Here is a 57,671-nt window from a genome sequence, read left to right on the forward strand (position 1 = left end):
TCCGTATCGTCCGCTTGGGCGACCGCCGAGAAGAAGAGCGAACACCACCTCGCGGACGCCATCGTCGACATGGCCCGCGAACGCCAGACGGCTGCGACGGACGGTGGAGCGACGGTCGCCCAAGCGGACGATACGGACGTGGGGCGCAGGTCGGTCCCCGATCCCGACGACTTCGACGTGGTCGCCGGCAAGGGCGTCATCGCCCATGCCGATGGCCAGGAAGTCGTCGTCGGCAACCGCGCGCTGCTGGACGACCGCGACGTCGATGTCCCCGATCGGGTCGCCGACTACGTCCGCGAGCGTGAGGGGCGCGGCGAGACAGTCGTCCACGTCGTTCGGGACGGGGACATCATCGGCGCGATTGCGATGCGGGACGAGCTCCGGGAGGCCGCTCCTGGGGTCGTCGCGGCGCTCCAAGACGCTGGCATCGAGACGGTGATGCTCACCGGCGACAACGATCGGACGGCCGCTGCCGTTGCCGAGGAGGTCGGTATCGACGAGTACCGTGCCGAACTCCTCCCCGAGGACAAGCAGTCCGTCATCGAGGGCTACCAGGCCGACGGCCACGTCGTCGCGATGGTCGGCGACGGCATCAACGACGCGCCATCGCTGGCCACTGCCGATGTCGGCATCGCGATGGGTGCTGCGGGAACGGACACCGCTATCGAAACGGCTGACATGGCGTTGATGGCCGACGACCTCGAACGCATCCCGTACGCGGTCAAACTCAGCAAGGCGACGCGCTGGAACGTCCTCGAGAACGTCGGGATCGCGGTGCTGACCGTGACCGTCCTCCTCGCGGGCGTGCTCACCAGCTACGTCACCCTCGCGTCGGGAATGCTGGTCCACGAGGCCAGCGTCCTCCTCGTCATCCTCAACGGGATGCGACTGCTCCGCTACTGACCACGAGACACGATCACAACCACAACTCATGACATCGAATTCGACTGCGACTGACACGACCCAGACGAGAACCAATTGGCAGGTCGACTACGACGTCGAGCCGATCGAAATCCGCGACCCCGTCGCGGAGGCCCTCGACGTCCTCGAACCGGGCGAGCCGTTCGTCATCGCTTATAGAGACGCGGTGAAAGAGGCAGGACACTCCTGTCCGACTGCCTCGGGCGCCTACCGGATCGTCCAGCTCGGGCTCGACGCCCTGTATCCCGACGACTATCCAGTCCGGAGCGAAATCGAGGTCCAGACGGCCGGCCCGCAGGAGGATGCTGCGTACGGCGTGATGAGCCGTATCATCTCGTACGTGACTGGCGCGACCGGCGATGACGGATTCAGCGGGCTCGCCGGCGGCTATGGCGGCCGCCGCGACCTCCTGTGCTTCGACGGGTTCGACCCGGACACGGCGGACCCGACGTTCCGGTTCCGGCGAACCGACACGGACGAGACCGTCGAAGTGGCCTACCACGTCAGCGACGTTCCTAGCGGTGGACCCGCAATCGGGAACCTCCAGAGGATTCTCGACGGATCGGCAAGCGACCAGCAACGGGAGGCCTTCGCTGACGCTTGGCACCGCCGCGTGCAGGCTGTTCTCAGAGACGCCACCCTATTCTCCGTCGAAGGGGTATGAACGCGGCGGTGTACCCCTCACACTCGTAATGAGAGTTACCGCGATATACTGTTGGGCTCCTTGGGTACCTTGGTAGCGCCATCACCTAACTCGCCGACATCGATATGAGAGTACCCCACGCAAACCATCCCCTCAGAGTTGTCCAAGTATCGAGCTACAACCGCCAACCCAAATACTCAAACAAGAATCTCGCCCATCCCGCGTCAACTGCCATATGGAGCAAGGTAATCGTGTTTCCAATGGTCGATATCGATCTCCACAGCCTCTGAAGTCGTTGGAGAACCGACCGTGACCCATCAGTCATAATCTGCGGCAACGTCTACGGACACATCTATGCCGTTGTATGAGTCGTCGGAGCGCCCTGTCGGTGCCGTCGATATTGACGGGGTACAAGAGGTCAACTATGATTTATTTCCAGTTCATTTCGAACTGATTCGAAGGCACGCATCAAATCTATCCTCCGAGGTTGTGATTCTGCGTGAGGTCATTCGTCGCCGAGTTCCGAAAGCCGAGTCTGGATTTCTTCGGCATCCGCCTCAGAGAGCGCCTTAATACCGAACTGGACGAGTAACGGGTAGAAGTGGCGGTTCTTCTTGAACTCGTTCCGGCCCGCCTTGCGGAGCTTCAGCTGGGACTCGAGGTAGGTGTCCTCCATCTCGTCGAGGACATCGTCGGGAATGTAGATCGTTCGCCCGTTCCACTCGTCCTTGATGTTCGTCTTCGTTTTGCTCGTTTCGTTCGTTTCCTTCGTTGAAGTCGATTCGGTCGTTTCGGTCGATGAACTGGTTTCCACCGTTTCACTCACCTCACTCGTTTCGCTGGAATCAGCCTCGTCGTCCTCCTCTTCGTAGTTGCCCTCGATGCCGGATGCATCGCCCCAACCGTCGGTCATGCTTCCACCTCCTCAGGTGCGGTCTTCTCAAACGTCTCGTCGAACAGGTCGGCGATCTCGTTGAACAGGTCGCGTGCATCCTCGACGCGCTGGTTCTCCTTGCCGAAGCCGAAGACGGACACACCCTCGCCAATCGACTGAGAGAGGTCGGTCCGCTTCGGGATCTCGAACACTGGGAGGGAGTACGCCGACTTGATCTCCTCGATGGTATCGCGGTGCTCAGCGTTCTGCTCGACACGGTTACAGACGATGGCGAGCCGGTTGATGTCTCCGTACGCCTGTTCGAGAGAGCTCAGCTGCTTTGCGAAAATCTGGAGGCTGTTGGCGTTGAGCTTCTCGGGAATGACGGGGATGACGACGTTGCCGGTCGCGACGAGGGCGTTGTCGGTGAGGACGTTCAGGGATGGCGGCGTGTCGACGATGATGTAGTCGTAGTCCTTCTCGAGTTCGTCAAGAGTCATCTCCAAACGCTCGCGACTCTTCGGCGCCTCAAGCAACGTCTGGATGTTCTTGTTGTTCGCGAGCTTCTCGCTGGCGGGAAGAATGTCGAATTCCTCGTGCTCGACGATGATGTCGTTCACCGACTCCATCTGATCGAAGTCGAGGACGTCGAACAGCGTTGTGCGGTCGGTGTCGTAGTACAGATCATTGTAGCCAAGCGAGCAGGTGAGCCCCCCGTGGTAGTCGATATCGACCAGGAGGACGTCGTGGTCTCGGGCAGCGAGTGCGCCGCCAGTATGAATGACGTCGGTTGTCTTCCCCGCGCCTCCCTTCTGATTCGCCACGGTGATTCGTGCGGTGTTGGTGTCGGTCATTTCTTTCGTTTGCCTCGTTGTGTTCGTTCCGTTCGTTTTGGTCGTTCTGTTCGTTTGGTTCGGTGAGGGTGTTTCACTCGGTGAGAGGAATACTACGATGTTAAAACCAATTGTTCGTTTCGCTCGTTGAGGCAAATACTATCGTTGCCATCAATGCATTCGTTCTATTCGTTACGTTCGTTTCACTCGTTCTGTTCATCGAGTAGAAGCCGGCCAGCTCATCCTCAACCAGTTCGTTCCTCAGAATGCGTTCAATCCATTCATTTTTCTCGTTCTGTTCGTTTTGCTCGTTGAATTCGTTATAGTCGTTCCGCGTGTTTTCAGTGGGGATCTGGACTACCTTCGAAACAAGTGGGGAGATCGTGCTTTACGGCCAGTCGAGTAAGACTTTTAATTGTTACCGGGTTATTGGTAACCACCAGATGTATGAGGTGCTCGACGACACGGCGGCACAGACTATCCTCGCCATCGAGAGTGGTGACTCCATCCGCCGTGTCGCCCAACACCTCCACACGCCCTACGAGACGGTGAGACAGGCCGTCAACCGACTCGAAGACGCAGGCTACGTCCGCTATGACGACGGCCTCTCAGTCGTCGACGAGCGCGTGAGGGACGCAGCACGAGAGCTCGTCGCTGCCAGCGCCGGCGTCAGTCCACCATCCATCGAGGAGGCCTACGTCATCCCGCAGTTCGGTGACTGGCCGTTCGCATTCACACGGATCGACGCCGTCTACGTGTGGACCCAGGGCGGCTACCAGGTCGGTCGCAAGCCCGACGACTATCCGCTGTTCCTCGCTGTTCGTGAGCAAGACGTCGACGACTGGGAGGCGTTTTTCGACTCGTTTGACCTCCCCACCGCATTCGAACGACAGCCCCGAGACGAATTGGATGGACCGCTACAGATTGTCCTCGAGCCACGCCCGTCACTCAGCATCGAATACGTCGAGGGGTACCCGGTGATACCGAGAGCAGAAACGATCGAGTACATGCGCGAGAACTACGCTCAGTTCCAGTCAGCGCTGGCGATGCTCGACCGGATGTACGAGGGCCTCGACCTCGCCGATACGTATCAAGAGACCGAACGGGCACAGCCATGAGCTTCAACAACGGAAGTGACGCCCTCATCTAACTGCTTGGAGAACTCACCAAAGAGGGCCACGAGTACGTTCTTGTCGGCGGGTACGCTGTCTCAGCGTTCAATACTAAGAGCGCGAAATACTAGGGTCAAACAGTCCTTGGACACAGCGGTTCGGTCACCCGTCGTGATCAATATACTCGGCTTCCCATTCAGTCCGCGCTTCGATCTCTCTAGTGCCACGGCGAGTAGTGCTGTACTCGTTGGTCCGTCGGTCCCGCTGACTTTTTTCGATGAGTCCCTTCTCAACGAGCGTGTCGAGGTTGGGATAGAGCCGACCATGATGGATTTCCTTTTCGTAGTAGTCCTCGAGCTCGTCTTTGATCGCGAGTCCGTGGGGGTCATCAAGTCCAGCAACTACGTACAGCAGATCGCGCTGAAAGCCAGTGAGATCGTACATGTCGCAATTTTCGCATTCGAGTTTTGAAACACTATTGATTGTAATCTGATGTTATAGAGGGATCCGAACACAATTCTCAGATATACGCAACACTATATTTAGCCATTCTGTCCACTAAATAGGTAAAATCGCGGTACACAGGTCAGTTATCGGCGCGGACAGTGTTCAGCCGAGCACGCCGACTAATCAGAGCAACGCTCACAGCCGATCATCGAGTTCTAGGTTGGACCCATCAGCTAGAATTGGATAAATCTCATCTGCTATTGTTCTCGCGTCATCCGGCATCAACCACCCAATAGAGCTAAAATCACCACTCCCCATCGATTGACTCGTGTAATCGCTTACTACGTCATCTATCTTCGAGATCGCTTCAGACGTAAGCACATAGGGTGTATATCCACTTCCTTCCTCGTCTCTGTACGGCATCTGGATGTCAATAGCACACTGCTGAGCCACACTTTGATCCTGCCGAATTCGAATCTGTACGCCTGACTCTAAACGCTTCTCAGGAACAGATCCCAATTCATCCTGCTTGGCGAATGGAATATCGTGTTTCGGTGAGTTGGAGGCGTCGATGTCGACTTGTCTTGATTCAGGTGGCCACGGGACCGTGGTCGGGTCCATACCACGATTGTAACTTTGGAGGTAGATCATATCGTACTCGAACCGTTCGTAGAATGGAACAAGCGCCGTATCGCAGTCGATGACGCACCTGTTCGACTCAACGAAGTCCATATATCCATGAATCAACTCCGTCGCTATCCCTTGTGAGCGATACTCTTCCCTCACGAACAGTCCAATCGGATGTGGCAGATCCGAATGCGGGTGATCCATACAGTTCCGCCCGTCGACGTCTCCAACAAAAATCCCAGCTGGGTTTCCGTTTAGTGCTCTCGTCGAGATGAAGTCGTGAGGGTGAGCAAAATACTGTCCATACTCATCTTTGTAGACATCGTGAGTAGTATTCTCGCTATAGCGGTCTACGACACTCTGGTCTACTGGGAACCCATCAAAGCCAGTATCGGAGCGGTCGATTAGTATCTGAACCAGCGATTTTTCCGAACTGTCAGTTTCCATGGTTTATATCTCGCATTTTGGATTGGACTCCGTCCGGTCGACTATCCCGGCTGAGAGACGTAGACTCCACTGTGCGTCTCTTTTCTGAGGATATCCGCGGTTAGTTCTTCAGCTCGGTACGCATCTGACTCGTGTTTGAACCACTGAATAGAGAGCAGCCTAGTCGGAGGAAACATCTGCGTGAAATTCGCGCCGGCTCCCCTTCCAAGAGAGTGTTTCAAGAGACGACTCGGAACATCCGTTGAGACGCCGACATAGACCAACCGCTGGTTTTTCTGAGCCTCTCCGACCCACGACACGTCATTCTGTAGACGGAGTTCTTCGCGGACTACTCTCTGAGGGACAGTTTTCCATTGGCACTCAAGGACATACACTGCCTCAGTCTTATCGACCAAACCATTTGAGAACTCTTTCACGAGTTCAGCAGTCCTTCTCTGATCGACGTCGTGACACAGGCATTGAGTGGGACAGTCCCGATCAGATTGCTCTTCGAGGGCACCATTAACTCGGTCAGGAACTACGTTACGGACACGTTGAGCAAGCTCTTGATCGGTCTGAAACCGAGGCTTAGACTTGCCGAGTCCGAACATAATTCAAATCACATTTGCCGCCACATAGTACCTAACTATCAGCAGTATACGCGATCGCCAAGACTGTCCCGGGATCCTCAGGATTACCGTAAACCTCAAACGGTGTCTCTATCTCTGTGGCATCTACCTCACGAACATCGATAATTCCCCTCTGACTCAAATGCCTGATTTTCAGATAGAGATCGTTCGTTATACCTGATTCCGAGATGACTGTTGGATGGTCTTCATCAGCTGGGTACCTATCATAGAAGTCCTCTGAATCCATCTTCTCCTTATCCTCAAAACGTTCTAATGCGCTGTCCCAGTCCGCCATATCGGTCTTATTAGCGAGTTCCCGTAGCGTGAATGCCTTATTGGGGTTGTTTCGCAGGAAATCCGTCACAATTTCTTCCGCAGTTGGCGGTTCAGTCGCGCTCTGCCAAGCATCTGAGCTTGTTTCAATCGGCATATGCATATCTAATGACGAGTGGTAAAAAGAGTAGTCAGACCGCGGTGTAAGTGCTCACAGGAGCAGACCTTCATAAGTGGTTAGCAGCTAAACCTCCACATCGGTGCGTGGACTGTCTTCGCCGGCGTCGTGTGGAGTACAGCGTTCCATATCAATCCGGTGGTAGGTAAGGTACACGCCACGCTAGGAGCTCTCATCGGCCTCGCTATCGGGCTTGTCTACATCGGCCATGAGATCCCGGACTCTGACGCGCTCAACGTCGGTAACCGGCGCGTGGGTTTATATGGAACTCGCAGGCGTCTCTGCGATTGGAGCATGTACATGCTCATCGACGCGTTCATCGGTATGTTTGGACCGCACACAGTCTTCGCCGCGCTTGTGATATTCATCATGTGGGTGATACAGTACACGCGCGGCTGAGCCACCGCCGGCAAGCGCACCGTTCGTCGCCCTGCCACAACATTTTCCGTAAACCACCCTCATCGGCCGATAATCGGTCGGTTACATTGGTGAGACTGACGCAGCTTACACGGCTGATGAAGCCCGTGAGCTAGCGACGAGTCTCAAATCCATCTCTGACCAGCGATGGGATGTAGACAACGATGATATCGTGGAGTACCTCCGCGACTTAGCCGACGTGGTTGACAACGAGAAGTCAGTAAATGAAGTAGAAGAGAAATGGGAAAGTAGAGGGGTAGATATCTCGGTATGATAGAAACATAAACCGTTGAGCCTGCCGTCAGGCAGGTCTACGATCGCTCGTGTGTCGGAAATTGAGGGGTGGAAGCGCTAGCGGTTGTTGATGTCCGTGGCCTCCTCTAATCGCTCGACGCGTTCGCGCAGCTCTTCGAGGTTGGGATCCTCGGCACGCGCATCCTGTAGCGGACGGACGTCGGTGAGCGCTTCGTCGACACGGTCGTCTTCAGCTTCGCCGCCGAGGTAAAGGTCGCGCCGATCTTGGTGGAGACTCCGGAGCGTCGACTCGGCGATGCCGGTGTCGCCGGTGACAGTCGCGAACGACTCACCGCGGTCGACACGGGTGAGGGCCTCCCGGACGTGTAGGAACTCGGCCGGATCAACACGGAGGTAACCATCCTCGACAACGAACCCCGCAGGCGGTCTCCCAGTCCACTTTCCGGCAGACTGTGCAGCGCGGACGCCAGATCGTATCCGCTGGAGTTTTTGCTGGTGTTCTATCTGGGCGAGGTCGCCCATCAACCGAGCAACCATGCTGTATATCGTTTGCTGGAGCTCGCCATCGTCGACGTGAATTTTCAGGCCAACGTCGAGGGCCTCGACGCCAGTGTCGTGTTCCAAGCAGTGTTGGATGAACTCGTGAATCTCAGTCGGACCGAGCCGAGAAAGTCGGCTGATTTCGTGAACGACCACGAGGTCGAACTGTCCCGTCTCGACATCGTCGAGGAGTCGGTTGTACACCTCGCGAGTGTCGGTGTCGGCGGCGCCGGAGACGATTTCGGGATACTCTTCGATGTCTTTGACATCGAGACGCTCCAGATGTTCGTGGGCTTCGTCGAGTTGCCGAGAGACATCCTGGTCCGATGTCGAAACTCGGGCGTAGATTGCTGCGTCTGAGGGTCCGTTTTCGCTCACGTTTTCGAGGACATGCTATTGATTTAAACAAGTGGGGGTTACTGCGGTTTTGTGTATAGCACTACCTTCTCGATGAATCTTGAGATCAGCTGTCCAGTACAGAGGGATAGTGAAACAGCGGTATGTATTCAGGATTTGGTAGGTCGATCAGTGTAAGATACAGAGGGTGAGGCAAGTATTTCCCCCAATTATTTCACGTTTCTACTGATGAATCAGCAGCTCGGTACTTCAACCTTACATACCGCTCCGCATACTTCTGGGGGTTAGGTAGCAAATATCTTTGTTCTAGGACTGTTTGATAGTAAATAAGCTATGTACCAGTATTCCGGCTTGGGCCAGCAGCAGAACTGGTGGCGAGTTCGAATCGGCACCGAGAGGACCAATTGCTGTATCTGTGTGGTCGAATAATGATCGCTTCTTCCCCAGTCATCGATTCGTCGACGGTGTTGCTCGTCGGAACAGACGACTGGCTCACGCGATTCGCCACGACGCTCGAGACACGGACTAACGCGACTGTACATACAGTCGAGGGCAAAACGGAGGCACTTGACATCGTGGAAAAGGGGACCGCTGACTGTCTCATTAGTGAGTACGCACTCAAAGAGATGACCGGACTCGATCTCCTTAGAGAGATCCGCGAGGAAACGACTGCGCTACCAGTACTACTAGGTACTACTGCCGGGAACGAGGCCATTGCCAGCGAGGCGATCGGAGCCGGTGTCACCGATTACATCGCACTCGTGGAACCAGTTGAGGAGATGGCCGACGAACTCATCGAGCGAACTGAGTGTGCCCTCCGATCTGCTCAGCGGTCGGCCACACAACTGGAGCGAGCCAGACAGTTTGACGCGATATTTAACGATTTGCGGACCGCAACGTGGGTGCTTGACCAGGATGGTATACTCACCCGTGTGAACGAAACCGCACGCGAGATGATCGATACAGACGTTGAATCGGTCGTTGGCGAGCCCTTCGAGACACTTCCGTGGTGGTCACAGACCGATACAACGAACACAGATATCCAACAGATCGTGGAGGACGCACTAGGTAACAAATTTGGCAACGCGGTCGTCACACAGCCGCCACATATCGAGGACCCGCGCGTGATCGATCTCTCTGTGCGCCCAGTCGAGAACGAACGTGGCGAAGTCGTTTCAATTGTCGTTGAAGGCGTCGACATCACCGAGCGTGTCAACCTCGAACGTAACCTCCGTCGGTCAGAGGAACTCCACCGTGTCACGCTGAACAACATGACCGACACGGTTCTCATCACGAACGAAGACGGCGGGTACACCTACGTCTGTCCCAACGTCCACTTCATCTTCGGCTACACGGCCGATGAGATTCACGAGCAAGGAACGATCGACGACCTCCTGGGTGAGGATCTCTTCGACCGTGCCGAACTCGCGAAAGACGGTGTTCTCAAGAACATCGAAACCACGGCCACGGACAAGGCTGGTCGCGAACACACGCTCTTGGTCAACGTTCGCGAAGTCTCAATTCAGGACGGAAGCCTCCTCTTCAGCTGTCGGGATATCACGAAACGCAAGCAGCGTGAGGAAGCACTCGCAACGCTCCATGAGACCGCCCGGGATTTCCTCTACGCCGAGACTCACCAAGAGATTGCCCAGCATATCGTCGACGATAGTCCTGGTGTACTAAACCTGAATGCGAGTGCGGTCTATCTCTTTGATGCCGATACCAACAATCTCCGACCCGCAGCGCACTCGGCCACAATGGAAAAACTCAACGGGCCGCTCCCCACTGTTCATGCCGACGGAGAAACGCTTCCAAGTTACAGTTTTGTCGAGGACGAAGCATTGTTTTTCGACGATGTACACGAGACTGACCGACTCGAAAACCGGGCGACTGACCTTCGCAGTACAGCCTACATTCCACTTGGTGATCACGGGGTATTCATCGCTGGTTCAGACCACGTTGGCGTCTTCGACGACGTAACCCGGGAACTGGCCGATCTACTCGCCGCAACCGCTGAGGCAGCCCTCGACCGCATTACACGAGAGTCCCGACTCCGTGAACAGGATCGCACACTCCAGCAGCAAAACGAACAGCTCACCGCTCTGAACCGCATCAACGAGACGATTCGTGAGATCGATCAAGCAGTCGTACAAGCCGAAACACGGGATGAGATCGATCATACCGTCTGTGAACTGTTGACTGCCGATGACCGGTTCAGATTCGCCTGGATAGGTACGGTTGACCCGACGACCGACACTATCGAGCCACGGGCCTGGGCTGGCTCCGAACAGGGATATCTGGATAGTCAGTCATTTGCCGTCGACATAGAAAATACAGAGCCAGCTGGACAAACCGCGGCCACTGGCGACGTAACCATGGTGTCGAACGTCGCTGCCGAGCTCCGTGATGAACTATGGCGTAAAGACGCGCTCGCTCGCGACTACCTATCTGTATTGAGCATTCCCCTCGTGTACAACGACCTTACGCACGGCGTCCTGACGGTCTACGCGCCGACCCAAGATGCGTTCGGCGACACGACGAAAGCCGTCCTGACCGAACTCGGCGAAACAATTGCGTCTGCTCTCAGTGCGATTGAGCGGAAAAATGCGCTACTTACGACATCGATGACGCGTGTCGAGTTCACCATCGATGATCCGGTATTCATCCTCTCACGACTTGCGAAGGACGCTGGGTGTACTCTCTCATACCAAGGAGGAGTCCAGCAATCTAGAGAGGGGAGTTATGTGTTCGTCACCGTTGAAGACGCATCGCTGGAAGACGTCGTAGAAGCCGCCTCGCAGTTGGTTGCTATCGGTGATGTTCAGACAATCAGCACCGAGGATGAAGGCGGCGTTCTACGACTCCGGCTTACACAGCCGTTTCTCGCCTTAGAACTGGCCGATCATGGCGCCGTATTTCGTGAAGCGACGGCTGATCCGATCACGACGACACTCGTCATCGATATCCCGGACAGTATCGACGTCCGAACGATCACGCAACTCGTTCGCCAGACGTTTTCCACTGTCGAACTCCGTTCCAAACAGACACTCGACCAGACCGCTGCACACGATCTCTATTCGAAGTTCCTCGACAAGCTAACCGAGCGACAACTCGAGGTGATCCAAACCGCATACTACAGTGGGTATTTCGAATCGCCACGCGAGAGCACCGGAGAAGACGTTGCAGCGACGTTAGGAATTTCTCCGCCCGCATTCTATACACACGCTCGGACCGTCCAGCGCAAACTGTTTGCGACGATCTTTGAAGAGAACAACCTCCCTATTGCTGCTTCTGTTAAGACGGTTGAATAACAAACTATGAATCATTGAGATGGTTTGTTAATCAACATCCCAATATTCCCTTATACACTTATTATCCGTATGTAGAGTGCCCTGGTCTGTGTGCTGGCACTCGTGAACTCACTATGAAAGATATCGACCCTGAAACAGACGAAGAAACCATATACGAGTGCTTCGAGTGTGGAAAAATCATCATCGCAGAGACCAGCCCCGGCCAGTGTCCCGACTGTAGTGGATCGATGCGAAACCGTCAAATGCCGCTCGAATGACTATGGCCTCCAAAGCCGATACTACCCGCGACGAGTCAGGCGACGAGGCGGAATCATCGATCGAGTCGGAATCTGCGCTCGAAACGGCCCGTCGCCAGCTGTACCAAGCTGCCGATCACCTCGACATTGATCCGAACGTCGTTGAGCGTCTCAAACATCCGAAAAAGGTTCACGAGGTGACGATCCCCATCGAGCGGGACGACGGAACTGTCGAAGTGTTCACGGGGTATCGAGCCCAACATGACAGCGTCAGAGGTCCGTACAAGGGTGGGCTTCGGTACCACCCGCACGTCACCCGAGACGAGTGTGTCGGACTCGGTATGTGGATGACTTGGAAGTGTGCCGTTATGGACCTGCCCTTCGGCGGGGCCAAAGGCGGCATCGCTGTCAATCCAAAGGACCTGAGTTCGGACGAAAAGGAGCGGCTCACTCGTCGGTTCGCGCAGGAACTTCGTGACGCCATCGGCCCCAATCAGGATATTCCCGCGCCTGATATGGGAACGGATCCACAAACTATGGCGTGGTTGATGGACGCGTACTCGATGCAGGAAGGTGAGACAACACCGGGTGTTGTCACCGGCAAACCGCCGATCGTTGGCGGCAGTAAAGGGCGTGAAGAAGCCCCTGGTCGAAGTGTCGCGATCATTACGCAGTTAGTCTGCGAGTACTACGACCGGGAACTCACAGACACAACTGTCGCAGTCCAGGGCTACGGGAGCGTCGGGGCGAATGCCGCACGATTGCTCGACGAGTGGGGCGCGACCGTCGTCGCGATCAGCGACGTGAACGGGGCGATGTACGATCCTGAGGGGATCGATACAGCTTCTGTCCCGTCGCACGATGAGGAACCGGAAGCCGTCACCACGTATGCGGACACCGTAATCTCGAACGACGAATTGCTCACACTCGACGTCGACGTACTCATTCCAGCGGCACTGGGGAATGTGATCACCGAAGAGAATGCGGAGGCGATCGCTACAGACATCGTCGTCGAAGGCGCTAATGGCCCGACGACCTCGACGGCCGATTCGATCCTCGCAGAGCGAGATATCGCGGTGATTCCCGATATTCTCGCCAATGCGGGCGGCGTTACGGTGAGCTATTTCGAGTGGCTCCAGGACATTAATCGACGGTCTTGGTCGCTCGAACGGGTGAACGACGAACTGGAAACGGAGATGCAGGCCGCTTGGCAGGCCGTCCAGACAGAGTTCGAACACCGAGACGTCACCTGGCGAGATGCAGCCTACATCGTGGCACTCACACGTATTGCTGAGGCCCACGAGGCGCGAGGCCTCTGGCCCTAATTCAATTCAAATATGACTGACACAGACAGTCAGTGCTGTATGAGACCTCTATACTGACCGATTCTCCCAGCTACAATTGGTTGAATCTTCGTGACCGATATGCGCCCTACATCTTGCACGCCAACCCATCACAATATCACTAGGCCAACAGCTGTTTCACCAGATGAAATAGTAGGTTCTCAACAACTCGATGAGTGGGCCTGATAGCCGCTGACTTTGGAGCGATAACCGCGTCGGTCGTCGGCGTATATTACTGAACTCGTGTTGGACGATCGGTAGTAGTGCCGGATTTCGGGCTTGCGGCCCCTATCACGACATGTAGTCCGCCCAAACACGTGAATCCCCACAATCAGTTGAGTCGCTATCTCATATCGAGACGATCCGTGTCACGCTCCGTCGCTTTCGCTACTGGCGTTCGAGAAGTTCAAGCGCCTCGCTAAGTCGTGAGATGTACTCGTCAGGTGGGAACCGCCACCAGACCTGTCCACTCATGTGAGCCAGCGGGAGGACGTGAGTATTGACTGGTTCGGAGATTCGGTGGAGTGTCCCATGGATGGACATAATGCTCTCCGGGTCGGCGTCGGTATCCACGACGGGTTCGGGTGTAGTCGAGCGTTGGAGTGCCGGCCACGCGTTTCCGCCGAAGGTGATCACAAGCTCCGGATTCAACGCTCGGAGTTCCCGTTCAAGGAGGTGTTGATACGAGGCGCGCTCGTCGGCAACTCCGAAACCGTCGACGCGGTACTTCACGACGTCGCCGAGGTAGAAGTCTCGATAGAACTGCCCGGAGTCGACGTACTGGTGCCAGCCGTTTGGGAGCGAAATAAGATCATGACGGGCGAGCGTCTCGAAAAAACGCTCCGAGAAGTCGGCGTTTCGACCGGTCAGCCAGCTCTTGGCAAACTCGCGGTAGACGCCGATCTGATCGCGAGCCGAACATTCGCCGGCGAGTGGATTCTGCGGACGCAGTTCCGACAGGTGACGTTCATGGAGGTTCCCTGGATCCTGAACGAGGAGGACGATGTCCGGATCGTCAGTCTCCCAGTCGTAGTAGTACGTGTATGAGAGCCGCCGGCTGACCTCCTCTCGGATAGGGAACCCAGCGTCCGAAAGGACCGTCTCGACGCTTCCGATCGCCGTCTCCTGTAGCTCTTGAAGCGTTGGCTCTGTCGGCTTGTCGATCTCCGAGAGGAGCTTGCGAGCGGTCGTTTCGTCCATCGTCTCTGTGTGGTATCTAGCGGGCTAATTGATAGTTCGGGTTGTCCAATTAGAATAAATCTGGCTCCGTTGAAATCCTTAAGAACTGATGAGTTCAGCGTGCGAGATACAGAAGAGAGATTCAGTACCTCCCTTACGTTCTGAGGCGATGTATTCACCTCAACAAGTGTTAATTACCATTCATACCAACAAGCAGGTATGGATTACGTAAGTGGAGATGATGTTACAGATAATACGCACCTTGCAGAGGCGATAGATATGACACGTGAAGGGAGCGCTCAACCCGGATCGACCGGCTACGATGAGCCGGATAGTGCGGGTCAAGGAGTGACGCTCCGCGATTCGTGTTTTTACGTTGCGATTGAGGAACTGGAAAAGATTCAGTCCGCACCAGAAGAGAGTCAACAAGAGATCGACCGTGTGTTGCGAATGCTCCGAGAAGCACAGCATGCCGATAATGAACGCCGCGCCCAGGTTATGGCAGAGGCGCACAAAATCCTACAGGATGTGTGGGTACCTCCGGCGTAGAGGTATACGGCACTGATATGCGACTGATTCGCGCTCTGTATTCAGCACGTCTCCAAGAACAGATCACCTACTGAGGATTTCAACAGAGCCGCCTACAACAAACAGAGCGAGAAGTACGTCTTCCCCCACGGCGCGTACCAGGAGTTCGCCGAAGTGGTCAACATGCTTCTCCAAAACGTCAGTTGCGAGGATCTCATCACCGAGTCAGCGTCGAGCGAGTCCGACGACGTCGACGACTACACTGGTACGACGCTCTCGGCGATCAAGATCCTCGGTGAGGCGCGCGATGTTGACAGCTGGGGGGACGCGCTGACGGCGGCCGTCGTCGCGCTCCTTCGTAATGTAGAGGATCCCGAGCGTATCACCGACATCGACGGCCGGACGCGGAGTTACTTCGTGGAAGAGGAGCGACAGTCCGAGGTTGTCGCGCCCCACAAGATACCGGACACCGATCTATACCTCGAAGCCAACTTTTCCGCAAATACGGTTGTTCGGGTCATTGAACGGGTTCCGGACACATACGAGTACGACAGGGCCGAACTGGGGATATTTACTGAAGAGAGCTGACTGGGTTGTCGGCTACGTGAGTGTCCCCAGACTGATCCTTTCTTGAAATTAAGCCTACATATTCATTATGATAGGCTAATATCAACTCGCATGGGATCAAGTGAAGCGACACTTGAATTTTGTAACCGGCTCTGGGACAATTGGGCACCAAGAGACGGAGATAATCAGTGTGAAGACTGTCCAGCACACTGGTCAAATCGATCTGACTTTCCGGGAGATCGCGACACGCGACAAAGCTCTCACGGTCACCGCCCTTGGTACGGCGATGGAGATCTTGACGACGTTGAGATTGTGATTCTTGGTCATGAACCCGGTAGAGGTAGTATCGGGGACGAAGGGGACAACGAAACGAACCATACAAAAAACTCATTCGAGGATGTTCGGAATCCCAAGATAAGCGAAGTCCCAGATAACGCGGGAAGCCTATCTCTGACCAAGCCTCTGTTCGAGCGAATTGATTCCGAGTTATCGGCTTACTGGACTCAAGCTAAGAAATGTAATGAACTGGTACAGAATAACAGTTCAGCAGAGAGACAGTGTGCGGGAATAGGAGATAACCACGAGGGGTATCTTGCTGATGAACTCTCTGCGGTAAATCCGGGTTACGTAGTTGGACTTGGAGCAGATGTCTATCGTATCTTCTCCGATGTATTTGATATCGACTCACTAGGAGGCGAATTTAATAGACCGATCGCGACAGGTAACTCAGAATCCGGCCTTAGAGTGCTCGATGTTGACGGCTACAGTTTCAAATACATCCCAACTGCACACCCGTCTCGGGGCGTCCGGCCAGAAACGAAGGAAGAAATCGATCTGAGTGGCCTGAGTGGAAAGAACGATTCCGAGCGCTATTACAAATTATTCGCGGATGACCTAGTTTCTCAAATACAGAGTGGTGAAATCTGATCCGGACTAACAGCCGGTCGGGCCGCACCATCGCGACCGAGGTCAACGATCCGGACACGTCAGTCGTTGTAGAGTCCGGATGGGAGTAGTGAGGTGACAGTCGCGTTCTTTACTGACTTCGAAGAAATTGACGTGCTTCCCATGGGACTAGCGGACTACTGTGCGGATAACGGCATAAAGTGCTACACGTACGAACACCCGGAAATTGAGTTCTCCGTAGAAGAGAACTGAGCCCGCCGACGCCGGCGACGGCCAGATTGCTATCTCTTCCTACTGTGAGGTCGTTTTCTCATAGTTTTCCTGAAATTCAGTAAACCACGAATCGATAAGGTCTATGTCGAGATCTTCAATAACTTCACCGTCGCTGCTCACTCGTCCGATTTTCTCGTTACGCGTCCACCCACAGACAGTGGGGCGTTCCGTGACTGTCTCTCTGAATTCAGCCTGCCGCACTAACCGCCTTGGCTCATCGCTTGTCTCACGGAGCGTCTCAATCAATTCACGGAGGAGAGGGTTCCCTGGCGCGAAGTGATGTATCGATGGGAATTCGTCGGCGCAATCTGACGAAAACGTCACAGCAACCGAATCCTCGCTTGGGGCAATAAACTGGGCAAACGTCTGCTCGCCGTCTGGCTCCGGTAGTTCCATACCGTTCCATCTCAGACAGTAGGTCGTTTCTTCGTGTTCGAACTCGCCCCCATATTCGCTGTTTGTAATGTCGATATCAATCTCAGTGACCGGAGTGAAAGTCACCCCAGTGTCAGCAAGCGTCTCATTCTCGACGAGAACAGCTTCCAGACTTGATTTTTGATACGGTGCTGGATATCGATAATCCTCTTCTCGTGTTTCCCCGATGTCCGGATGGCTGTACGACTGCCACGCGTCGAGTCTCGCCTCGTCGATAACGTCCTGTGCGACCAATGGCTCCACCGTCTCAAGGGACTCCCCTACATCCACACGGTCGCTCTGATCTTGGTTCTCTATCTGTTCGGAAAACTCACGGTCAGCTTCCGCGACTGCCTCGTGGCTCTCATCTCTATCCTTTTCCAGAGTCGCTGTTCGAATCTGTTTGCTCACTCCAGAGAGGACAGGCTGCATCTCACCAACGACGTTCTCGAAGAGATCGATCCGGTCGTCAAGGCGCTCGTAAATGTCTGTCTCGACAGTGTCCTTGTAGCTGTAATTGAGGATTTCGACCTCATCGTATCGCTGTCCGATGCGGTCAATGCGTCCAATACGCTGCTCAACACGCATCGGATTCCACGGAAGATCGTAGTTGATGAGGGCCCCACACTCCTGAAGATTGAGGCCTTCACTGGCTGAGTCCGTACAGACGAGAATGTCCACTTGACCTTCATCGGTAGCGAATTCGCGTTTGACCCGCTCTTTCCCGACCGTTCTCCACGACTCTTCATCCGCGTCGTACATCTCTCCTCCACGGCCAGAGTAGGTAGCGACGGTTTCACCGTGTATCGAGACGAGACTGCTGCGAATGAAATCCATCGTGTCCGTATACTGGGTGAAGATGATGACTCGGTTGTGGCCCTCGCGATCAAGTTCACCGAGGTCGTCAATCAGCTGATCGACTTTCGGATCACGATCGATCTGCCGCAGATCACTGACGAAGGATTCGAGCTCCTCGATCTCCTGTTCAAGTAGATCCACCCCTGCCTCTGTGACATTCGGAATTATCTCGGTGAGGTCTATATCCTCAAATCCACCGTCAATATCGTCCAAGCTATCGAAGTCTGTGAGGTCTTGCTCCGACAAGGAGTCCAGTAACACTTGACCGGTGTTCGAATCTGAGCCAAACGTCGGTCCTCTTGCTTGTTTCACAGCCTGCTGTTTCTGTTCGAGAACCGCTTGTTGTGTACGAAGTTTTTCAAGGCGGTGCTGGAGGCTCTGTGAAATCGCGTAGATGCTGCTAGTCAGTCGCTGCCGATACGTCGTCATTACGAACCCGATCGCCCGATTTTCGACCTCGTCAGACTGCTGCGCGAGTTTGTAGAACTTCCGTGTGTAGTCGTCGATCCGGTCGTATACGCGACGCGTCTCGTCGGTCAGCTCAATCTGGCGCTGTTCAGGGTCCCGGTTCGGGACCGTCTCGTCGAGTAGCCCAACCTGTTCGTACTTCCGGAGCGTGTCTCGTGTGTTCCGGTGGATAAGCGCGTCGACAGGCGTGGATCCGGCGAGAACATCCTGAACAACCCTCCAACCAGATTCGGAGAGATCATCGAGGGCGTTCAACCGGTCGTTCCGCCCATAGGTGAGCCATTCGTCGTCCGCTTTCCACTCCGGATACAGGAGATATTTGAGCTTCTCGTCTTCTTTCGCCTCGAACGGGTCGATGTCATGCTCATCGAGAGCCGTCTCGAAGACCTCGATGTATCCGTCGAAGTGTTCACCGTACCCTGCGGCAAGCGTACATGCCTTTAGCACGCGTTCCTTCGCGATAGAACGTGCCTGGCTCCCATCTGCTTTGATTTCGAGTAGTCCCGCCACTTCATCGAAGATGTCGTCGGAGAGGGTTCGTTCGGCGGGCAGTCGGTCTTGATATCGGTTCTCGTCAAGCGTCGCTTGCGCTGACCAGGAGGAGGTGTCCGATTCAGATCCATCCGTATCGACGACCGTATGGATCGCCTGAGAGAGCGCCTGTCGAGTTTCGAAGAAATCGACGAACCGGTCCTCGTTGTCCCACTGTTCTGGGAGGTCGAGAAGAGCCATCAGATCGTAGAGCTCGCCAGCGTGCAGTTGCATCGGCGTCGCAGTAAGGAAGTAGTAGCACTGCGTGTGGTCCCGGAGCCGGTCGAGCATACCGTAGAAACTGCTGCCCTTCCGAGCGTTGTGGGCCTCGTCGACGATCACGGCATCCCAGACGCCCTCACGATTGTTCGGGCCCCGTCCGCGTCCACTCGCAGGGACACTATCTCGGGTTCGGACTCGGCCGCTGTCACGAGGCGCAACTTGATCCCAACGGTCCTCGAGTCGCGCCGTGTGCCACGACATGATGACAATCGTCGGCGTCTGAGACACGGACTCTGAGTCCGTGGTCGCAGACTGTCGATTGATGAACCGCCATATCGGACTCTCAACCCACGCGCGCTCTCGCTCCTCATCAGAGATGTTCAGTTCCGACGGAGACGGCGGCGCGTGTTCCTGCCCGAAGGCGTCGATGAAGGCGTACTCGTTGGTGCTGCCACGTTCGAACCGGTAGGCGTTGATATTGAATTTCTCCCATAGCTCTTCCTGCCACTGCTGTCGGAGGCTTGCCGGGACGAGGAGGAGACCGGTTTCGAGTTCGTCCGTGAGCCCAAGCCGGGAGAGCGTGAGACCGGCTTCGATGGTCTTCCCGAGGCCGACCTCGTCACAGAGGAGGAAGCTGTTCGGGTAGGTGTTCACGAGCGTGTCGGAGACGACGCGTTGGTGAGGCCAGGGGGTGATCGTACAGGCCTCTTCCGCGAGTGCGAGGCCACCGGGCGTGAGCGGACCGTCGGCGATGATGTTCGCTTTGTCCAGTTCGGTTGCTGGTGCCTCTCCTCTCGCGATCTGAATCGCTTCCTTGATCTCAGATTCCGAATCGGGATCCTTCCAGTCGATCAGCTCTCTCTCGATGGCTTCCGGCAGGTCGTACACCTCGACGAAGGGGTGCTCGTTCGACCAGAGCTGTTCGAACGTATCGACGTCGGCATCGACGTAGGCGTCCTCGCCATCCTCCCACGACCGATGGACTTTGAATCGCTCGTAGTTTCGCTTCCAGCCCCCGATGGTCTCGTTGACACTCCCTTCGAAGGAGAGCGCGTTATCATCGTCATCACGGAAGATGCCCATCTTCGGGTGGAATATCTGCCAGCTCCCTTCTCGGGGAACGGCGACCTTGATGTGGAGTCGCTCCTCCCGGAGAAGCCGGGCGAGAAGTTGAAGATGGGCATCGAGCTGTTCGTCGTCAAGCTCTTCGAGGGAATCCCGAAGTTCGTCGCTTAGTCGTTCGAGGACCGGTTTGTCAGATTTGTACAGGTCGGTTCCGACGACGAGTCGCATCTCGCCGCCGTGTTCGAGGAGGGCATCGATTCCTTGGGAAGCAACAGCGAGGGCTGTACTCGAAAAGTATCCGGCAATACGGTCGTACTGGACGCTCCGTTCAAGCGCCGGAACGTAGAACTCGTCGACAAGATATGTCCCGCGACTGTTGGGCCTGCTTTCGTAAATCGGGGACCATGACCGATCGTTGAGATGCTGCATTCTGTGAGTCGTGTATTGACTCGACACCGTTCCCCCTTAATCTTGCTCGTCACTAACAAGGTACGTCATCAGTTATTCTCGGCACTCTACAATAACAGACCCCGTATGGATACTAAATCGCGCTCCTTCCCGGATTTACACAATAATTATATTAGTCAATACATATCTTCGAACAAGAGGCTAACCGGCCTGTAATGACACACAGATCTCTCTATATTTGTGTCGACGAAAGCGGATCTGAGTCGACAGATGAGTACTTTACCGTCGCAGCGTGTTGGTTTGTCTCGTCAAATGGGCCGCGCGCTGCACTCAATGAGACACAGACTACTCTCAGGAGTCTGCTCATAGATTGTGAGGAGCTACCGAGTGGTGTTGACGAGCTAAAGGGGAAGAACCTACAGCCGACGGGAACGGACCTCCTGTTCCGGAGCTTTCAGCAGACGGTTCGAGGGGACAATACTATCGAACAGAGTATTTTGCCGTGGTCGGGATTCCCGGTTCGGTATCGAACCGTCGAATTAGACGTCTCCGTCGGCCGAAACGCACTGAGGGATCTTCACGGAGACATTCCGGTAGAAATGTCGATGCGAACACTGCTGTTGCTCTCTGTTCTCAATCCTATCCTGTACAACTCCGGATTTACGACCGAAACTTACGATGACGTTCGAATCGTTTTGGACGGCGATATCTGGTCTCAGCCGAAGGAATCGCTCGAGGCAACGGACCGAGCCGGTGAATTCGACTTTTCGATCAAAGATAGCAAGAAGGTACCAGGTATCCAGTTCGCGGACGTCGCAGCGAACCTTCGATTCACTGCTCGACGTGGATCCGACTTCGATAACGCGCTCGATACGCTATCCAGTCTGGAGTTTTAGAAAACTTCAGCGGTGCGGGAAGACTCATACCCCGTCTAGCGGAATCATCGTCTTCCGTACCCGCTGAAGCGGTGCCGAAGGCCTCATGCCCCGTCTAGCGGAATCATTGGCCTTCTTACCCGCTTACACCCATACATCTATCCTATACGTGTATAAGCTTTTCCAAGAAACACCACCGACAGCGAAAAACGTAGATAGACGGCCGAAATCCCCCGCCTGCGTCAGAACTCTTCGAGACTCTGCTGTGACGTATCCTTGCGATCGTCCGCGAAGATGTTTGGACCGAAGTCGAGGTCGAGCACGTCACTCGTCCGACCGACAGCCAGATCGCGAGCGAGTTCCCAGTCCTCGTGGTTCTTCGGTAGTACCTGAAGCAGCGCCTTCAGCGTAGCCTTGAACTGACTGTCTGTGTCGTAGTTTCGTTCCCGGAGCCACTCGATGGTCACCGTTTCGCCCTTTTTGTCGTAGACGTGCATCGCGGCGTGGACGGCGTCCAGCGAACGGGGGAACGAGAGGTCGTCCGGGTCGATTGGCAGCCGACTCGACCGGTCTTCGGGCTTCTCGTTGATGTTCTGGACGCGACCGTCGTGCCCGCGGAGACTGATGTCGCCGCGGCTCTTACGCCAGGTCTTCGTCGAGCGCTTGATCTCGTCGATGTCGACACCGATGCCGAGGCCGAGCTGGCGGCCGTCGTCGTAGGAGAACGTCTCGGACTCGTGGACGAGCCAGCAGAGGACGTACCACTCGGTGACGTCGTCGAGGGTGTCGACGTCCATCCCCTCCAGGTACTCGTCGACGAGGATTTGGGTCACGGCCTCGCGTGCCGTTTCAAGGGCCTTCCGCGGGGGAACTTCCTCGTCTTCGTCGTCGACAACGGGGTAGGCATCGGCGAAGACCCGGAGCGTTGGCCCGAACGCCGAGATGATGACGTCGGTCTTCGTCAGGGAGATTCCGGATTCAAGCAGGTCCCGGGCGGCCTCCTTCGCGGCCGCTCGCGTGTCGGCCTCGACGTCGCTCCAGAGGGTAGGAACCACGTTGTCGGGGTCCTTTTCTTCGTGAGGTTTGCGGCCCGTGAGGAGGAGAGTGGAATCGGCGGAGGCGCTATTCTTCATTCCTGCCCGTTGTGGCATTTCACTTGTTATTGGGTGAGTAGATGTGATTATGAACCCGGAGTTGATTAGCGACATAGTCAGCGTATCCCAGGCATCTGTTTCCTTATGAGTGAACATTACTGTCATAACCCCACCCGGCTCAAGCACGCGATAAAGTTCTGAAAATATCTCACTCATCTTCTGCTCATAATCCTGATTTGCCAACTCTCGCTTTGAGGTTCCTTCACCAGCAACGTCGGTAAATCGGTCCGGGTTGGCCACAGCTTCTGCGTCCTTATCCGTGAGAGATCTCGAAAATACATCCGGGAACACACCTTGGAGACACTCTCTCATCCAGACATAGAACACGTCAGATAACTCTGCGTACTGAATACTACTGTAATACGGTGGATCAGCTACAACTGCGGAGATACTATTGTTCTCTTGGGGTAAAGAACGAGCGTCACCTACAGAAAGGAATGCCGACTGTGATTCCTGAGGGAGGTAGTCAACCAGCTCAGAGTATGAGCCGTAGATTTTCTCTACACTTGATAGGAAATCAAGGCCTCCCACAGAGATGTTATTCTCTACAAAGACACGCTTGAAAGCAAAATTCTTCCCTTTAAACATAGGATTGGGGTACCCCTTTGTGGTATCCCAATCTGCTAGCCGGATGTTTCGGTCAATAAGCTTCGTAAAGGCAAGTACAAGTAGTGTAACAATTGACTCAGCAGTCTGATCATCGTATTCCTCGCGGATAGATGGCTCAACCTCGTTGATTACTCTAACGTACTCGTAGTTACAGACTAATTGCCGAGGTGAAAAGAGGTCTCGCCACTCCTCCATTCCATAGTTTTTCGGTTCCGAGGTTTTGTTCCCATCTGGTATCGGATCAGTGAGAAAAGTAGAGAGCTCAAAGTCTGAGTTGATTCTGTCTTCAGCAGCTTCAAACGCTGCCTCATCCTCCTCAGTTGGGGATCGGAAGCCGTGACTTCCATCTTCGGTAACGTACCGAACACAGTATACCTCGTATTCAAAATCACCAGTTTGGAAGCACGCGCGCACTTGGTCATCCTCTGTGACAACACCGCAATTTATACATTCTGCATCGCCACCGCGGGAAACAGGCCCTTCACTAGGATCAAACTCTTCTAGATCCCCTTCACTAGGATCCACAATAACTTCATAGGTGATCGATCCATCTTCTTCAATTATTGGCTTGGAAACCACATCTATTCCATCGCTTCTTGTTCGTATCCACCACTTTGGGACGAGTGGAATACTGGTTCCACAAGAATTACATTGGACGCTGTATGTACAGACGTAATTATCCGGTGTTTGTCCCCTCGCGTCACTTGGGAAGTAATCTTCAATCTTGCTAGCTGCTCTACTATTGACCTCTTCCGCCCACTTGGTAACCTCTGATTCAATATCCCCAACCTCGGGTGCGTACTCGAGCATCACTTTGAGGATCAAGGAGGGGACTGGATTGAGTTCATTAGCGTGTGTTGGAAGCCCGTAACGAAGTGACTCGTAAGGGATCACACCACCGCCCGCTGTTGGATCAAGAACTGATGGGATTTCTCCGTCCCAATGTTGCCTCAGCGTTTCGTGTAATTCCTCCCGTTGGGCCTTAGTAGGAGAGCGAGTGAACGGCCGAGGATATTGATAGTGACTCTCTAGATTGCCACTTCGTTCATTTTCTGTGGCTTTCTTCCTTTCCACAAAACTTGCAATATCCTCATTAATCCCTTCTTTGGGCCCGATTTGCATCCAGTCTAGTAGATCATCTGATTTCACACCTTTGGGTAGCACTGACGCCAATATAGCCAATCTGGAGGCAGGAGTCGGACGCCGTGCGAACCACGGATGGAGATAGCGATGTGGAGGAAGATACTGGGGATTTGCTTCTCGTAGATTCTCAATACCCACCGCCTTTAGTGGGAGCTTCCCTTCAATGGCGAGCGGCTTCAGGTCATCGTTGTGGTCTGTCATAAGTGGTCAGTCAGCAGTGTCCGCAGGGCTTTTTCGCCGTTCGGACTGGACGGGGACCGACACTTCGCATGCCAGTAGTAACACTCCTCGTCGCCCATGTGAGCGACGCCGCGACAGAGGGCACGCATCCTATCGACGCGCTGGAGCGGCTTGATGCCGCGGAACGCGAGTGCCAGCCGGACGCCGACAGTCTCCGGGAGGAAGAGGTCGCCGACACCGCTGGTGGTCACGGCTGACGGATCGAGTTCCGCGCCGTCGACGGTCTCCTCGATGAGCGGGGAGAGCGCTCGGAAGCGTCCGCCGTCGATACGCGCGACCTTCACCGCAGTCCACCCGTCCCAGTCCCAACGTGTCGCCTCCTCGGTCGTGGAGTCCTCGAAGACCGCTTCGAAGGATTCGACGCTGAGCGAGCGCCCACGGCGTTCGAGCCGGACGCGACGCGCGGCCGCCTGATCCTCGGGAAGGAGTTCGTACAGCGTCACCTCGCCGCCGTTCGAGCCTTCGCAGCGTACCATCGCGAACGTCGGCCGTCCGCCGTAGACGCTGCTCCCGAACGAGGACACGGGAGCGTCCTCGGTCGGCGTCCCGGCGTGCGGCGAATCGAATTCGGTAGTCATTGAGTGGCCTCGGGGGGTACTTCGACCGGTCCTCTGGCTTGAACCTTCACGTCGATGTTGGTCTGGCCGAGCCCCGCCTGTAACTCTGCGAGCACGTCGTCCTCGTCGTCGGTTATGGCTTCGGGTTCGTCGAGATCGACGCGGAACTTCAGCGTGACGTTGATCGACTCGCCGAACGGGTCGGGCTGGTTCGTCACGCGGGAGAAGTCGTCGAGTCCGCCTTGGTAGCTCGCGCTGTAGCTCGTCCCAGTCGACGTCTTCACGTCGTAACTCATCCGAACCGAGACCGCGTCCGCACGGTCGGTGAATGCGTCGCGCTGAGCGATGAACGACCCCTTCGAGAGTCGGTCCTCGCCCATTACTTCGACAGTGACCTGCGAGACACCAGGTGTTCCGTCTGAAGGCGCTTTCGAGAGTGCGTGGGTTCGCACTTCGTTGAACGCGCGGGAGGCGGCCATCTGACTGGTCGCGGTGTCCCAGCCCGACGGTCGCGCGCAGTCGGGACAGATACCCTGGGCGTTGAGCTCGCTCTCGGCGTACTCCTTGCCGCAGCTCTGACAGCGAGCTTTCTCGATAGTCTTTTTGTGGTCCTCGCAGTACGCCGGCCCGTCGCCGGAGGGCTCAACCATCGTCGTACAACCGTCTTCGGCGCACTGGACTTTTTCCGCTTCGGGCGGCCGAATCGAGTCGTGGTGAACGTCGAGAAGGGACTCGATACCCGTGTAGACCACGTACTCGTTCCCGATCTTCACGTCGGTGTCCCTGATCGACGTCCGAACGTCCGGCGACTCCGCAAGGGGGCTTCGCTTCCGCCAGTTCTCGGGATGATCGTCGGCGTCGGCGTCCCAGTACACGGTTTCGGACTCCGCGTCCCAGTAGGTGTATCCACCGTCGTCGACCATCTTCGCGACGGTCTTCCGGAGGGGCTTCGTGCTCAGGAGGTAGGGGAGCCCCGGCTTCTTCGCGAACTGCTCGACGAGCTGCTGGGTCGTCATCGAGTCCTGGGTCTGCTGCCAGAGCTTCTGTTTGAAGAACGCGATGCCCTTGGGTCCGGCGTCAGCCCGAATCAGCCGGTCGTCGAGCGTCTCTTCGACAGCGTTGACGAGCGACGTCCCTCCGTTGGCCTCGGTCGCGTTGATAGTGATGTGCGTGAGGCCGTCGCGGTCAACGTAGTAGAGGTGGCGGTACACCCCGCGGACGAGCTCGCCGAGTAGGCCGTACTTCGTCTTCCGACGCTCCTTCAGGTCTTCAATCTGGTCGGGAGAAAGATCGGCGGTCTGTTGGCTGTCGTCGAGCAGCGCCTCGATGGCCTCGAGGTGGCGGGCCTCGTCGACCGCACTCTTCACACGTTCGTCGTCGGGTGCGAGAAATAGGACGTAGTTTTTGTAAACGCGACTTTGGACGTCCCCGCCCTGTTTCGACGCCGACTTCTGATAAAGTGACTGGACCTTCTCCGGGACCGCCTGCGGGTTTGAATCGTCGTTGAGCAGCTCTTCGGTGACCGGAGCCGTATCCATGTGCATAACCGCGAGCTGAGGCGTCGACGCCTTGTCCGGAAGGTCGGCCGGCGACTCCGGATGCGACACCGGCTCGAACGCTCCGGTCCCTGTCTCGCTGTCGAGCCGAGCTTCGAACCGAGAGCGCGCCTGCGCGTCGGGGGTGTTGTCGACCCGCTGGTCGATGATACGAATGAGGTTCGGGTCAGACTTGAACCGGACGCGCTCCTCGTCGTAGAGGTAGTAACACGCGACGCCCATGTCGCCTCCGGCCAGCGCGTCCAGTGCGGAGTCGTAGTTGTCGAAGCGGATGTCGGGATGACCGAGCGCCGCGTTCATTTCCGCACGTGTGAGTCCGGTTGCCTGCTCGCCGTACGCGAGACTATGCCAGAGAACGGTTGTCGTCAGGTGGCTTCCGAGCGGTGGAATCCCTTTCTCCGTCCACTTACGGTCCTCGAGTTGTGCGTGGGCGTTCTCGTCCTCACTGTAGATGTCAGCAGTGACGGCAGAGCTGAGATCGACGAACTCGAACAGCGTCTCTCGGAGGGTCCCATCGATGCTGCCGCCCGGAGCATCGTCTGCCGGCGTCAGATCGTACAGCCGGATCCAGTGTCGGTCGTAGTTGGCCGGCTGGTGGTTCCAAAGGTAGAATACGGCCCGAGCGAGGAGCTTCAGTGCGCCACGGGTGCGCTGGAACTTCGGGATCGTGTCGATCTTCTCGGTGAGGGTATCGATGATCGTCGGATGGAACGGGTACTCTCGTTCAAGCCGGTCGACGAAGCTCGCGTCAGTAGCTTCCTGTGGGAACTGGCGGTCTCCACCGGTGTAGAACTGAAAGTATGACTCTGCGACAGACTGAGCTTGGTCATGGTCAATCTCCTCGAAGAGCCTGTGCTGAAGGACTTGTCCCACCTCCGTTTCGGAAGTAGGCGTGACCGTCTTGTGTTGTCGACGGCCGATTTGATTGAGTTCGTCAACGAGCGTTCGGATCTCGTCAGCCTCCTCTTCGAAGGCCGTGTCAGCGATACTGTACACGACGGTAACGTCGTCCGTCTCCGACGCCGTCTCAAGGAGTGATAGAACGAAGCTCAGCGTCTGGCTTGCTAGCGTTGCGTTTCCGACTTCGACGGCGGACGCTGCTTCGAGATACGCCGCAATTTCGTCGATGAGGACGAGCGACGCCCCGTCGCCGATCTCGAACAGTCCTTTCAGCGTATTTCCGCCCGGGGCGTTTCGGTCTTGATCGTACTCTTTGATGTACTCGTACCCCTCCAACCCGTAGAGCTGATAAGCGATCTCCCCCCACATGGTCCGGGTGTTCGGGGCGTCCGGATCCGTGCGGTCACTACGTGTGTTTCGGCCGTCGACGTGCCCGCCGACGAAGACCGCAGTGTCGACGTCAAGCTCCCCGGCGACGGCAGCATCATGGTAGGACGAAGCGAGTCCCTCATCGCCGTCGTTGAGATGATCTTCGAGATTCTCTATGTCACCCGGATGGGTAGCAAGGTGATACGAAGCGATCAAGTCGTGTGTCTTACCCCCTCCGAACCGGGTGTCAAGACAGAGAATGCTGTTCGAATACCCCCCACTATCATGTCCACCACTAGCAAGAAATCGCCCGGTAAGGTTGCTGAGAAGCGTCTGTAACCCGTCGGTTGGGTAAGTCATATCGAAGAAGAGGTCCCCATTGCGATATACTGGAGCGGCCTCGTCAGGAGAGTGTGCGACCGTAGCTAGACTAGCTGCAAATTGGTCTTCCTGAAGCGTTCCGTCGAGGACATCATTTCGCGGTGTACAATTGTCGAATAGCGTTGGAAATTCTGCGTTACTCATTCTGACCTCGCCGTTTTCGATTCTGCTGGTCTCGATGCGGTAACGAATCCGTTTTGTTTCTTTTCAACATTCGGGTAGGCGATATTCGGCGTCTCCACAGCATCAACTTAGTCCCGTCCTCGGCTTCCGTATCTCGTTTGTTAATCACAGGACTGGATAAACTTGCCCGTCTGAAGCTTCCTGTGTGGTTCGTGATTCGCTTCCGAATCATTCAGATGATTCTATCACTTTCACAAGATGTTATAACTGTTGCCGAGTCTAGTAGTGGTCTGAAACTTAACATCTGATCGACGAGAGGGATCGTCTGCGAGCTGTACAAGCTCACTAACGGGGAGATCGAGATCGTGGAAGAAGCGATTACCGATCAAGTAGCTTCTTGTGGTCGTGATTATTGCGCTAATTCCTCCCACTCGATATCATAGCAGGCCCGAAACCGGTGTGTGAGTGGTTATTGTTTGAACGCTTTCGCCACAAGCAGTGGGAAAACAAGTGTGGCCTCTGCTTCCACTTGTGTGTAGTTCGTCTGGTTTTCTTTGATCTTCCCCCAAGAAACCGCCTCGTTCGGCGGTGCACCCGATAATGACCCATCACCCTCCATCCCCGTTGAGATATACACCACGTAATCCGCTCCTCCTCGAAAGAGGTTCGTCATGATTGCATGGTGTTTCGGTACTCCACCCCCCACCGCGATGAGCCCCGTCGAGTCCGCGAGCAGCCCATCTTCAATTAGCGAGTCATAGTCGTCCAAAACCTCAATACCCACTTCTGAATCGTACCCTTGACGGTAATAGTAGAGGAAGTTCCCGACCTCGGAGTCCGTCAACGCTGGACAGTACACCGGTACGTCGTTGTCCGCGGCCTGCTTCAGAACCGAATCCTCATCCTCAAGAGTTTCACCTAACTCGCGTGCGAACGACGTCGGTGTTCTCACTTTCTCCTCTGCGAAAAAGTCCTCAAAGAAATCATACAGATACTCTTCCAACCACACATACCGGTCAGAAGGAACGAAGAGATTCCCGAGCCGATTGATCCCACGCTCACGGAGCGATGCCTCGTCTGCGTCCCATTTTCCCATCTTGAATGGCTTTGCCGTCTTGATCACGTCCTCGGTCAGCGATCCAGACGTCGTAATAACTACGTCCACATACCCCTCTCGAACGAGATACGCGACGGTCTCGCGCAGCCCCGACGAGATGATGTTTGACGTGAACGTGAGGTAGACAGTGGCGTCCGCCTCCTGCATACGTTCGGCGATGTCGATTGCCTCTGCGAGCTGCGTCGCCTGGAACCCTGTTGTCCCATAGGCGTCGAGCATCTCGCCAAAATCAAATTCTCCACGAAAGTCGTAGCCACGAACATCCGGCGTGTCAGGTTCCTCATCACTCCCAGGAACGACGTCGCTGTGAGAGTCATCTTTGTCCATACTACTGGATAATCTGACGCCGGTTTGAAGAACTCGGAATCGGTCTCCAAGCCGTTGATGAAACCCTCAACAATTGAGAGTTGGTGACTAAGAGCCGTCAGAAGCCCTTGAGAACAGAGTCACTCTTTCTCGTACGCGAGGTTCATCAGCCACTGGGAGAAGGCGTCTGACTGCGGATCGACATCTTCCTCACCGATGAATGGCGAGAGCATATCACCCGCCATCAGCAATGAAAAGTCAAGCTCAGATGCTGTTGGTTCGAGATAGTAGGTCCGTTGACCTTCGTACACCGTTTCCTCACGCTCGATCAGCTCGGCACTCTCAAGCGCTTCGACTAGTCGGCTTCCCTTTCGCGAAGAGACATCCAGCTCTTTCCAAAAGTCGCTCTGGTGAATCCCACCCGTCTCGCGGACCAGTTCAAGACCCGCACGCTCGTCCGCTGATAGATCGGCTTCACCCTGTGACGCACTCATATTCCAACAGCTAACGTGTATCCATTATAATCGTTCTTTCTGTCGCTAACACTCGTTATGAGATTGGCCGAGATTATTGTGCTGATTTCCCACTCGGTAGCACGACAAACCCGCAACGGGCGTTTTTCGGGTTTATCCAACCGATATTGTAAATCAATGCCTTATGTAGAAATCCGGTGAATAGGGGGCGGTAAATGTTACATGAGGCGGCAGGCATCGCTGACAAGTGAATGCTGAGCCCACGCCACAGTCGACACCGACCGTGGCCTGTCTGTCCATCTCGTCACGTCGCCAGTTGTAGCGCGGTACGGCTTATCCAGAGCTGAAATCAGCTTAAGAAGCCGTTTCACTCTCTGAGACTTCCGGAGACAAATTTATAACGATCGAATATGTATTTTTTGATAGGTGGTATGTATGGCCACACCAAGCTATGCGGGGGCAGAGTCGCACCACCACCCAGATAGAGACATTGAAACAGGTGAAACTGCAGTCTGGCCACTCGTTGAGTGCCTCGGTGGGAGCGTGGGGGCTGGAATTATCTTCCTCCTCTCTCTCCCAGTGTTAGCCGATCTTATGAGTCCGCTTGGAGCCCTGTCTCCAACTGGGCTCCTCGTCGTGTTTCTGTTCGCGTGGCTGTTCTTGTGGCTACTCATCGCTGTGACTCGCGAACGAGTCACCGACTGAGTAGTCACAATAACAGTGTATACCCTATCTTCAGTCGAACACGTCACTAAAGTCCTGAAGAATATCGTGTGACGACTTTCCATCAGCACGAGATGGAATTGGATCTTCCCAGCATTCAATCTCAAGTGTTTGTGCATCCGATAGCTGATGCGGATCAGTCCTTACATTGAGAATTGCTGTATGGTAGATAGCAAGGAGTCGGTGGTCATGGACACTCACGTGATCGATGCCAGCCCGGTTCAGAACTGCTGGGATATCCGTGCGACCAGAGAGAGATACCGAGACGGTTGGAGAGTCCGGGTCACCCATAACAGCAATTCTCACATCAGACGGATAAACTACCCTGTCCTGGAGAGCCTCGAGGGACTCGCGTCGACCGTTGAAAAGTACTCAGGTTAAGACTGACGTCGGTCGTAACGTGTCTCTCCCCAGTGCGTGAAGCAGAGATTCACCTATTCGGGCTTTCCCGGATGCCGCGGACGCGGCATCTGGGCTGTAGCGCCCATGGCTCGGCTTCTTTCGCACACGGACCAGTCAACAAAACGTGCTCTGTGGCACGAAATCCAGGTCGGTCTCTTGCGCCCCATATCTTGTTTCACGCTCTCCTAGGGTAGCAGCGTGTCCATCGAGTCAACAGAGTCAATGAAGTTGTAGCCAATTATTTTCCTCCCACCGATGATTTCCACTCAAGCATGACCGGAATCGTGATCCTCCCCGCTGGTCGCGACGACGCGTTTGAGGACTACAAACAGTTCATCCGAGATGGGCACCCAATTGTGGATATTGAGTCATATCTCAATGACGAGGGCCTCGAACTATTTCGCACTACATCTGAAACAGCCGGTTGATAAAGAGTACGAACTGGCTATGTGGACCGGACTACTAATCCCGCAACCGTCTTTTCACGACCTCTACAAGTTCTTTCGCAGGAATCTCTTGGAGTCGCTCGTCTTCGCTCAATGTATCTAGAACAGCCCCAACGGGCTCGGTGAACTTGAAAACCAAGTGAACACCCGATTTGAATCCACCACTGACCCGTTCGCTTTCCAGAACACCGTACGTTCCGGCCTTATTGATGTGGCTGTTGACTGTTTCTTGTGTGTAGATTTCCATGTCGCTTCCCTCACAGAGAATTTTGTAGATGTCGTACACCACAGGGCTCGGAGCCGCTCCTTCATTCTCTTTCGCGACAAGTGCGGCAGCGTACAGAGACAGCTTCTTTTGGACAGACATCCCGCCAACGATCTCAAGGACCCGATTCTTTACCACAGAGTCGTTTGCCGATCTGACGTGGTCCTGCGTTACCACCGTATCGCCTGCCCGGTTCGCGATCTCTCCAGCATCTCGTAGCAGGTCGATCGCGCGACGCGCGTCACCTTCGTTTTGAGCACCATACGCAGCCACGATCTCGATTACTCCGTCTTCGAGGGCGTCTTGTTTAAACGCATCTCGACGTCGTTCGAGAATTTCGATGAGTTCGTTGGCGTCGTAATCCGAGAAGTGAATTCCGTTCGGATTGTAGGAGCTGTCAGTCCGGCTGTCCAGGTTCTCGCGGAACTTCGGGTAGTTAGTGACAACCACCGTTGACAGCTGCGTATCAACATGCTGTTCAGACATGACTCGGCTCAAACTATAGAGTAGTCGAGAGTACGCCGGTTCGTCTGCGCCCGTACTGCCGGTCAGCGCGTCGATCTCGTCGAGGATGAACACGAGTGAGTCGAAGTGATCGTCGACGATTTCGTAGAGCCGGGTGTATTTCATATCGGTCGAGACGCCTGACCGAGGGACATCCCAAACCACGCCCGCTTTCCGCGCCGTCTGGTGGCCTAGCTTCCACACAGCGCGGTCAAGCGTGTGAGACTCCATCGTTTTGAAATTGACTGCCACAAAGTCAAACTCAATACCGCTCTCCTGAGCTCGTTCTTTGACTTTGTTCGCGACGGCTTTCACTGTCAGCGTCTTGCCTGTGCCACTAGGACCGTACAAAAGCAGATCCGGCGGTCGCTCACCATCGAGAGTGTCCCGAAACGCCCGAGCTTCGGCAGCGAGTTGCTCGTCCCGGCCGTAGATCCGATCCTGATCGACAATCGTACTCGAGTCTACGAGGTCCTTGTTTTCGAAAACAGTCTGTACGTCGCCATCGAGGATGCTATCCACGACAGATGATCCGGATTCTTGTGACCCACCAGACTCGGTATCTGGCTGCCCCGAGTCGGGTTCGTCGCCTTGCATAACGGTCATTGTGATCTAACCGCTAATAACCTTTGTCGAAATGAAGAGGGTAGAGTCGAAATGAAGTGGGTGTTGTCGATATGAACACCCCTCCGTCGAAATGAATTTCCTGCCTCTTTCATATCATTACACACCAACTTCGAAGTGAAGACCCCGCCATCGATATGAAATCTCAGACAGCAAGACAGACACCCCTTCTTCGAAATGAAATCCCACCTCAGAGTCCTGTCCGCAGTAGATCTTCTTCGAAGTGAGCACCCCTCCGCCGATATGAAATCATTTAGCCCGGAAATTGTCCCCGTCCACACACCCCGTCATCGAAATGAAATACAAAAACACTGTGTCCGAACCCGTCCACGAGATTTCATCGTGAGGAATGGCAGCAGGTTCTTCGAGATGAAATGCTCGAGCAAAACACTAATACTGCCGTATTAGACCGTACAAATTAGATTTAGAGCAATTTTCGCTGTGGAAGAACCAATTTCATATCGAAGACGGTGTGTGAGAGTCATCTAACTACTACGTCAATCTTCGATTTCATATCGAATATGGGGTGTGAGAGCTACCGATATTATCTCCCGTAGTCCGCTCATAGTAGATACGCCGTTTATTTTCACATCATACATTCTCTTCACAAACTCAGTTCACTGTATGACTCAATTAATATCTCTCGATAATGTCGTCGACATGGTTGTGGCACACGAACCAGTAATTCACTCTCGCTCACATTTCCGATACATATATCACGAAAGTTTGCTAATAGATACCAGGCCACGTCCAACGATGTGGCGATTAAAATCATGAACGGGATACAGGACGGAGTCGCGGTCGTCACTGGCGGTGGATCGGGAATTGGTCGACAGTCCTCACTTCGGTTCGCTGAGGAGGGGGCGAGAGTCGTCGTCGCCGATGTCGACGAGGACGGCGGTCACGAAACGACCGAGATGATTGAGAGTGACGGCGGCGAAGCGACGTTCGTCAGGACAGACGTCACCGACTCCGACGACGTCGCCGCGATGGTACAGACGGCGCTCGACGAGTATGGTGGGCTTGACTTCGCCCACAACAACGCCGGCATCGCGGACGAGGGGACCCGCCTCGCGGAGTACGACGAGGCGGAGTGGGACCAAATGATCGACGTGAACTTGAAAGGAGTCTGGCGGTGTCTGAAAGCCGAGATCCCGGAGATGATCGAACGGGGCGGCGGAGCCGTCGTGAACACCTCTTCGGTCGCCGGCGTGAGCGCGAACGGGAGCGCACACTACGCCGCCAGCAAACACGGCGTTATCGGACTGACTCGACGGGCGACGGTTGATTATGCTGACGACGGCATCCGCTTCAACGCGGTCTGTCCCGGCGTCATCGACACGCCGATGGTCCAACAGGCGGGCGAGGACAACTCTGAGGAGTTGGACCGCATCACTGCGGGTATCCCCGCAGGCCGTCTCGGTGATCCCCGAGAGATAGCTGATACCGTCGTCTGGCTGTGTTCCGAGGATGCGTCCTACGTGATGGGACAGCCGATCATTGTCGACGGCGGCTTACTCGCCCAGTAGCAAGAGTGATTGATCGGTGTAATAATCGCTCCAAGATTAGCTTTGAGAGCTCCCGCTCTTGATAGCATACTCTAACCGCCACGTGTTGCTCAACACAGCGTCCTTGTCGTCTGTGCCACCAGTAGTGAGGATGCCAAGGTGGTAGAGCTGATACTTGAATTGGAAGTGGATGCCAGATTTATACACGGTAGGGTCAGCAAGCTCTGATTCAGCAATCTCTCCGTCAGCGGTGAGGACAGCATCACGACGATGTTGTGTGAAGAACACCTCAACGGCGAGTGGCTGATTAATACGCGTAGCTTCCAGAGCGACATCGGCAAGCGTCGGCTCAGAGACCCCGTTTTCGTGAAGCCGTTCGAGTGCGGTGATGATGAGTCGCGTCGGCTCGTACTGGATAGCGACAGAGCGTGCGAGCTGTGCCCATCGCGGAGCGAGCTCAGTGAACCGTGTTCGACTACCAGTCCACGTGTCGAACTCGGCGAGCGCAGCCGTGACACTACCGTGTTGATTGCGGGCGAAGCGCACAACTTCTGCGCCAAGGTGTGTGAGTGAGTCCCCGTTGGGCTGATCGTCGACGAGGTTCAACAGAATCGCCCCACGTCGCCCACCAGAAATGGCGTTGATGACATTGTTGGCGTAGACAGCGTCAGTATCGCCATCAGCAGCAAGCGCGAGCGCGTACCCCAGATAGTTTTTCGGGTGATTTACCGGAAAACTCCCGTCGGTGAGTCGATGTGTAGTTGCTTGGAGTCGCACCGCATCGATCGTGGTTGAGAACTCACCAGCCCCAGTAACACGGGCGGGCTCGACGACGCGGGTCGTTTCCATGTCGTCGACGGCGATGATACCAACGTTGAGATTCCTCGCTTGTGCCCGCGCCGTATCGGTGACACTGGGAGCCGGCGCAGCGACGTATCCAAGGTTGACCTCGGGAAGGTGAGCGTGTGCCTGGGTGATACCGCGAGCGACGTCTGCGGCGGCCGGGTCAGAATTATGCCCTTTCGCTTCGATCACCGTGACTGGTTTCGTCGCCGCATCACCGTTCAGCACCTCGGTGGCTGGCATCCCGACGCCGAGTAAGTCAGGTTCGCCGGCAGCAAGCCGGATCGTGTTGTACGGTGCAAGCCGGTCTCGAAGCGCCTGCGGAATAGTCCAGCCGCCCCATGTGGATTGCGTGAACTGCGTCTCCGTGACCGCGTACTGATCCGGGCTCGTGTCGATAGCAGGATACAGCGTGTCTTTCGCGGCAGCAAGCACCGATGGCTCAGCGAGTGTGACTGCCATTATCCTGTTCACTGACGGTTAGATGATATAGTTGGGGGGATCGAGACACTCGGAACTTACAGCGTACTCGCAGGCATCTCATCAAATACGATTATAGGATCGACAACACAACCGCCCCGTATGGAAGTCGGACTCATCAGCTGTACAAAGAGTAAGCGTGAGGAGGCGGCGAAACCGAAGAATCTGTATCTTGAGTCGGCGTTTTTCAGGAAGGCACAGCAGTACGTCGAGGCAAATCACGATACGTGGTATATCCTCTCCGCGAAACACCATCTGCTCGATCCGGACGGAGACCCGATCGAACCGTATGATGAGACGCTGAGTGGTGCGTCTGTGGATACGAAGCGAGAGTGGGCAGAAACCGTGTTTGAGCAGTTACGCAAAGAAGGCCTGCTTGGTGACAGGAATCGGCTCGTCTTCCACGCTGGACGAGATTACCACGAGGAACTCACACCGTTGCTTTCCGAGACGAGTGTTGAATTCACAGTCCCGATCGACGGGTTACAGTTCGGTGAAACCCTCGCGTGGTACAACGATCGCATTTGAACACGTCGCCGTCATAACAGCTAACAACTATTAGACATATTTGCCAATATGCCAACGGAATCGGTCAACGGGGCTGAGTTGTACTACGAATCAGATGGCGACGGAGTACCGGTTGTTTTCCTCCACGGGGTGTTGATGAGTAGTCGATTCTTCAGCGAACAGAAATCGCTCAGCGACGAGTATCAGGTTATCACCCTCGATTTCAGAGGCCACGGTCGCTCCGAGAAAACCGAAACCGGACATACGCTGCCACAGTATGCTCGTGACCTGGAAGCGTTCCTTGACGCACAGGATCTTTCTGATGTTGTCCTTGTCGGGTGGTCGATGGGATCGCTTGTGGCATGGGAGTACGTCCGCCAGTTTGGGACAGACCGGTTCCGGGGCTTCGTGAGTGTTGAACAACAGCCACTCGATCTTGAACAAGAGGATTACGAGCACGGTGTATTCGGCTTTGATGAACTTCGCGGACTCATGGAGCTCGCACAATCCAGCCCACACGAGCTGGCGTGGTCCCTCATTGACGAGATGCTCGTGGATGAATCAGATGCTGTCGAACAGATGCTCTTCGATGAGATCACACGAGTCCCACCACCGATCACGAGCGCAATTCTCTTCGACCAATCAGTACGCGACTATCGGGAAGTGGTCCCCGATGTGGATGTTCCCACCCTCGTGTGTCTTGGTGAAGACGAAACGATGCTAGAGAACGGTGGTGTCGAATACGTTGCCGACAATACACCTGACGCTCAGCTTGAACGTTTCTCCAATAGTGGTCACTGTCCGTTCCTTGAAGAGCCTGAGCAGTTCAACCACGTCCTTTCGTCGTTCATCACAGCACGCTGCTAGTGACATCCTCCTCGCCGTAAACGGCGAGGCTTCCCGTACCGCAGGTGGGATATTTGCCGGTCTACGACACGACCTGTTCTCTCGTATGAAACGTCCCGCTCTCGCGGTCGAACAAGTGTGTCGATGGCTGTGCCACACAGCCGTTACTCCTATCCTCGCCGTGAGGACTCGGAGTTATCTTCTGACGCATATTCTCTGCCCCGTTACAATCCGCGTTAGCTACTAACTCACACGACGAGCAGACGTACAGGCCACGTTCGACACGGTTCGATTTCGTGTCGTCTCCACATCGTGAACACGTTTTTGAAGTGTTCCACTCGTTCTCTTTCAGTACCTCAACACCCCGCATCTCGCCTTTGTATTCGAGGTACTGGTAGATGCGGTCGAATGCCCACGAGTGTAACTTCTTGTTGCCGGTTTTACCCCAGTCTGACGCTCGCACGTCTTCAGGCCAACTCACCGCGAGCGTACCGACACCGCGTTCGACACACTCCGTGATGATGGCGTCCGTCAGCGTGTGGTAGAAGTGTGTCTCACGTTCGGAGAGTTTCCGACGCGCCCACATCGACTTCTCTGACGGGCCGTTCTCTCCCTCGGTGTCGTACTCAGCTCTAGTAAAGTATTGTTTGTCTTCTTTGAGCGAGTTGCCGGGGTACAACACGTATTCGTCGGGGAACGCGACCGTGGCGATGTTGGTGATGCCAAGGTCGATCCCTGCGACATCGTCGCCAGCCGCATCCGCTGTTTCGAGCTCGACTTTACAGACGAAGTGGAGTTCCCAACTCTCACCAGTCCAGACGGCACGAATGTTCTGTACGCTGTTGACTTCTGAGAGATTAACGTCTGGTCGAGTCTGGTACTCACAGAGCAGGAAATCCGAGAAGTGTTCTTTCAGATTAGAGCCTTTCGAGAGCCGGACCCGGTTGTTCTCAGGGTCGTGTTTGAACCCGTCTTCTTTGAACGTCACCGTGCTCTTTGGTCGAGTGTCGCCGTGTTTGCGGTAGCCGGGCGGATTCGCCTCACTGGAGTTGTGTCGCAAGTCGAACCACGACTGGAAAGCGTCAGAAAGTTCTTCGATGACTTTCTGACTGGATTGTGCGTTCAAATCTTTCCAGCACGACTGGTTTTTCATGTACGATTTCAGCACACTACCGTTTGGTATCTCGCCGGTTGCGTCCCAGATACGGTCGGCTGTCCATCGTGCGACGTTCCAGATTTTCGAGGCAGAGTCTCCGAGCGAATCAAGACCATCACAGACCTGTTGGTGGTTCTGGATGGAACCAACGTAGGTGCGTGTGGCCTTAATCGCCATACATAGACTATGTAGACAAACTAACTTAATGGTGTGGATGTGCGTGGAATATCCAACCTGCCGTTCGTGATGGATTGGGTCAGCGTTGTCGGATTCACTCCCGGAGTAAACGCCGGGGTTCTCTCCTCGTAGAAAGATAGAGTGTCCAGTCACACGGGTCAGCGTCTCATCTACCAGGCTCATTGATTCGCACTGAGTGAGAGCCCGAACCACTCATTCGTCGAGTTTGCCGACACCTGACCGTGGACTTAGCGACACACAGGAGTGTCCAAAACACCGCAGAGGATGACTACCATAGAGCACACCACACTACCCACACTTTTCCACAAAAGCCGTGGTTGATCTTCGTATGAATTCAAATCGAGCCCGTGGGATCCTCTTAGGGTTGGCGTGTGGGGATGCGCTTGGCCGACCGGTTGAGTTCTCGTCAGCATCCTCAATTGCGGCCGAGCACGGCCAACTCGACGAGATGATTGGCCATGGGACGTGGAATCAGCCAGCAGGAACGATTACAGACGATACCGAACAGGCCCTCTGTATTGCCCGCAGCCTTGTTGAGCAGCAAGCGTTCGATCCAGCAGATATCGCGTCTCGATTTGTCGATTGGTACGACAGTAATCCATTCGATATCGGCCGGATGACCATGAAGTCGTTGAGTCGACTCAAACACGGCGATGACTGGAACGAGGCTGGCCAGCACGTCTGGGAGACTAGTCCTGAAGGCCAAAACGCAGGCAATGGGAGTGTGATGCGGTGTCCACCGCTCGCGATACCATACGCAACCGACTGGGAGCGACTTGTCACAGTGAGTCGACAATCTTCACAGATCACGCACGCAGATCCACGGTGTACCTACGGTTGCGCCGTTTTGAATCTCACACTTGCTGGCCTTCTTAACGATGTCGACAACCCGTTACGGAACGCTCTTGATTACGTCGACGCAAGCGCCCCGGATGAACTGACTGCCGCGCTTAGGCCACTGGCACGTGGCGATCAACCCGATCTGCTGGAGACATCGGGTTACGTGATCCACTCACTCCAGACAGCACTCCACGATGGGCTACATACCACAGACGCCGAGGAAGCAATTGTGACAGCCGTCAACCGAGGTGGAGACACCGATACGATCGGCGCAATCACAGGTGCCATCGCAGGTGCCCGATTTGGCGCGTCTCAGCTCCCGGACCAGTGGTTAGCAGTGATTGATGAAGTAGACGAACTCGAAGCACTAGCGATGGAGCTCGAAGGACCAGAGGAATAAACTAAACCACCCGACTTGACCTCCTCCCGCGCCTAAAGTCGCGGGAATCCCACCATGGGATTTCAGGCCGAGCACGGCCTTAAGGTTTCAAGACGCATACGTTCCACGCGTCTCTTGCTGGGTCTCAGCATCGGCGTGGCTGTCTTGTGGGGCGGTCAAACGCCCCCCATCCTCAGCCGAGTCATCGCCATTCGTGTGTTCTCTTGAATGGCTCTCTCCGCTGAGGTAGCGGTCTGTAATGTTTATCGCGCCGTTCACGTCCGCTTGGTACTCGCCCATCCAGCAAGCGTCGTTCGTACACTTGAACGTCGCCTGTCGCGGGCGGTATCCTACCTCACCGCAAACGTGACACTCCTTCGACGTGTTACGCGGGTTCACCGTCTCGATGGGGATGCTCTTCTCGACGGCCTTGTAGCGTATCTGTGCGTGGAGTTTGGCGAATCCCCATCCGTGGAGACGCCGATTCATGTACTCGCCGTAGTCCATCGACTCCCGGATGTAAGTCAGGTCTTCGAGAACGAGAACAGGATTCTCGACGGACTCAGCGTACTCCACGACTTCGCGGGTGACCCGGTGGAACACGTCGTCGATCTGGTTCCACAGGTCGTCACCGAACGACTCCGCGATACGTTCGCTTCCGCGCGTCTGGAGTCGGCGCTTGGCGGTGAAGTAGGTCTTACGGAGCCGGCGGACCGTTTTGCCCTCGTCGGCCCACAGTTCGGGCGCGGTCGGAGAATCGTGATCGTCGCGGTGACACACCGTGACGAGTGACGCTTCCCCGATGTCTACTCCGATGGGCGTCCGTTCTTCGGCGGATACCTCGGAAGGTTCCTCTACGTCGCGAGTGGCGGTGACGTGGAGATACCACGTCCCGCCCCGCTCGAACAGCCGACTCTCGCCCATCTTTGCGTCGCCAGCATTCAACGCTTCGAGCCAGTCCCGCTGTTCGGGGTTCGGCTGGGCTGGCATCCAGAGGTGGTAGTCCTCGTGGTGCGGGATTTTGACGTACCACTCGATTGCGTTCTCGGGCTTGTGGTCGAGCCGGAGCCCCTCGTTCGTGAAGCGGACAGGGTGGTCGTCGTGAAGTTCGCCCGCGTTGTACGTCGTCGTGAGTTGTGGGACGTACTTTTTGAGCGCGTTCTTCGCGTACCCGCTCAGGTCGTAGTTGACCACCACATCGTTCGCCTCGGTCTGCGTGGTACATCGGGCGTCGAAGGCGTCTTGGAGGGCGTGCTGGTAGGCATCTCGCGTTTCTCGGAGTTTCCGCCGCTTGTGGGCGTTCGGATCCACAAGCTTGAGTTCGAGCGTCTTCGTGAGTTTGGTCACGAACCGCCCTCCTGGTGTTGCTGGACGTAGTTCTCGACAGTCTCGCTCGAAACGTGCCCGGCGGTCGCTGCGTAGTAGCCTCGCACCCATCCGATTTTCTCGCCGTCGTGGTCGGCGTATTGGTGGTTGTACTTGCGCGAGGAGATGCCCTTGAACCAGTTGGCGAGGAGCGCCGGTTCGTTCTTGGGTGGACTACTGACGAACAGGTGAACGTGATCGGGCTGAACAATGAGGTCAAGAATTTCGACGCCTTTGCTGTCGGCTATTTCGTGGAGGATGGTTTTCACACGGCTGGCGACCTCGTTGACGAGTACCGATTGACGGTACTTCGGCAACCACACTATGTGGTAGTTGAGGTTGTAGCTCGCGTGCCGTGTGGTCTTCATCCGTGTTACACACTGTAGTCAAACAGGGAGTTAATACTGCCCATGAAACTGTTGGAAATCCGGCCGTGGCGTCGTCGATGGTGGTGTAGGCTATTGTCCGCTTAACCCCCGCCTAAAGACGGGGGTATGCGCTCGTGTCTGTATAACTATCGACCATGAGTGAGGCTGAGGTCGACATCGCCGAGACAATCGATCGACTTGAAGAGATTGCCGAGACACTCGAAGATGGAGAGGTTGATCTCACCACCGCGAAAGAGCTCCGCGAGGAGGCAGACGAACATCTCGAGAAGCTTCATGACGCGCTGGACGTCGGCGACGGTGATATCATCGAGATCGACGGTGAGGACGCCGAACTAGAGCGCGCCGAGTGAGTTTTCGGACGTTTCCGGAAACAGAGCGTTTCCACAATCAAAATCGGGAGACGTCGACACTATAGAAGAAGCACTTCAACAGCGATGAGGAGCTTTCTGGAACTTACCCGGTGAAGTTTTTATAACCTGACCGGAAATTACTCTGGCAGAAACAAATGATCCGTGATGCTCGCGTCCTCCGCGCCGGGTTCGTCCCTCGAGAAGTCGAGCATCGCGACGCCGAAGTCAACCACCTCTCGAGCGTTCTCGAACCGATCACGAACGGCGAGCCGGCTGACACGGCCATCGTCACCGGCCCGAGCGGTGTCGGTAAAACCTGTGTCTCAAAGTTTGTTACCGAACGGCTCCGCGAGGAAGTGCTCGACGTCGAGGCCACCTACGTGAATTGCTGGCGAAACTACAGCCGCTTCCGAACGCTGTACCAGATCCTCGACGACATCGGCGCGACGATAGACATCCATCGCCAGTCGACACCTCACGACGAGCTCATTGATCGCCTCCAACAGTACGACGGTCCTCGAACCGTCGTCATCCTCGACGAGGTCGACCAACTCGAAGACCCGAGTCTCATCTACGACCTCCACAGTATGGAGCAGTTCGCGGTGATCTGTATCGCGAACAAAGAAGAAGAACTGTTCAGCCGCGTCGACGACCGCCTTGTGAGCCGGCTGCGCTCCAGCGAACACGTCCGGATGGACAAGTACCACAACGAGCAACTCTACGACATTCTGAGTGCTCGAACGAAGTGGGGCCTTGAAAATGGCGTTATCACCGACGAGCAACTCTATCAGATCGCTGATGCCGCCGCTGGCGACGCTCGTCTTGCGATCGGAATGCTTCGCAGCGCAGCCAGCACGGCTGACCGCGAAAATCACGAGGAGGTCACTAACGACATCCTCCGAGACGCTGCTGAAGATGCTCGGGCCCAAATTAAGCAGAAGAGCCTCGACTCGCTCACGCCGCATCAGCGAGTCGTCTACGATATTATTCGCGACCACGGCCCGCTTGGACCCAGCGAGATTCACGACCGCTATACTGAGGCGGTCGACGATCCGCGGACGAAGCGCACCGTCCGGACCTACCTTTCGAAGATGGCACAGTACAACCTCCTCGAAGCAGAAGGCACGAGTCGAGATCGTGAGTACTCACTCGTCGATTCAGCAGCTGCGTCGCCGGTTTCGTAATTTGGCCGGTTCACCACCAGAGTTTTCACACTGTTTCCTAATAGGAATCATATTCCTAATGAGAAAGAGTAAGTCTGTTGAAATTCATAGTAGATGATATGTTTTTGGAGCTGTGCTGAATACAGCGCGCGAGTCGTTCATAGAGAGGTTCCTACCCCGTAATCCATTCTTTTCCACGCGGATGTACGTAGAGGATTTCAACTCCTTCGGTTGCCTCACGTTGCATCCATTCGCGTGCTGCTTTCCCCATCCGATGATATAGGTCTCCGTATCGATAATCGCCTGATTCGCGGGCTGTCGGATTCTGATAGAGATAATTATTATTCGAGAAGAGCAAGAGATACCGCTGGTTCACGTCCTCCAGTCGATTGAGTTCCTGAATGTCGGCTCTTATTTTGTTCTCATCGAAGTCGAGTATCGGCTCGTCAGAATCTGGCTGCTGTAACAGCGTTTCTACTGATGGGTTTTGTGATGCTAATTCACCAACAGGAAAACCGGATTGCTTCGGAAAGGAAGTCTTGTTCTTAACGAATTTTAGCTCAAAGGCACATTCAATATCTGCTGTATTGAATCGTTTTGACCCTCCAGAAACCCATTTGATTGGCTTTGTCAACTCGGAGTTGAACACCACGACATCAATGCGCTCCCCCTTCTCGACACTCACCTCAGTGTGTACTCGATTCAATTGGCCAGTCGACATGAGTTGTTCCTGAGCGGTCCGCCAATACTCTCGCTTGAATGACCCATTGCTACCCCCTTCTAACGTGATGTTAGTCGCCGCTGCCTTGACAGGTGACAAACGTGTACGAAGTGCCTCAACGAGGGCGACTTGTAGGTCAGCTTCGGCGACGAAATCAAGCGGATTCCGTTCAAACGAATCTGCTATCTGTTCAGCGGCGGCGCGAAACATTTTATATCCGCACGAAAGGGTAGTTGGACACTTAGACCCCCGGAACCTGCCAGGACTCCCTATCAATATCTCATGAGGCTTATATCACTCTCTTATTTTCTAACGGTTTCATATGGCGTTCTGTAGGATCGTAACCCGGTTCTATCGAGGCTTACTCCGCTGAATTCATCCTCTGTATCTCGCACACCGATCCTATCAGTTCCAAATATTCTCAACAGAGCCGTTGACGACGGATTTCTGGGAGCCCGCATCAAACCCCCACTCTCGGGGCGAGCCCCATTTGTGCCGAGGGAGTTGGGTGAGGCGGTTCACACGAAGGCCGGGGCGACGCCGATGGCGGCGGTCGTCAAAAGGACCGCGACGTATCCGGTAGCGACGAGGAATACCACGCGTCGCGGATGGTCGACGAGGCCCCGGCGGTGTCCAACTGCCGCGAGGTAGCCAGTCAGCGGCAACAGCTGGAGGGCGTGGAGGCCGACGAAGTGCGCTAGGCGGAAGTCTCCGACGAGTTGCCAGCCGACGACCGGGACCGTCGGCTCCGCCGTCTCGACGACCCGAGACTGGATCGCGATCATCGCCGCTCCTTCGAACGCGCCAACGACGAACCACCCGATGCCGAGAAGAATGCCCGCGGCGAACGCTGGGTGGACATCGAACTCGTTGTAGCGCGCTCGAACCGCCAACGCGCCGATCGCGACGGTGACGACGACAATTGTAACACCCATGACGCCCCCGATCGCCCCGTCGAGGACCGTCGCCCGATTAAAGTGAGACCCAACACCGCGCGCGGCTTGTCCGCCGATAAGGACTATTTCAATGAGGAGACCGACGCTGACGATCCGGGAGACACGGCGGCGAAAGTCCGGGTCAACCGGGAGGCGGACACTGAGCCAGCCGAGCGTCGCGCACACGAGCGCGATCGAGCCGGCGAACTTCGCTGGCTTGAGCCACGCCGGCTCCCCGTTGACGACCATTGGATCCAAGACGATTCCGACGGCAAAGGCACCGAACAGGACAGCGTTGATCGCGGCCACGGCGGACAGAACCGGATCGCGGCGCCGCAGCTCTCCGATCGACATAGCGATCGTTTGCGCGATTGTCCGCAGCGTCGTCCGTCCGCTCGTGGCCGCAGCGACCGACTCGGGGTTCATACCGTAGTGTTACCGGGCGATTCATGTGTGCGTGACCCCAACATGTTGGTATCTGTCGAAGCGGCAGTAACCAGCATGATTGACGCTCGATTCCGCATTCGCCTCCCCCCAGACCTGTACATCACTGACCTGTCGGAGGCATTTCCTGATGCGACCTTTCGCCTGCTATCCGGCGTCCGCAGCGGCGCCACCGCAAAAGAACTCGGTGAGGTGCTGGCTCGAACTCCTGGGTCGGTCGCAACAGCGTTTCGTGAGCACGATGCGATCGACGCGTACGAGGTGTTGGAACGTACCGATGACCGGCTCCTCGCGACGTACGAGACGACCGACGTCGACCTCTACGCATTCGTCGAGTCCGGAGGGTTCCCGCCTGAGTTTCCGATCGAAGTTCGGAACGGGTTCTACGAGTTCGACCTGACCGGTACTCGCGAGGAGTTCGACCAGCTCCGGAAGGCGCTAGAATCGAGCGGGACCGAGTACGAACTCCTCTCAAAGGTAAACAAGAAGCAGGCAGACCGACTCCTCACACGCCGACAAGAGGAACTCCTCGCCGCCGGCCTCAGAGAGGGGTACTTTGAGGTCCCGCGAGAGTGTACGCTGGCGGATCTCGCCGACGCGGTCGGTGTGGACAAGTCGACCGCGAGCGGGATCGTCCGCCGGGCACAGGCTCGGCTTATTGCGTGGTATCTGACCGACGTGAAGGCCGAGTGACGAGCGGGTAGGTTCGTCACAATTCTTTGCGCTGATCTGCCTGCCGAATCCACAGAATGCGTCTGGATCGCATCACTCTCCAAGCGCGGCGACGACGTCGTCGATCGTATAGAGACGAACATCGTCGCGCTTACGGGCGGCGTCGCGGATACTGTCGGTAAATCCACTCCGGGAGAACAGCGCGTATTCGACGGTTCGCGAGCCACCGCCCGACGGCTGCCACCGGAGTTCCTCGACGTGCGTCTCCAGCGATGCCAGCGCGCCGTAGTCGAGTGGTGATTCCTGATACTTACACTCGCCGACGACGAGCGTGTCTTCGTCAGTGAGCCCGACGACGTCGATCTCGTGGTCCTGATACCACCACTGCCCAACATCGACGATCGGCGTTCCGTCGTACAGGGTCCACAGGGCCTCACAGCACAGTTGCTCGAAAGCAGGAGCGACGAAATCGGCCAGCTCGGGGTCGACGAGTCGGTCATAGGCCTCCTCACCGAACTGGTCGTAACGATCCGCACTCCCGTACAAGAATCGGAACCAGAATCGGAACAGGGGATCCCGAAGTCGGTACTGACTCCGCTTGGATCGTTCAGGTTTCTCAGTCACCGGCACATGCCGTTCAATGAGTCGGAGCCGAGAGAGCCGATCCAGATACGTCGACAGCTGGTTGTAGTCGATACCTGTCACGCCAGCAATCTCGTTGCGGCCTGTCGCTCCGCCAGCGATCGCTTCGAGGATCGAGAAGTAGCGCGTCGGCTCCGTTAGTTCCATCCGGAGAACGTACTCCGGCTCGTTACGGAGCGATCCGTGGCGAGTTAACACCGTCTGCTGGATGTTCTCGCCGAGAGACCGATCCGCGTCGAGTTCCTCAAGGTAGTAGGGAACACCACCGAACACGCTCCACGTACGCACGGCCTCGTCCGCCGTCGTATCATCCGGGAAAAACTCCGTCGCGGCGTCAAACGAGAGTTCACGGATGTCGAGTGTCAAGGATGTCCGCCCGTATAGCGGACTGTCTCCGAGCAGCGTCGCTTCCTCCATCATGCTGATCGACGACCCGACAAGCACGAACGTCGTCTCCGACTCGTCGAACTCGTGGTCGAACAGGGCCTGTAACACCGACGGGAGGCTCTCGTCCTGTTCAATCAGGTACGGAAACTCGTCAAGGACGACGATCGCATTCCGGTCGGCCAGATACCGGAACAGGCGCTCCCAATCAGGACGGATATCTTCGATACCAGGAACAGTGTCGGCCGCAGCCTCGACAAACTGTTCCAGTTGGAGCTCCCGCGTCTTCTGTCGTGCCTGATAGAAGACCGCGTTCTCTCGTCCCTCAAGCGCCTTCTTGACGAGTCTCGTCTTTCCCAGCCGCCGCCGCCCGTACACGACAGCGAGATCCGCGGTCTCCGAGTCAAACAGGCCGTGAAGCCGATCTAACTCCTCCGAGCGGTTCACGAAGTCTGTCATGGCGCTGAATTAGTGGGTGTATGATAAAAATATTCTGAATAATCATATTCTGGAATATCATATCTAGGGATATTATCGACGGGCTCGGAACAATGAGGATACTAAATTAACCAACAATCTGCCGGGACATACCGAAATGTTGGTTAATTCGGCGATCAAAGGCGACGGCCACCTCGGAAAGAGTCTTGGAAACAGTCTACCACTCCTCAAGATCCGGTGACAGAGTTCGAATTGGCGTCTGGTACATTCTTTTCTGGAAGTCCGGAAGCGCCGCGCCGCCGCTTATGGAGTATGGGAGACCACCCACCATCGAATCGAATGGCGGCTGACAAGCCGACACGGGGCGCTGACCGCAATCTAGGCTTGACAGATCAAGCCGATCCAGCCACGGACGAGATGCTGCTGCCGTCACTCGACGACGTCCTGAGCGACGAGGTCGTCGACTCGGCAGCTACGTCGCCGATGTAGTGACCGGAAAGGGTCGCGTACGTGCGTCCCGCAGGTAGCCGATTTAGGCGGAAGTTCTATGTATTGGTATCTCTTTAGAGATAGCTAGAAGCAAAAACGACAGCACGAGCAGGAGGTGATTTCAATAATGAACGAGTTAATGGATGCCACCGCTGCGAAAATTGTTTTAGCGGTCCAGCGTGGCGATTCTATCAATCGTATCGCGAGCAAGATCGACGTCTCGTACTCGTGGGTATACGACTGGATTGAGCGATTAGATGACGCAAAAATTATCGCTAATACCGATAATGGAATCCAGATCGTCGATCATGAGATGCGCCAGCAGTACGCCGAGATGATGGCTGCGTTGTACAGCCGGGATACCATCTCTCAGGAAGATGCGTACGTCATTCCACACTTCGCCGGAATGGAGTTCGCGTACACAGAAATTGACGCGGCATACGTCTGGACACACGGCGGCTTCCAGATCGCGCGGAGCCACGACGACTATCCGGTGTTCATCGAAGTACACGATCGTGACGTCGAACGATGGATTGCGTTCTTCCAGCAGTTTGGCGTCGATACAACGATCAACGAGCGCCCGGACGCCAGCGACGTCGATGGGAACGTCCACTACGTGTTGTTCCCCAAGACCGGCGATATCGACGCCGAGTGGGTCGACGGCAACCCCGTCATCCGGTTGGACGATACCGTCAGCCAGATGATGGAGAATCGGCCAGCGTATGAGCCCGCCTTGGAGATCATCGCCGACGAGTACGACAGGGACATCGATGCGTCACATCACAGTGCCATGAGTGCGAACGAACAGAGATGATGGAATGAGTCTTCCCGAGCGACAATCCGAACTTATCAACACCCACCGCGCGGTACAGGATGCCGATCTGCCGTACGTTCTCGTTGGCGGTTGGGCAGTGTCCGCATTCCAAACACGGTTCACGACCGATATCGACACCGTAATTCCAGATACTGCACTCGACGACTACGATACGCTTCTTCGTGACCTCGGATACGAGAAACAGTTCGAGCAGGATGTCTCGAACGAGTACGACGGCCGAATGATCCAGTACACGAAGCATGTCGGAGAAAACAAAATCAAGTTCGAGGCACTCGTAGATGCGATGGGGTGTCGACAGACGGACGCAGAGTGGTCATATCGCTATCTTCACGAACACAGTACGATTGAATCACTTGACGTCGCCGAAGACCTCGACGGGCGAATCCCGGAACCGGCCCTTCTGTTCGCGATGAAACTCCACAGCGGGCGAAAGGCTGATACCCGTGACCTCGTCGTGATTAGCTTGCGTGCGGATTTTGACCGCATCGAGCGACACGTCCATCGGGGCGACCCAGAGAAGCTCGATAGACAGATCGAGATGGTCTTGGATCAACTCGAAGAGGATGGGTTCGAAGACTCGTTCAAGGGAGTCTTCCAACAAGAGGAACTGCCAGTAGATGCGGTTAACGATCTCGTTTCCTTTCTGTCCAAGCAGCGAGATCAACTGTGAGAGATTAACCAACAGACTACACGGAACACCATTTTGTTGGTTAAGTATTTGCCGCCGGGTGAATTCGGTCGCTGGAAACGTTCTCGGAAACAGTCAATCGCCCACAGAGATACGACGACTGAGGGCAGGCTACCATCTGTCTCGGCCCTTCCCTGAAACACGGAAGCGCCACGCCGCGGCTTATCGGGAATATAGACAATTAGTCGAGTATGGAAGAACACTCAACGTCGAATCGGTTGGCAGTGGACCAGCCAACTCGGGGCGCAGACCGCAATCGGCCCCTTGCTGACCAGGCCGATCCGGGTACGGACGAGATGTTGTTGCCATCACTCAACGACGGCATCACGCTGCTCGACGTCGAGGGAGGCCGCGGCGTCCCGATCCTCCAGTCGCTCGTGCTCGACCATCTCCTCCTACACGACGGGCCCGCCTTCTGGGTTGATGCGAACGGCCACGCGACAACGACAACGTTGGCTCAGATCACACCGAGCCAGCGGTTGCTCGACCGGATCCACGTCGCACGCGGATTTACCGCGTACCAGCACTACGGCGCTGTCGACGATCTCCCGACGACAGTAAACCAGAGCATCCAGAAATCGACCGCTGTCACCGACACATCCGGTCGACAGTCAACGGTACAAAACGAAAACTCGTCTCCACACACCCCGTCGCTCATCGTCGCACCGGCTGTCGACGCCCAGTATCGCAGCGATGACACACTCAGGGAACAGCACGCGGAAACACTCCAAGCGAGAACCCTTGCCCGACTAGCGACGTACGCCGACGGCTACGACATCCCGGTACTCGTGACTCGGAGTACAATCGATGAGTTCACAGCACCGGTCGCGACGGCCGCTAATCATCATCTTGAGTGTGAGCAAACCCGGATGGGGCCGCGACTCGTCGGTGACGAGTTCGAGACACTCGTCTATCCCGTTGATGACGGTGCGTACTACCAGACCACGTTCGCCTACTGGCGACAGCTGCTCGCTACGCGGGCGACACAGGTCGGGCTCGAACCGGCGACACCCCCGTCGTCGACGTCGAGTCCGCCAGGTGTCGGAACAGGCGTGACCACTGACGGCGAGACGACGTCGCTCACCGCAAGTCCGCTCCTCGATGCGTGGACAGCATCTGGGGGGCGCTAACAATGGGACGCACGAACCTGACATATCGGGATGCACTGCGGGCTATCGAAGAGCGCTGGGCGGAGTTCCGTCGGGCACTCCGTCGTCACGACCAACCACGCTTCGACCGGCTGTTCGAGTACGCCCGCGAGCACGCCGACGCGAGCGGGCTGTTGAACCACCAGAACCCGCTGGTGCCGGCGCTGTTCAGTATCGATCTCGAACAGGAGGCCACATTGGAAGACCACGAGGAACGCCTCAAAGCGCTCGAACACCGGCTCGACGAACAGCGCACCGATACACAAGTATCCGATGAAGAAACCAGCGAGGAACCCCAGTGAGTACACTCGCGACGATCGCATTCGACATCGAGACAACGGGGTTTTCGACAACGGACCAGCTGACCGTCGTCGGCTTCGACGCCGAGGTCGGCTCGCGAGTGTTCCTCAATACAGCCGGGAGTGCGTGTGCTTCAGATATCGAAGAACGCGTGAACGACCATCTCACTACGCCAGTGACGCTCTCTGTTCATGACGATGAGGGCGCGCTGTTGGACGCCGTCAAGACGTTCGTCGATACCACGATCGCACAGCGAGATGTCAAACTCGTAGCGTATAATGGGGAAACCTGGAAGGGCGGATTCGATCTGCCATTTCTTCGAACGCGGTTAAGTCATCATGAACGCGAGTGGCCGTTCACCGAGCTGCCGTACATCGACGTGATGGAGGTCTTCTCCTCACGATTCAACACGAGCGAGAACAGCCTCACTGGAGTGTATGACGAGCTCGTGGCTTCCGGCCACGGTACTGTCGATCCATTTGAAGAAAGTAGCGAAGCGGTCAACGCGTGGGAGACTGGTGATTTCGAAGCGGTCGTACTCCACAACGTCGCCGATATACGGCGCACTCGAGCGCTGATGGACGTTGCGGAGCGGTACTGTTCGAAATCAGATTTTTCGATGAAGTCACTTGAACCGGTGATGAGTGGCTGGTAACTTGAAATACTCTAGATTTGATATTTTATCTTCAATCGCTCAGTACAGGGAAATTACATACTACAGCCAGTCTACTCCTTTCCCAATTCTGTTAGGAACGCCTTGCGAGATACAGAGCGTACAGTCAGCGCAGCGGCTTCGTTTCTTTCAGCTACTTTCAGCTGAATCAGCTTCTCAGTGTGGCTGCGAATTCAGCTATAGGCCATACTAACAGGACCTAGCAGCTGGCCATCATCCAAGTGTACTATCCTCTGCTTCACTACAACAAGCCCCGTCTGAAACTGCTGTAATTGTAACGAACCCCGTGTCAATACACTACTGACCAGAGTGCGAAATATGTACCCTGTACTGAGCGATCACTATCTCCCGAAAATTAACCTCGGTTCGCACTACATACACACCATGTAGTCTCTAAACAGCGAGGAAGATTTGACCTCCTCCACGCCCTGAAAGACGTGGAATCCGTCCACCGGATTCGGGCTGTCGATGCCTTTTGGTTCCAACCCGCACTCAAGGGGAACCCGCAAACATACGGGCGAAACTCTCGTTTTCTCCCCTTTATAGGGCTGTGGCGCGGTCAACAACGCCCCATCGGAATCCGTGTCATTGCCGGGTGAACCACCGCAGTTCACCGCCCCTTGTGGTTCGGGTCGGCATCTCACCGATTCCGTACTACTTACTATAACGTACATCACCGTAATAAAATTACGGAGAAAACAAATCCGAGTGTCGCTTGACCTCCGCCTAAAGACAGAGGTATGCGCTTGTATCTCTATCATGGCGGATTTTCTGCGTCATTGAGTCCCTCGAATGTTCCATTGGTGTAGGCGTATCGCCACCGCTGGAGAATCGCTCGTGTCACGAGGCTTGTCTCGGACACAGATATACAGGACGGGTCAACGGGGCGGCTTGGCGCATCGGGAGGTGAATGGAAGTGTCGGCGCGGCGCGTCGGGTTTCGGATGGCAGTCGAACCGAAAATTTCGGTCTCGGGCATCTGTGTAGTGTGCGGCGTAGTTTCCGGTGAGACTCCACCGGACGTCTATCCGGGCGGTTGCCGCCGCTCCGACGCCGTCAGATAGTTCAACCGAAAGTGTTTGTGGATTCAGCGGGTCGTCCAATGACGCGGTCTGGACCAGCGGCTCGAGGTCCGCAAACAGGTCTCGTATTTCCCGTAATGCCCCAGCGTCGATAGGACCAAATACCTCAGACTGCTCGTCTGGCTGAATATGGTGAGCGGGGTCTCCGTCGTCAGTCATACGACGATGGATGTATCGCCATTACCATCGTCATCTGTGTCCGTCCCGGTAAGGTGACCAGTTTGACTCACTTCACCGATCGCGAGTGTTGCCTGTGCGAGCGCGAGGTTGCGTCGCGTCGTTTGCCATTCTGTGAGGAGCGCCCCGTGGTCACCGTCGGCGTCGCGGATATCCAGTTCTCGGGCGAATTCCTCGGGCGAGTCGACACCGTATTCCTCGCGCCACGCCTGTATTTGCGCCTTCATATCAGCGATACCGGACGCGATCTCTTCGGGCGTCCGTTCCGCGAGGATCGACTGGGCGTGTTCGGTGACGATAGCGGTTTCCGACCGTCGGTAGTGCGTCGTCTGACCATCCTGTGACGTCGTTACCTCACCAGCGCTCTCGAGCGTTCGCAGGTGCTTTCGCGCCGTGGTCGGTGAGACGCGGGCACGCTCGGCGATCTGTGCTGCAGACAGCGGATCGTACACACGAGAGATGACTTCGTACACTCGTTCAAAGGGCGTCGTCTCCTCGATCCATTCCTCTTCGACGACATCGTTCACGTCACGGTGTTCAGTGCCGCCATCCGGGCTCATTCGGTGGGGCGGGGACGGCTCCTCGGACATTATGTGCCAACCAACGGGAGAGCGGTATAATAATCTGTGGGGTAGTATATTGATCACCAAATCCAAGAGATGAAGGACTATCCACAGCAGTCTCGCTCTTGTGTAGAGCTGCGGAAAACGATCGATCGCCGATGAGAGTTATGTGTTTGAGGAGCTGTTTGACGGCCGGTCTCGACAGAATTCACTTTGCCGAGAAAGCACACTAACAGCCGCTCTACTGCGTCTTTCCGCGTTTCTACATAAGAGCGAGCAGTCTTAACCAACAAACATCTGTGAAACGGCCGATCTGTTGGTTAACGCGCTACCGGATGTTCAGCTAACAAACTCGGAAACTATTCTGGAAGTAGGGTTAACAGAGCGAATCCGCGAGAGTCCGCTGTTCTTGTCGATACAATCTCCATTTCCCGAAATCCGGAACAGACACGCCCGCGATTATGCGAGATTTCGGTGTATAGAATGGTAGGTGGGTGACTTACGAAATGCCGTTCACAATTGATTTCCTTGACGATGGTCGCGTCCTCGAGTGGGAGGCGACCAACGACGGCGCGACCGCGACCGAACGCGACGACTACACGCCCCGGTTTTACGTCGCAGCACGTGACCCTGACACCGACATCGATCCCACACAACTTCGTACACAATATGAACGACATCCGGATGTCGTCGCAACCGAGATCGTATCCCTCCGGCCCGGCTTTCGACGGGACGAGGAGGCCGTTCTCGCGGTCGACGTTGCCCACATCGACCGCGTCACCCCACTCGCCCGGCAAGCGCGCCAGCTGTCGGCCTATCCAGTCGGGGATCTTGCCTGCTTCAACGTCGATTTCTCACGGGAGTTTCGCTACTGTCTGGAGACGAATCGCGATCCAACGCCGACGGCGGAACTGTCGACGCTCCGGCTCGGTATTCCTGTAACCGAGACAGGCCAAGACACGTACAGCGAGCTCACAATTTCCGGCGAGACTGTAACCGGGTCAGCAGGAGACATCCTCACCACCGTTCAAGCGGCGATCGAGACACACGACCCAGACATCCTCGTCTGCTCGACGAGCGAGATCGTCCCGACGCTGTACGAGATGGCGACGGCTGCCGGCGTCGACGACTTCTCGCTGAGTCGGTGGCCGGACGTCGACTACCAGCAGCTCGCGAGCCGGTCGACGTACTCGAGCTACGGCCGCGTCGGCCACTCGCCGGCGCGGTACAACGTGCCCGGCCGCGCGATCATCGTCGAGTCAAACACGTTCTTCTACGGGGAGACAAACCTCGACGGCGTCCTCGACCTTGTGTCGCGCTCAAACAAGCCCGTCCAGGAGCTCGCGTGGGCGTCGATCGGGAACGTCCTCACTGCGATCCAGATCTGCGAGGCCCACGACCGCGGTGTCCTCGTCCCGTGGAACTCCTGGCGACACGAGTTCTACAAGCCGATGGGGACGCTCCACGACGCCGACCGTGGCGGCTTCATCTTCGCGCCCGAGGTCGGCCTCCACGAGAACGTCCACGAACTCGACTTCTCCTCATTGTATCCGAATATCATCTGTACGCGAAACGTCTCACCGGACGTCATTCGGTGTGACTGCCACAGCGACCGCGACGACGTCCCCGGCCTCGGGTACTCAATTTGTGACGACCAAGGCTACCTCGTCGACGTCCTCCAGCCGATCATCGACGCTCGCGACGAGATCAAGGCGGCCATCCGTCGCGAGAAGGCTCGGGATGACCCCGACGAGGATCGCCTAGCGGAACTTGAGGGGCGGTCGGGCGCGCTAAAGTGGATCCTGGTCGCCTGCTTTGGCTACCAGGGGTTCAGCAACGCGAAGTTCGGCCGCATTGAGTGCCACGAAGCAATCAACGCGTTCGCTCGTGAGATCCTACTAACGGCGAAACAGCAGCTGGAGGACGGCGGCTGGCGTGTCGTCCACGGCATCGTCGACTCTATCTGGGTGACCCCGGATCCCGACGTCGACGACGAGGGTCGCGAGGACCTCGAGACGCTCGCGACGGCAATCACGGAAGAGGTCGAAATCCGGCTCGAACACGAAGCCCACTACGACTGGGTGGCGTTCGTGCCGCAGCGCGAGAGCGACGCCGGGGCGTTGACGAAGTACTTCGGGAAGGTCGCCGGCGACGACGAGTTCAAGATCAGGGGCATCGAAGCCCGGCAGCGCTCGACCCCGCCGTTCATCGAGGCCGTCCAGCGGGACTGTCTCGACCGGCTCGATGCCACACGGTCACCGGACGCCGTACTCGACTGTCTCCAAGACGCAATCAAGCGGCTCCACGCTGGAACGGTACCGGTCGAGCAGCTCGTCGAACGGAATCGGGTCTCCAAGCCGCTGGAAGGCTACTCACAGAATACCCAAAACGTGGCCGCGTTGAAACGGGCTCGCGAGCAGGACCTCGCTATTCACCCCGGTCAGGACATCGAGTACGTGGTCGTCGACGACGAGAAAAGCTCGCGAGAGCGAGTCGCGTTAGCCCACGAGGAGATAGCGTCGTACGATGCGTCGTACTACGAGACGGAACTCGTCAGAGCTGTCGAGAGTGTGCTGGCACCGCTTGGCTGGGATCGGACGGAGATTCAACAAGAGCTTGCAGGGACACGTGAGCCAGAGCTAACCGATTTCTAGTGACCGATCAGCGAATAGTTTCTAACAGAGAACCACGGTCACACTCCCTCCCCCCGTCATCGATGTGTAAAACCATGAGAGGAGGGAGGGGGGTGACGAGCGGAGAACGGCGAAAACCGGCGATGAGACCACAAACACGAAGCAGGACGCCTCAGCGGTCGAATCTATATTCTCGTAAGCAATGCATATTGTCTGACGAAGTTTTATATATAGTGCGTTATAACCGGACCCGTACTGGAATTAAATGTGAAGGTTAGGAGAAGTGAAACTTCGACTAACCGAACACGGATGGCTCCACCACGCCTCTCGTCTTCATACACGATCTCTCTTGTTTTCAACCGTCTCGTGGTGTCAAACCCGACTTTCATGATTTGCTCCACGTTAGTTCCCCCTTCCACCCCCTTCTGTTTACACATCGATGATGGGGGGTGGGGGTCAAGAGACTTCGTGGCTTGATCTCATTTCCAGTCCGTTAGGAGGATCCGGTGTGGAAGCGGCTGGTTCATGTTCTCTGACTCACCGATCACAGTTCAGGACTCTCTCGAATTCTGTCCCGCTCCTATCTCGACTTTACACATCGAACACGGGGGGTGTGTTCTCCATCGGATGCTCGACCGGACCTCACTCCTCGTGAAATTCTTTCAGTTGAGCATTCACGACTGAACTCAGGAGTTCTCCCTGCTGGGCTATTCCTTCCAGGCGTGTATCATCGACGATCCGGGTCATCATCGCTTCAGGATCGCCCGTGAATGTGAACTCCATATACATCCCGCCACCTCGTCCGCGGCTTTTCCGGGATGTTGAAATCAACCCGTACGTCGAGAGTTCTTTGACATATTTGACGTACGTCTCACGAGTCATCTGATCTGCATCGAGCTCGTTCGTCACCCACTGATAGACTTTGAATCCAACCGGGCTTGGGACGGAGCTTCCCGTCCGGCTCGAGTGATACGCAACGGCTGCAGTTGCGTACAGTGAAATCTTCTTTTGTGTCGTAAGCCCCTCAACGAGCTTCAGCGACCGGTCTTTGTCAATCTCCTCCTGAGATTCTCGGACGTGGTCCTCCGTGACCACTTCATCTCCCCGTTCGTCTGCGAGGTCACCAGCCCCGCGGAACAGGTCGATCGCCTTCCGTGCGTCACCGTGACTTTGTGCAGCGAACGCCGCCACGAGTGGAATCACGTCGTCCTCGAGA

50 protein-coding genes and 1 pseudogene (1 of these 51 running past the window's edge) are annotated in these 57,671 nt (G+C 55.9%); 26 read left to right on the forward strand and 25 right to left on the reverse strand.

Annotated elements, in window-relative coordinates; genetic code table 11:
* Positions 1-903, forward strand: a 903-nt coding sequence (locus DJ70_RS13060; RefSeq protein ID WP_143421030.1) for a heavy metal translocating P-type ATPase, incomplete at its 5' end; no start/stop codon positions are given.
* A gap of 28 nt (positions 904-931) precedes the next feature.
* Complete coding sequence (locus tag DJ70_RS13065) at positions 932-1,585, forward strand: hypothetical protein (RefSeq protein ID WP_006186940.1); 654 nt, start codon at positions 932-934, stop codon at positions 1,583-1,585.
* Positions 1,586-1,620: 35 nt separating this feature from the next.
* On the opposite strand, the pseudogene DJ70_RS17840 reads toward DJ70_RS13065, so the two are convergent.
* The 3 genes and pseudogenes from DJ70_RS17840 to DJ70_RS13075 form a co-directional block, all read right to left on the reverse strand.
* A pseudogene (locus DJ70_RS17840) lies at positions 1,621-1,898 on the reverse strand (site-specific integrase); the annotation flags it as partial.
* A gap of 171 nt (positions 1,899-2,069) precedes the next feature.
* Positions 2,070-2,477: a hypothetical protein gene (locus DJ70_RS13070; RefSeq protein WP_094533710.1), complete on the reverse strand. Its 408-nt coding sequence runs from the start codon at positions 2,475-2,477 to the stop codon at positions 2,070-2,072.
* The gene (locus tag DJ70_RS13075) at positions 2,474-3,292 is read right to left on the reverse strand and encodes a ParA family protein (protein WP_094533712.1); all 819 of its coding nucleotides are present in this window, start codon (positions 3,290-3,292) and stop codon (positions 2,474-2,476) included. Before DJ70_RS13075 ends, DJ70_RS13070 begins: the two co-directional genes overlap by 4 nt.
* 422 nt (positions 3,293-3,714) lie before the next feature.
* Between DJ70_RS13075 and DJ70_RS13080 the strand changes: the two genes are divergently transcribed.
* Positions 3,715-4,389 carry a helix-turn-helix domain-containing protein gene (locus DJ70_RS13080; RefSeq protein ID WP_094533714.1) on the forward strand — a complete coding sequence of 225 codons (675 nt, stop codon included), beginning with the start codon at positions 3,715-3,717 and terminating at the stop codon, positions 4,387-4,389.
* 156 nt (positions 4,390-4,545) lie between these two features.
* Here DJ70_RS13080 and DJ70_RS13085 read toward each other — a convergent pair whose 3' ends face one another.
* From DJ70_RS13085 to DJ70_RS17010, 4 genes are all read right to left on the reverse strand, one after another.
* On the reverse strand, positions 4,546-4,827 hold the full coding sequence (locus tag DJ70_RS13085; RefSeq protein ID WP_007344317.1) for a helix-turn-helix transcriptional regulator: 282 nt from the start codon (positions 4,825-4,827) through the stop codon (positions 4,546-4,548).
* 198 nt (positions 4,828-5,025) lie between these two features.
* Positions 5,026-5,904 carry a GNAT family N-acetyltransferase gene (locus DJ70_RS13090; RefSeq protein WP_094533716.1) on the reverse strand — a complete coding sequence of 293 codons (879 nt, stop codon included), beginning with the start codon at positions 5,902-5,904 and terminating at the stop codon, positions 5,026-5,028.
* 41 nt (positions 5,905-5,945) lie between these two features.
* The gene (locus DJ70_RS18060) at positions 5,946-6,494 is read right to left on the reverse strand and encodes a GIY-YIG nuclease family protein (RefSeq protein ID WP_094533718.1); all 549 of its coding nucleotides are present in this window, start codon (positions 6,492-6,494) and stop codon (positions 5,946-5,948) included.
* 31 nt (positions 6,495-6,525) lie between these two features.
* A complete protein-coding gene (locus DJ70_RS17010) occupies positions 6,526-6,942 on the reverse strand; it encodes a hypothetical protein (RefSeq protein WP_143421031.1) in 417 nt (138 codons plus the stop codon).
* Between the two features lie 129 nt (positions 6,943-7,071).
* Between DJ70_RS17010 and DJ70_RS17505 the strand changes: the two genes are divergently transcribed.
* Positions 7,072-7,362, forward strand: a complete 291-nt coding sequence (locus tag DJ70_RS17505) for a hypothetical protein (protein WP_179234059.1) — start codon at positions 7,072-7,074, stop codon at positions 7,360-7,362.
* Positions 7,363-7,731: 369 nt separating this feature from the next.
* Here the strand turns inward: DJ70_RS17505 and DJ70_RS13105 are convergent, their stop codons facing one another.
* Positions 7,732-8,553, reverse strand: a complete 822-nt coding sequence (locus DJ70_RS13105) for a recombinase family protein (RefSeq protein ID WP_179234060.1) — start codon at positions 8,551-8,553, stop codon at positions 7,732-7,734.
* Between the two features lie 407 nt (positions 8,554-8,960).
* Here DJ70_RS13105 and DJ70_RS13110 point away from each other — a divergent pair, with 407 nt between their 5' ends.
* From DJ70_RS13110 to gdhB, 3 genes are all read left to right on the forward strand, one after another.
* The gene (locus DJ70_RS13110; protein ID WP_094533720.1) at positions 8,961-11,843 is read left to right on the forward strand and encodes a bacterio-opsin activator domain-containing protein; all 2,883 of its coding nucleotides are present in this window, start codon (positions 8,961-8,963) and stop codon (positions 11,841-11,843) included.
* A 113-nt stretch (positions 11,844-11,956) separates the two neighbouring features.
* Positions 11,957-12,100 (forward strand): rubrerythrin-like domain-containing protein, encoded by a 144-nt coding sequence (locus DJ70_RS17015; RefSeq protein ID WP_143421032.1) that lies wholly within the window; start codon positions 11,957-11,959, stop codon positions 12,098-12,100.
* A gap of 2 nt (positions 12,101-12,102) precedes the next feature.
* The gene (gene gdhB / locus DJ70_RS13115; protein WP_394338460.1) at positions 12,103-13,404 is read left to right on the forward strand and encodes a glutamate dehydrogenase GdhB; all 1,302 of its coding nucleotides are present in this window, start codon (positions 12,103-12,105) and stop codon (positions 13,402-13,404) included.
* A 405-nt stretch (positions 13,405-13,809) separates the two neighbouring features.
* Here the strand turns inward: gdhB and DJ70_RS17845 are convergent, their stop codons facing one another.
* Positions 13,810-14,622 (reverse strand): uracil-DNA glycosylase family protein, encoded by an 813-nt coding sequence (locus DJ70_RS17845; RefSeq protein WP_245810847.1) that lies wholly within the window; start codon positions 14,620-14,622, stop codon positions 13,810-13,812.
* A gap of 198 nt (positions 14,623-14,820) precedes the next feature.
* Here DJ70_RS17845 and DJ70_RS17020 point away from each other — a divergent pair, with 198 nt between their 5' ends.
* The 4 genes from DJ70_RS17020 (at position 14,821) to DJ70_RS13140 (ending at position 16,854) form a co-directional block, all read left to right on the forward strand.
* Positions 14,821-15,150 carry a hypothetical protein gene (locus DJ70_RS17020; RefSeq protein WP_143421033.1) on the forward strand — a complete coding sequence of 110 codons (330 nt, stop codon included), beginning with the start codon at positions 14,821-14,823 and terminating at the stop codon, positions 15,148-15,150.
* A 162-nt stretch (positions 15,151-15,312) separates the two neighbouring features.
* Entirely contained in the window at positions 15,313-15,717 is a 405-nt protein-coding gene (locus tag DJ70_RS13130) for a hypothetical protein (protein ID WP_179234061.1), read from the forward strand.
* Between the two features lie 90 nt (positions 15,718-15,807).
* Positions 15,808-16,623 carry a uracil-DNA glycosylase family protein gene (locus DJ70_RS17025; protein WP_143421034.1) on the forward strand — a complete coding sequence of 272 codons (816 nt, stop codon included), beginning with the start codon at positions 15,808-15,810 and terminating at the stop codon, positions 16,621-16,623.
* A gap of 93 nt (positions 16,624-16,716) precedes the next feature.
* Positions 16,717-16,854 (forward strand): hypothetical protein, encoded by a 138-nt coding sequence (locus tag DJ70_RS13140; RefSeq protein ID WP_245810848.1) that lies wholly within the window; start codon positions 16,717-16,719, stop codon positions 16,852-16,854.
* A 39-nt stretch (positions 16,855-16,893) separates the two neighbouring features.
* On the opposite strand, the gene DJ70_RS13145 is transcribed toward DJ70_RS13140, so the two are convergent.
* Positions 16,894-20,862 (reverse strand): helicase-related protein, encoded by a 3,969-nt coding sequence (locus tag DJ70_RS13145; protein ID WP_094533796.1) that lies wholly within the window; start codon positions 20,860-20,862, stop codon positions 16,894-16,896.
* A 194-nt stretch (positions 20,863-21,056) separates the two neighbouring features.
* On the opposite strand from DJ70_RS13145, the gene DJ70_RS17030 reads away from it, so the two are divergent.
* Complete coding sequence (locus tag DJ70_RS17030) at positions 21,057-21,737, forward strand: DUF3800 domain-containing protein (RefSeq protein WP_143421035.1); 681 nt, start codon at positions 21,057-21,059, stop codon at positions 21,735-21,737.
* Between the two features lie 221 nt (positions 21,738-21,958).
* Here DJ70_RS17030 and DJ70_RS13150 read toward each other — a convergent pair whose 3' ends face one another.
* From DJ70_RS13150 to DJ70_RS13170, 5 genes are all read right to left on the reverse strand, one after another.
* Complete coding sequence (locus DJ70_RS13150) at positions 21,959-24,823, reverse strand: DUF1156 domain-containing protein (protein WP_094533728.1); 2,865 nt, start codon at positions 24,821-24,823, stop codon at positions 21,959-21,961.
* Entirely contained in the window at positions 24,820-25,440 is a 621-nt protein-coding gene (locus tag DJ70_RS13155) for a DUF7680 family protein (RefSeq protein ID WP_094533730.1), read from the reverse strand. The genes DJ70_RS13150 and DJ70_RS13155 overlap by 4 nt, the downstream gene beginning before the upstream one ends.
* Positions 25,437-28,769, reverse strand: a complete 3,333-nt coding sequence (locus DJ70_RS13160; RefSeq protein ID WP_094533732.1) for an ATP-binding protein — start codon at positions 28,767-28,769, stop codon at positions 25,437-25,439. Before DJ70_RS13160 ends, DJ70_RS13155 begins: the two co-directional genes overlap by 4 nt.
* Before the next feature lie 448 nt (positions 28,770-29,217).
* On the reverse strand, positions 29,218-30,192 hold the full coding sequence (locus tag DJ70_RS13165) for a deoxyhypusine synthase (RefSeq protein ID WP_004048684.1): 975 nt from the start codon (positions 30,190-30,192) through the stop codon (positions 29,218-29,220).
* Positions 30,193-30,311: 119 nt separating this feature from the next.
* Positions 30,312-30,665, reverse strand: a complete 354-nt coding sequence (locus DJ70_RS13170) for a helix-turn-helix transcriptional regulator (protein ID WP_004048685.1) — start codon at positions 30,663-30,665, stop codon at positions 30,312-30,314.
* A 414-nt stretch (positions 30,666-31,079) separates the two neighbouring features.
* On the opposite strand from DJ70_RS13170, the gene DJ70_RS17035 reads away from it, so the two are divergent.
* A complete protein-coding gene (locus DJ70_RS17035; RefSeq protein WP_143421036.1) occupies positions 31,080-31,349 on the forward strand; it encodes a hypothetical protein in 270 nt (89 codons plus the stop codon).
* An 882-nt stretch (positions 31,350-32,231) separates the two neighbouring features.
* Here DJ70_RS17035 and DJ70_RS13180 read toward each other — a convergent pair.
* A complete protein-coding gene (locus DJ70_RS13180) occupies positions 32,232-33,506 on the reverse strand; it encodes a Cdc6/Cdc18 family protein (protein ID WP_094533798.1) in 1,275 nt (424 codons plus the stop codon).
* Between the two features lie 875 nt (positions 33,507-34,381).
* Here DJ70_RS13180 and DJ70_RS13185 point away from each other — a divergent pair.
* Positions 34,382-35,137 (forward strand): glucose 1-dehydrogenase, encoded by a 756-nt coding sequence (locus tag DJ70_RS13185; RefSeq protein WP_094533800.1) that lies wholly within the window; start codon positions 34,382-34,384, stop codon positions 35,135-35,137.
* A gap of 36 nt (positions 35,138-35,173) precedes the next feature.
* On the opposite strand, the gene DJ70_RS13190 is transcribed toward DJ70_RS13185, so the two are convergent.
* Positions 35,174-36,421, reverse strand: a complete 1,248-nt coding sequence (locus DJ70_RS13190) for a hypothetical protein (protein ID WP_094533734.1) — start codon at positions 36,419-36,421, stop codon at positions 35,174-35,176.
* A 120-nt stretch (positions 36,422-36,541) separates the two neighbouring features.
* On the opposite strand from DJ70_RS13190, the gene DJ70_RS13195 reads away from it, so the two are divergent.
* Entirely contained in the window at positions 36,542-36,967 is a 426-nt protein-coding gene (locus DJ70_RS13195) for a DUF6884 domain-containing protein (RefSeq protein WP_094533736.1), read from the forward strand.
* A gap of 48 nt (positions 36,968-37,015) precedes the next feature.
* A complete protein-coding gene (locus DJ70_RS13200; protein WP_094533738.1) occupies positions 37,016-37,813 on the forward strand; it encodes an alpha/beta fold hydrolase in 798 nt (265 codons plus the stop codon).
* Positions 37,814-37,874: 61 nt separating this feature from the next.
* Here the strand turns inward: DJ70_RS13200 and DJ70_RS13205 are convergent, their stop codons facing one another.
* Positions 37,875-39,125 (reverse strand): RNA-guided endonuclease InsQ/TnpB family protein, encoded by a 1,251-nt coding sequence (locus tag DJ70_RS13205; RefSeq protein ID WP_094533742.1) that lies wholly within the window; start codon positions 39,123-39,125, stop codon positions 37,875-37,877.
* A gap of 349 nt (positions 39,126-39,474) precedes the next feature.
* On the opposite strand from DJ70_RS13205, the gene DJ70_RS13210 reads away from it, so the two are divergent.
* Positions 39,475-40,386, forward strand: coding sequence for an ADP-ribosylglycohydrolase family protein (locus DJ70_RS13210; RefSeq protein WP_094533744.1), 912 nt, complete (start codon positions 39,475-39,477; stop codon positions 40,384-40,386).
* Between the two features lie 87 nt (positions 40,387-40,473).
* Here DJ70_RS13210 and DJ70_RS13215 read toward each other — a convergent pair whose 3' ends face one another.
* Together DJ70_RS13215 and tnpA are read right to left on the reverse strand one after the other, a co-directional pair.
* Positions 40,474-41,712: an RNA-guided endonuclease InsQ/TnpB family protein gene (locus DJ70_RS13215; RefSeq protein WP_094533746.1), complete on the reverse strand. Its 1,239-nt coding sequence runs from the start codon at positions 41,710-41,712 to the stop codon at positions 40,474-40,476.
* Positions 41,709-42,098 (reverse strand): IS200/IS605 family transposase, encoded by a 390-nt coding sequence (tnpA, locus tag DJ70_RS13220; protein ID WP_094533748.1) that lies wholly within the window; start codon positions 42,096-42,098, stop codon positions 41,709-41,711. The genes DJ70_RS13215 and tnpA overlap by 4 nt, the downstream gene beginning before the upstream one ends.
* 155 nt (positions 42,099-42,253) lie before the next feature.
* Here tnpA and DJ70_RS13225 point away from each other — a divergent pair, with 155 nt between their 5' ends.
* Together DJ70_RS13225 and DJ70_RS13230 are read left to right on the forward strand one after the other, a co-directional pair.
* On the forward strand, positions 42,254-42,469 hold the full coding sequence (locus DJ70_RS13225) for an exodeoxyribonuclease VII small subunit (protein WP_094533750.1): 216 nt from the start codon (positions 42,254-42,256) through the stop codon (positions 42,467-42,469).
* 155 nt (positions 42,470-42,624) lie between these two features.
* Positions 42,625-43,653 carry a Cdc6/Cdc18 family protein gene (locus tag DJ70_RS13230; RefSeq protein WP_094533752.1) on the forward strand — a complete coding sequence of 343 codons (1,029 nt, stop codon included), beginning with the start codon at positions 42,625-42,627 and terminating at the stop codon, positions 43,651-43,653.
* 151 nt (positions 43,654-43,804) lie between these two features.
* Here the strand turns inward: DJ70_RS13230 and DJ70_RS17040 are convergent, their stop codons facing one another.
* Positions 43,805-44,563: a hypothetical protein gene (locus DJ70_RS17040; protein WP_143421037.1), complete on the reverse strand. Its 759-nt coding sequence runs from the start codon at positions 44,561-44,563 to the stop codon at positions 43,805-43,807.
* A 308-nt stretch (positions 44,564-44,871) separates the two neighbouring features.
* Positions 44,872-45,714: a hypothetical protein gene (locus DJ70_RS13235; protein WP_094533754.1), complete on the reverse strand. Its 843-nt coding sequence runs from the start codon at positions 45,712-45,714 to the stop codon at positions 44,872-44,874.
* Between the two features lie 75 nt (positions 45,715-45,789).
* On the opposite strand from DJ70_RS13235, the gene DJ70_RS13240 reads away from it, so the two are divergent.
* A complete protein-coding gene (locus DJ70_RS13240) occupies positions 45,790-46,425 on the forward strand; it encodes a helix-turn-helix domain-containing protein (protein ID WP_094533756.1) in 636 nt (211 codons plus the stop codon).
* A gap of 72 nt (positions 46,426-46,497) precedes the next feature.
* Here the strand turns inward: DJ70_RS13240 and DJ70_RS13245 are convergent, their stop codons facing one another.
* Positions 46,498-47,889, reverse strand: a complete 1,392-nt coding sequence (locus tag DJ70_RS13245) for an ATP-binding protein (protein WP_094533758.1) — start codon at positions 47,887-47,889, stop codon at positions 46,498-46,500.
* A 607-nt stretch (positions 47,890-48,496) separates the two neighbouring features.
* On the opposite strand from DJ70_RS13245, the gene DJ70_RS13250 reads away from it, so the two are divergent.
* The 5 genes from DJ70_RS13250 (at position 48,497) to DJ70_RS13270 (ending at position 51,983) form a co-directional block, all read left to right on the forward strand.
* Positions 48,497-49,171 carry a helix-turn-helix domain-containing protein gene (locus DJ70_RS13250; RefSeq protein WP_094533802.1) on the forward strand — a complete coding sequence of 225 codons (675 nt, stop codon included), beginning with the start codon at positions 48,497-48,499 and terminating at the stop codon, positions 49,169-49,171.
* 4 nt (positions 49,172-49,175) lie between these two features.
* On the forward strand, positions 49,176-49,862 hold the full coding sequence (locus DJ70_RS13255) for a hypothetical protein (protein WP_094533760.1): 687 nt from the start codon (positions 49,176-49,178) through the stop codon (positions 49,860-49,862).
* A 209-nt stretch (positions 49,863-50,071) separates the two neighbouring features.
* Entirely contained in the window at positions 50,072-51,010 is a 939-nt protein-coding gene (locus DJ70_RS13260) for a hypothetical protein (RefSeq protein ID WP_094533762.1), read from the forward strand.
* A 2-nt stretch (positions 51,011-51,012) separates the two neighbouring features.
* Entirely contained in the window at positions 51,013-51,330 is a 318-nt protein-coding gene (locus tag DJ70_RS13265; protein WP_094533764.1) for a hypothetical protein, read from the forward strand.
* A complete protein-coding gene (locus DJ70_RS13270; RefSeq protein WP_094533766.1) occupies positions 51,327-51,983 on the forward strand; it encodes a ribonuclease H-like domain-containing protein in 657 nt (218 codons plus the stop codon). Before DJ70_RS13265 ends, DJ70_RS13270 begins: the two co-directional genes overlap by 4 nt.
* Before the next feature lie 1,254 nt (positions 51,984-53,237).
* Here the strand turns inward: DJ70_RS13270 and DJ70_RS13280 are convergent.
* Complete coding sequence (locus DJ70_RS13280; protein ID WP_094533806.1) at positions 53,238-53,786, reverse strand: winged helix-turn-helix domain-containing protein; 549 nt, start codon at positions 53,784-53,786, stop codon at positions 53,238-53,240.
* A 542-nt stretch (positions 53,787-54,328) separates the two neighbouring features.
* On the opposite strand from DJ70_RS13280, the gene DJ70_RS13285 reads away from it, so the two are divergent.
* Positions 54,329-56,476 (forward strand): type B DNA-directed DNA polymerase, encoded by a 2,148-nt coding sequence (locus DJ70_RS13285; RefSeq protein WP_094533768.1) that lies wholly within the window; start codon positions 54,329-54,331, stop codon positions 56,474-56,476.
* Positions 56,477-57,097: 621 nt separating this feature from the next.
* On the opposite strand, the gene DJ70_RS13290 is transcribed toward DJ70_RS13285, so the two are convergent.
* A protein-coding gene (locus tag DJ70_RS13290) for an orc1/cdc6 family replication initiation protein (RefSeq protein ID WP_094533770.1) crosses the window boundary here: on the reverse strand, positions 57,098-57,671 show its final stretch. The gene runs 881 nt beyond the window's last position; the window shows 574 of its 1,455 coding nt (coding positions 882-1,455); its start codon lies beyond the right edge, outside the window; the stop codon is at positions 57,098-57,100.

The sequence above is a fragment of the Halorubrum halodurans genome (assembly GCF_002252985.1).
Lineage (GTDB): Archaea > Halobacteriota > Halobacteria > Halobacteriales > Haloferacaceae > Halorubrum > Halorubrum halodurans.

Coding starts and splice junctions, on each gene's coding strand:
- DJ70_RS13130 (WP_179234061.1), top strand. CDS start 15,313: ATGCTTCTCCAAAACGTCAGTTGCGAGGATCTCATCACCGAGTCAGCG.
- DJ70_RS13085 (WP_007344317.1), bottom strand. CDS start 4,827: ATGTACGATCTCACTGGCTTTCAGCGCGATCTGCTGTACGTAGTTGCT.
- DJ70_RS13285 (WP_094533768.1), top strand. CDS start 54,329: ATGCCGTTCACAATTGATTTCCTTGACGATGGTCGCGTCCTCGAGTGG.
- DJ70_RS17025 (WP_143421034.1), top strand. CDS start 15,808: ATGGGATCAAGTGAAGCGACACTTGAATTTTGTAACCGGCTCTGGGAC.
- DJ70_RS17845 (WP_245810847.1), bottom strand. CDS start 14,622: ATGGACGAAACGACCGCTCGCAAGCTCCTCTCGGAGATCGACAAGCCG.
- DJ70_RS17015 (WP_143421032.1), top strand. CDS start 11,957: ATGAAAGATATCGACCCTGAAACAGACGAAGAAACCATATACGAGTGC.
- DJ70_RS13150 (WP_094533728.1), bottom strand. CDS start 24,823: ATGACAGACCACAACGATGACCTGAAGCCGCTCGCCATTGAAGGGAAG.
- DJ70_RS17010 (WP_143421031.1), bottom strand. CDS start 6,942: ATGCCGATTGAAACAAGCTCAGATGCTTGGCAGAGCGCGACTGAACCG.
- DJ70_RS13195 (WP_094533736.1), top strand. CDS start 36,542: ATGGAAGTCGGACTCATCAGCTGTACAAAGAGTAAGCGTGAGGAGGCG.
- DJ70_RS13065 (WP_006186940.1), top strand. CDS start 932: ATGACATCGAATTCGACTGCGACTGACACGACCCAGACGAGAACCAAT.
- DJ70_RS13070 (WP_094533710.1), bottom strand. CDS start 2,477: ATGACCGACGGTTGGGGCGATGCATCCGGCATCGAGGGCAACTACGAA.
- DJ70_RS13110 (WP_094533720.1), top strand. CDS start 8,961: ATGATCGCTTCTTCCCCAGTCATCGATTCGTCGACGGTGTTGCTCGTC.
- DJ70_RS13240 (WP_094533756.1), top strand. CDS start 45,790: ATGATTGACGCTCGATTCCGCATTCGCCTCCCCCCAGACCTGTACATC.
- DJ70_RS13165 (WP_004048684.1), bottom strand. CDS start 30,192: ATGGACAAAGATGACTCTCACAGCGACGTCGTTCCTGGGAGTGATGAG.
- DJ70_RS17035 (WP_143421036.1), top strand. CDS start 31,080: ATGGCCACACCAAGCTATGCGGGGGCAGAGTCGCACCACCACCCAGAT.
- tnpA (WP_094533748.1), bottom strand. CDS start 42,098: ATGAAGACCACACGGCACGCGAGCTACAACCTCAACTACCACATAGTG.
- DJ70_RS17040 (WP_143421037.1), bottom strand. CDS start 44,563: ATGTTTCGCGCCGCCGCTGAACAGATAGCAGATTCGTTTGAACGGAAT.
- DJ70_RS13230 (WP_094533752.1), top strand. CDS start 42,625: ATGATCCGTGATGCTCGCGTCCTCCGCGCCGGGTTCGTCCCTCGAGAA.
- gdhB (WP_394338460.1), top strand. CDS start 12,103: ATGGCCTCCAAAGCCGATACTACCCGCGACGAGTCAGGCGACGAGGCG.
- DJ70_RS13255 (WP_094533760.1), top strand. CDS start 49,176: ATGAGTCTTCCCGAGCGACAATCCGAACTTATCAACACCCACCGCGCG.
- DJ70_RS13160 (WP_094533732.1), bottom strand. CDS start 28,769: ATGAGTAACGCAGAATTTCCAACGCTATTCGACAATTGTACACCGCGA.
- DJ70_RS13145 (WP_094533796.1), bottom strand. CDS start 20,862: ATGCAGCATCTCAACGATCGGTCATGGTCCCCGATTTACGAAAGCAGG.
- DJ70_RS13170 (WP_004048685.1), bottom strand. CDS start 30,665: ATGAGTGCGTCACAGGGTGAAGCCGATCTATCAGCGGACGAGCGTGCG.
- DJ70_RS13190 (WP_094533734.1), bottom strand. CDS start 36,421: ATGGCAGTCACACTCGCTGAGCCATCGGTGCTTGCTGCCGCGAAAGAC.
- DJ70_RS17030 (WP_143421035.1), top strand. CDS start 21,057: ATGACACACAGATCTCTCTATATTTGTGTCGACGAAAGCGGATCTGAG.
- DJ70_RS13200 (WP_094533738.1), top strand. CDS start 37,016: ATGCCAACGGAATCGGTCAACGGGGCTGAGTTGTACTACGAATCAGAT.
- DJ70_RS13090 (WP_094533716.1), bottom strand. CDS start 5,904: ATGGAAACTGACAGTTCGGAAAAATCGCTGGTTCAGATACTAATCGAC.
- DJ70_RS13245 (WP_094533758.1), bottom strand. CDS start 47,889: ATGACAGACTTCGTGAACCGCTCGGAGGAGTTAGATCGGCTTCACGGC.
- DJ70_RS13225 (WP_094533750.1), top strand. CDS start 42,254: ATGAGTGAGGCTGAGGTCGACATCGCCGAGACAATCGATCGACTTGAA.
- DJ70_RS13235 (WP_094533754.1), bottom strand. CDS start 45,714: ATGAACCCCGAGTCGGTCGCTGCGGCCACGAGCGGACGGACGACGCTG.
- DJ70_RS13260 (WP_094533762.1), top strand. CDS start 50,072: ATGGAAGAACACTCAACGTCGAATCGGTTGGCAGTGGACCAGCCAACT.
- DJ70_RS13210 (WP_094533744.1), top strand. CDS start 39,475: ATGAATTCAAATCGAGCCCGTGGGATCCTCTTAGGGTTGGCGTGTGGG.
- DJ70_RS17020 (WP_143421033.1), top strand. CDS start 14,821: ATGGATTACGTAAGTGGAGATGATGTTACAGATAATACGCACCTTGCA.
- DJ70_RS13265 (WP_094533764.1), top strand. CDS start 51,013: ATGGGACGCACGAACCTGACATATCGGGATGCACTGCGGGCTATCGAA.
- DJ70_RS13185 (WP_094533800.1), top strand. CDS start 34,382: ATGAACGGGATACAGGACGGAGTCGCGGTCGTCACTGGCGGTGGATCG.
- DJ70_RS13155 (WP_094533730.1), bottom strand. CDS start 25,440: ATGACTACCGAATTCGATTCGCCGCACGCCGGGACGCCGACCGAGGAC.
- DJ70_RS13075 (WP_094533712.1), bottom strand. CDS start 3,292: ATGACCGACACCAACACCGCACGAATCACCGTGGCGAATCAGAAGGGA.
- DJ70_RS18060 (WP_094533718.1), bottom strand. CDS start 6,494: ATGTTCGGACTCGGCAAGTCTAAGCCTCGGTTTCAGACCGATCAAGAG.
- DJ70_RS13250 (WP_094533802.1), top strand. CDS start 48,497: ATGGATGCCACCGCTGCGAAAATTGTTTTAGCGGTCCAGCGTGGCGAT.
- DJ70_RS13080 (WP_094533714.1), top strand. CDS start 3,715: ATGTATGAGGTGCTCGACGACACGGCGGCACAGACTATCCTCGCCATC.
- DJ70_RS13205 (WP_094533742.1), bottom strand. CDS start 39,125: ATGGCGATTAAGGCCACACGCACCTACGTTGGTTCCATCCAGAACCAC.